Source organism: Nonomuraea deserti (assembly GCF_004348685.1).
GTDB lineage: Bacteria > Actinomycetota > Actinomycetes > Streptosporangiales > Streptosporangiaceae > Nonomuraea > Nonomuraea deserti.
Genome location: NZ_SMKO01000003.1, coordinates 57,672 through 113,759 on the forward strand (window position 1 = coordinate 57,672; position 56,088 = coordinate 113,759).

The window sequence follows — 56,088 nt, forward strand, 5'->3', positions numbered from 1 at the left end:
CAGCACCTCGGCCGACAGGGTCATCGGCTGGACGCGGACCAGCCGCGCGTAGGAGTCGCTGTGGGTGCGCTTGCTCACCAGGATCATCGAGAGGAGCGAGGCCAGTTGGATGATCCGCCGCTCGGCAAGCTCTCCGAGGTCGGGCAGGGTCGCCTGGAGCACGCCGAGGCGCTCGGTGCCGTCCAGGATCGGCACCCACACCCGTAGCTCCTCCTCGGGCCTGAGCGTGGTGGCCGGCCCTCGCCGGCTGCGTACGACCTCCACGTTCCGGAAGGCCCGTCCGGCGAGCGTGGTGTCGATGAGCATCGGATCGAGCGCTTCGCCGTTGTCGCCGCTCTGGCCGGGCAGGGGCACGAGGCGCTGCTCCTGCAGATCGGTCACGTAGATCAGGGTCCGGGTGAATCCGGCCAGCCGCGCATGCTCCGCCACCACACGGGGGACCTGCTCCAGCGCGACGAGGTGGACCGCTTCCAGCAGACCACCCAGCATCAGTTCGCCGTCACTCCGCATGCGCAGAACTCTCCTTGCGACCCCCCCGTTACATCTGCGTCTTACCCAGGGGTTGCTCACCTCACGAGCGGTTGCTCCCATAATCGAGCCGGGGCCCGCACCAGTGCTGGTGCGGGCCCCGGATCTGCGAGCTTGATGCCGTGTCAGGCGGGAACGATGTTCTCCGCCTGCGGGCCCTTCTGGCCCTGGACGACGTCGAAGGCCACCTTCTGGCCCTCGGTCAGCTCACGGTAGCCACCGTTGGAGACGATGTTGGAGTAGTGAGCGAAGACGTCGGCGCCGCCGCCGTCCTGCGCGATGAAGCCGAAGCCCTTTTCGGAGTTGAACCACTTCACGGTTCCGGTCGCCATGTCTATCTCCTTTAGATAGGAGGCGGAGACGAGATCCGCACTTTACGGACCCCGCGTCGCTGGAATGAGCCCATCCGGAGATGACCGGAAACAAAAAACGCACCTGAAGATCAATCTCGTCAGGTGCGCACAAGTCTTATGGGTAACACATCTGCAACTGTGTCCACGCTATCACACATCGCCTGCGCATGTGCATCATGAGTGCACGGCACGAACCTCCGTCACGACGAACTCGTCCACGATGTGCTGGTTCTGCACCAGGAATCCGACCACGCCCGCGACCGCCTCCGCGCCCAGCGCCGCTCTGGCCTGCCCGCTCAGCAGGTAGACCAGCGGCGTCGACGGCTGGTCGATGGCGAACTGGCGGTCATGGCGGTGCACGTCGTGCAGTGCCCTGATCGGGATGGGCCGCACCGAGGTGAACCACACTGCGACATCCCACAGCGGCAACGCCGGGTCGGCGTCGCCCGCGGCGTGGTAGCAGGTGACGCAGCCGTTCCCGGCATGTTGCCCGTGCGGGCACGTCCACTGGGCGATGTCGGCCCGGGTCTGGTCGTGGCCGCTCAGGATCGCCGCCTCGGTCACCCGGCGGCGCGGCGATCCCGCGTCGTACGGGCGGGAGTGGTCGCTGGTGATGATCGGTTCCCTCCGCTCCCAGGTTGGCTTTCGACCTTATCCGCAGGCGTCGGTCCGGCACACGGTGGAGCGGCCCCAGGCTTGTCAACGAATCCTTGTGCCGCGAACCACGCCGTGCTCCGCACCCTGTCCCGGCACGGACGCGCGGACGGGTGGCCGCGATCCGGTGTGACACCGGCCGCGGCCACCCGCTGGGCGGACAGAGGGTGAACCCGTCACCGGTAGGCCAGGCGGCGCAGCAGGATCTCCGCCGGGCCGCGGTGCCCGGCGCGGCGCATGAGGTCGGCGATGAGGATCGACAGCAGCCAGGTCGCCGTGGCCACTCCCGTGGCGCCTGCGAGGCCGAGGTCGTCCTGCAGGCCGAGCCCGTACGGGAAGAAGAGCGCGACGAACACGACGGACTGGAAGAGGTACAGGCTCATGGAACGCTGACCGAGCGACTGGAGGGCGGTGGCCAGGGCGTTCGGCCGCCGGATGACCGGGATCGCGGCCAGCCCCATGATCGCGGCCAGGCCGATGCCGCCGAAATGCCCGGTGAGCGGCTGGATGAGCGACGCGACCAGCGCCGCCGTGCTCGACGGCTCGGCCCACCAGCCGGCCTGCATGAGCCCCGCGGGAACGGAACCGAGCAACGACACCGCCGTGGTGATCACCGAGACGCGGATCAGCAGCGAACGGTGCCGGACGGGCTCCTCCAGCAGCCGCCGCCGCGCGGCCCAGATCCCGGCGAACACCCCGGGGATCACCATGATGAGGCCGATGACCAGCCCGAACGGCCAGGCCACGATCCGGCCCACCAGCATCTCGACAGGGCCGAGCGCGCCGGGGGCGATGCTGCCGGCCTCGTACGTCGACATCTCCCCCGACAGCGGATACCACATGACGAGCCCGACCATCAGCGCCGACGGCACCAGGGCGATGCCCGACACCCACAGGAGCGTCGCGTCCTTGGCCCGCAGCAGGCCGACGCAGAGCAGGGCGGCGATGCCGTACGGAGCCAGGATGTCGAGCGGGACGAGCACCAGGACGTGCACGAACCCGATCGCGAGCAACCACCAGCCCCGGCGGCGCAGCAGCTTGCGCACGCTCACCCAGTCGTTGCCGCGCTCCAACTGCCGGTTCAGCAACTGCACCAGCGCATAGCCGAACAGGAACGCGAACATCGGCCGCGCGTGGTTGTTGATCAGAAGCTGGTGCAGGAAGGCGAGGACGTCGTTGAGCAGCGACGGGCCGCGGTCGACGGTCTGCACGTAGAGCGGCGCGTGCGCGTACGCGATCGCCAGCAACATGATGCCGCGGGCGAGGTCCGGGGCGGGCGCCCGCGCGGCAGGGGCGACCGGACCCTTCGGTGAGGTCGAGGACTGGAGTGACATGTTCACGGCTGAAACCCCCTTGGATACTGGCTTCGACGCTAATCAGCCAGGTCAGGGGCCGGAATGAGGGTGAGGGCACGGCAGGGGTGTACTTAGGTGCACTGTTCGGCGCGGCGGCGGGTCAGGAGCCGGTGCTGCCGAGGCTGATGAACCATTCCGCGGGACGCGCACCAGGCCGGGCGACCGTGGCACGACGGCGAGGTAGATCCCGGCCGTCCTGTGGCCGGCCTTACGGGCGTAGCCGGGCGGAGCGGTCCTGGCCGAACGCGGCCTGCAGGCGGGCGTGGGCCTGGGCGATCCCCCGAGGCGAGGCGATGAGGGCAGCGCCGTCGTCCGGTGCGAGCGCGGTGGCCATGCCGTTCCCGTCGCGGGCGACGGCGGGCGGCCGCGACCTGGCCGAGGTGACGGACATGAGGGTCATGCACCAGCCGTCCTGCGTCTTCTTGGAGACCGCATGCGACCAGGAGGTGCCGCCCTCGCGGCGGAACCCGGCCATGAACCACGGCGCGTCATCGCCGGCGTCTGCCTGTTCTGAGGTGCCTCCAACTACGCCAGTGTCCTCGGCGCCTCCCTAGCGCAGCAGACCGTGGTCACCGACCTGACGCTCGAGGGGAACCCCGTCTGCTCGTAGCGGAACCTGGGCAACAGTCCACCTAGCTGCGGCATTGCCTCCGCATGGCGATGTTTTCCCTTCAGGCCAATGCCGCTGACGTCGAGTCCTGGACCAACCTGGCGCGACGGTGCGAGAGTGCCGGTTTCGATGCTTTGCTTGCCGCCGATCATCCGGGCGTCACCGCCTCACCGTTCGTCGCGCTTGCGGCGGCGGCACCGGTCACTTCGGTGATCGGTCTTGGATCGTATGTCTCGAACGCGGGCGTGCGGGAGCCGCTCTTGCTGGCCGCGGATGCCGCCACGCTGGATGTGTTGTCCGGCGGGCGGGCCCGGCTTGGACTGGGCGCGGGTCATACTCCCGGTGAGTGGGACGCGGTGGGTCGGAGCCGTCCCGATGTCGGAGGCAGGGTGCGGAGGTGCGTGGCCGTGGCCGAGGCTGTCCGCGCGTTGCTCGACGGTGAGGAGATCGATGTAGACACATCCGAGTTGGTAGCCCGCTCTGCTCGGTTGAGCAGTCCGATGCCTGTTCAGACGAGGATTCCCTTGACCCTCGGGGGCAGCAACTCGCGACTCCTGCGCTGGGCTGGTGCGCACGCCGACGTGGTCGGCCTCACCGGCTTCGGGCGCACCCTTGCCGATGGGCACAACCTGAGACCGACCTGCTGGCCTCGCCCTTCATCCTCGCAGGGACGGAGGAGGAGATCCTTTCCTCCGTCCAAGAACACGAAAGGCGGTGGGGCATCACCCGCTATGTGGACCGCGTGGATGCGCTGGACGGGTTGGCCTCGATCATGTCCAAGCTGAAGTAACCGCCAGCGTCACTGCACCCGGCCTTGGTCTGCCTGCCTCGACGCGCCTGAGACGTCTGGCTGGCGGTTCGGCGGAACACGGCGCGTCGGGCTTCATACTCTTCTCCTCCAGCCACGGCGCCTCCGACCTCACCACGCTGGCCCGCTGGGCCCAGGAGATCGCCCCGGCCATACGCGAAGCGATCGCGAAATAGCACGACCAGGGCCGCACACCAGCCGATGCGGCTGTAGAGCTGGAGGTAGCGGGCCAGGCGCTTTCCGATGCCGGGCATGCCGATGAGGATCAGACCGAGCTGGCTGCGGTCGTAGTGGTCGCGCGGTTGTTCCAGGCTGGGGTCTTGAGCCCGGTCGGCCTCGTCACTGATCAGCGTTCGGTGTACGAGCTGCTGCTGTGCGGCACGGCGCGGGCGCGCGGGTCCGTCGTGGTAGATGCGGATCTCGGCCATGTCCCGGGGGTCGTAGCGGATGACGACGTCTTTGCCGACGTAGGCGCGATGCCATAACGAACGGGTCGTCACCCCGAGCCCGAGCCCGCGCCTCGGAGGCGGCGATCCCGAGACGGCGATCCCGAGACGGCGATCCCGAGACGGCGATCCCGAGACGGCGATCCCGAGACGGCGGGCCGGTCTTCCTCATCCGCGGGCGGTACGCCAGCATGAACCCATGACCAAGCTCACTGGACAGCAGATCGCCGACGAGGCGCTGGACGGGTGGGTTCTCCTGCTCGGCGGCCTGCACACCCGCATCAGGACGGGGAACTTCGCGACCGGGCTCTCCGTCGTCGACGCCATCGGCGCGGCGGCCGAGGAGATGGACCACCATCCCGATCTCGACCTGCGCTACACCCACGTCGACGTCCGGCTCAGCAGCCATGACGAGCGCGGGGTCACCGACCGCGACATCCGGCTGGCTCGTACGATCTCCCGGATCGCCGCCGACACCGGCGTGGAGCTGGAGAGCGCGAGCGTCTCCCGCATGGAGCTCGCCCTCGACACCCCGTCCCACGAGCGGATCCTGCCGTTCTGGGGTGCCGTGCTGGCCATGAAGGACCAGTCGGAGGCCGGGGTCGACGACGAGGTGCGCGACCCGTACGACGCGCTGCCGGCGCTCTGGTTCCAGAAGTCCGGCAGCGAGGAGCCCCGCCAGCACTGGCACCTCGACGTGTGGGTGGATCCCGAGCAGGTGCGGCCGCGCATCGACGCCGCGCTCGCCGCCGGCGGCACGCTCGTGGACGACGAGGGGGCGCCGAGCTTCTGGGTGCTGGCCGACCCCGAGGGCAACCGGGTCTGCCTGTGCACCTGGCAGGATCGCGGCTGACCGCGTCTCGCCGGATAGAGGTGAGGGCGGTGGGGTAGCAGTGACCTCATGACAGAACGTGTGCCCGACCCCGCTCACCGCCGCCCAGCGGGGCTGGACGACGTCACCGTCGAGGCGCTGGGCGGCTTCAGCGAGGCTCTGGAGATGATCCACCGGGCCAGAGGCCATCTGTACGCCATGCACCAGCTCACGGGCAGCGCCGATTTCGCGCTGGACCGGGTGGTGGAGCTGCTGCGCCAGGGCGGGCACGACGCGTGGGCCGACCGGATCGAGCGCGAGCTGATCGGCCGTAACGTCCTCGCCGGCCGGTGGACGTTCCAGCTCGTGGAGGAGTACGACGACGGCTACTACCGCGAGTTCCAGGGCCTCGAACGCGAGATCCGCGAGGAACTGGCCGGGGGGCGCCGCCACCTGCACGAGGCGGAGCTGAAGCAGCGCCGCCGCACCCCCGGCCGCCCTGGCCACGAGACGGCACCCTGAGCCGTCGAGAACCGACGAGCGCCCCTGGCCGGCGCCGGCGCGCGTCGTCTTCCCCACCGGGTGGGCTTCCTGCTGATCCCCCGAGCGAGCTACCCCGGCTGCCCACTCCAGCGTGATGATCTCAGCTGGTCTCCCGCCGTAGCGTCCTTGGCGTGGCCGCGGCGGGGTGCCGCGGGGCCGTGAGGGCGGAGGTCAGTTCGATGGAGACGGACGTGCGGGTGCTTCCCGTGGCGGAGGCCAGGTGGTGGTCCCGGCCGATGGCCCGGCTGCTGATCATGATCGCGCTGCTCGTCGGAGTCGCCGCCGTCGTCGACGCGCTCGCCGCCGGAATGGCCACCGGGCCCGTCGGCGGCCTGGTGGGCGGCGGTCTTGGCGCGGCGTTCGCGATGTGGGTGTACGCGATGGCGGTGCGGGCCACCGAGCGGCGGCACGTGATGGAGTTGCTGCCGGGCCGCGAGGAGGCCGTGTCGGCGCTGTGGCGGTGGACGCTCGCCGGTCTGGCGCTGTTCACGGTCACGATCGGTGTCATCGCCGTGTTCGGCGGCTACCGCGTCGCCGGGTGGGGGTCGTTCGGGGGCGCGGTGACCGTGTTCGGGACGATGTGCGCGGTCGCGGTCGTCGAGGAACTGCTCTTCCGCGGCGTACTGTTCCGCATCGTCGAGGAGATGGCCGGCACGTGGGGCGCCCTGCTGGTCTCCGGCGTGTTGTTCGGAGCGTTTCACCTGGTCAACCCGGACGCCACGGGCTGGGGAGCGCTGGCCATCGCGATCGAGGCGGGACTGATGCTCGGCGCCGCGTACGCCGCCACGCGCAGTCTGTGGGTCCCCATAGGAGTGCATCTCGGCTGGAACGCCGCCGAAGCCGGCATCTTCGGGGTCACCGTCTCCGGTTCGGGAGCGGAGTCGCACGGGCTGCTCGAAGCGACGATGTCCGGGCCGGCGGCGCTGACCGGCGGCGCCTTCGGGCCCGAGGCGAGCGTCGTCGCGATCCTGGTGTGCAGTGTGCCGACGGTGCTGTTCCTGCGGATGGCCCGCCGCCGCGGCCACCTGCACCGCCGCCCGCGCCGCGCTTCGCAGGGCGGCACGACGGCCGACGTCCAGGTGGCCGGAGCCGCCGTCGGCTGCAGCTGACGTCTCGCGGGCCTGACGGACCGTCCAGCCCTCTGCCCTGCTGCTCGTACGCCCTTGACGCCCGGCTCGGGTCGTCCGGTGTGTGGACTGTGGTAGTAAAGACGCGGTTTGTGACACGAGGGGGAAATGTGACCATGCTCAGCCGGCGACGGCTCCTTCAGGCGGGTGCGGGTGCCGTGCCGGCGATCGCGCTCGGGACGTCTCCCGCGTGGGCCGAGTCGGCCGAGCCACCGACCACCGGTGTCGTGCCGACGTCGCTGGCCGGCTTCGACAAGGCGCTGAAGGCGTACATCAAGGAGCGGGACATCTCCTGCGCCCAACTCGCGGTCGCCAAGAACGGCAAGATCCTGCTCGCCCGCGGTTACGGGTCCTACACCCGGGCGGACGGCTCCACGGCGAAGGTGCAGCCGACGTCCCTCTTCAGGATTGCGAGCCTCAGCAAGAGCCTGACCGCGGCCGCGATCGTCCGGCTGGCGCAGGACGGCGAGCTGAGCCTGGGCGACAAGGTCGCCGACCTGCTGGACCTGCCGACCGAGGCCGACCCCCGGCTGGCGAACGTCACCCTCTGGCGGCTGCTCCAGCACACCGGCGGCTGGGACAGAGGCGTGACGACCGACCCGCTGTGGAACGACACCACGATCGCGGCGTCTCTGGACGTGCCGCTGCCGATCGACCACGCCGACATCATGAAGTACACCACCGCGAAGAAACTCGACTTCGCCCCCGGCTCGAAGTACGTCTACAGCAACTACGGCTACATGCTGGCCGGTCGGCTCGTCGAGCGGGTCTCGGGCCTGCCGTACGAGACGTACGTGCGGCGCAAGCTGCTCGCCCCCGTCGAGATCGAGCGGATGCGGCTCGGCCGCAGCCTGCGCTCCGAGGCGTTCTCGAGCGAGGTGCCCTACGAGTCGAAGTACACCAGGAAAAGCGTCGTGAACCCGTCGGGCGACACCGTGCCCTACCCCTACGGCGGTTTCAACATGCCCAACCAGGACGCCAACGGGGGCTGGCTCGCCTCCGCCGTCGACCTGGTCAAGTGGGGCTTCGTCTTCGACGGCGCCGGGCCCGTGCTCACCTCCAAGTCGATCTCGCGCATCTTCGCCAAGCCCGAGCTCGGCGAGAACTCCGGCGGTTCCTGGTACGGCCTCGGCTGGCACGTGCGCAAGAACAACGCCGGAGGGCTGAACACCTGGCACAACGGCAGCATGCCCGGCACGTTCAGCTTCTTCGCGCGCATCCAGCACGGCGTCAGCTACTGCGCGATCTTCAACCGCAGGGAGGAGGAGGGCAGCCCGGACTTCGACGGGATCGACCCCCTCCTCGGCAGGGCGAGTGGCGCCGTGAAGACCTGGCCGACCACGGACCTCACCCCGAAGTACTTCTGACGCGGCTTCCGCTCCGCTCAGGCGCACGGGCGGCGTCCGCGCGCCTGAACGGCGCCTGGTACGCCCACTGCCAGGCCGTTTCGATCGGCCCGCGCCGGAACCGGCGCAGCCACAGCGAGGAGAGCACCATGATCAGCAGGCAGATCGCCGCCCACGCGACCGGCACCCACCAGGGACGGTATGCGTCGAGCCGGCTCGCCAGCCCGAGTCCCCAGCCGTAGCAGAGCACGCCGGCCACCAGGTTCTGGAACACGTAGCCGGACAGCGCCGCCCGCCCGACGTTCGTGAGCCCCCGCCGTACCACGCCGGGGGCGCCGCGCAGGCCGAGCACGATGGTGGTGATCAGTCCGAGCAGGCCCAGGGCGACCAGGGGAGCCAGCAGGTAGCGGTCGACCACGAACCAGCCGGGGCCGGCGAAGGACGTGGCCAGGTTCAGCGGCACGCCCGCGCCGAGCCCGACGGCGACCAGCCTCCTGCGCAGCCGGGCGCCGCGTTCCTCGAACAGCCCGGCCCGGAGGAGGCGGGCGCCGAGGAGGAAGAGGACGACGCCCATGGGGACGATGAAGATCAGCTCGATGCGGAAGAGGGCGGCGTACTGCAGGCGGAGGCCGACCTGGTCGAGCCAGCTTCCCTCGGTGTAGAGGGAACTCGCGCCGCCGCCCGTGGCCGGCGCCTGCAGCCCTGCCGTGGCCAGGCCGACCAGGGCGGCGTGCAGCGTCCCCATGCCGACCATCCAGCCGGTGATCGCGCGTTCGCTCCTGCCCACCAGGTACGCGACGATCACGGCGGTGACGGCGTAGCCCATCAGCACGTCGAACTCGAAGATCAGGATGTAGTGCAGCGTGCCCTCGGCCAGCAGGAGCGCCGAGCGCCACAGATACCGCCCTGGCCAGGCCAGGCCCTTGCGCACGGCACTGCGGTACTGCAGTTCCAGGCCGATGCCGAAGAGCAGGGTCAGCAACCCGAGAAACTTGCCGTTGGACAGGAAGCGCACGAAGGTTTCCACCGCGCTGCCGCCGCCGCTCATCTGCAGCACGTCCAGAGGGCCGGCCGGGGCGGTGAAAATCCAGATGTTGGTGCCGAGCGTGCCCATGATCGCCACGCCGCGCAGCACGTCAAGTGCGTCTATGCGTCCTTTCACGGTTCCCAGCCTGCTGCCGCCACAGCCCGCTGCCATCGTCCCGCCTGACGAAAACGGCCGTACGCCGATAGGTGTACGGCGCCCCGACTTCGGTCGGCGGCGCACGGGTACTGAGCCGCAACCTGGTGGGTAGGGGGCGTTGAGGTTCCGTCAATCCTGTTGAAGGAGGCGACGATGGACACATCAGGGGTCGCGAAGACGGTCCAGGACGTCATGCACCAGGGAGCGGAGTGCGTCGGCGAGCACGACAGCCTGCGCACCGCCGCGCGCATGATGCGCGACCTGTCGGTCGGAGCGCTGCCGATCTGCGGCGACGACGACCGCCTCAAGGGGATCATCACCGATCGCGACATCGTGATCAAATGCTGCGCCGAGGGCAAGGATCTCGACTCCACCATGGCGGGCGAGCTGGCCCACGGGCTGGTGTGGGTGGAGGCCCACAACAGCGTCGAGGAGGCGCTGCAGAAGATGGAGCAGCACCAGATCAAGCGGCTGCCCGTCATCCGCGAACGCCGGATCATCGGCATGATCACCGAGGCTGACCTGGCCAAGGAACTGCCCGACAGCAAGCTGGCCGAGTTCGTGCACCGGATCTACGCGCATTCCTGACCGGGAAGCGCGATCGGACAGGGTGAAGCCCCGCGGAGCGTCCCGCGGGGCCTCGCCGTCCCGGTCAGGCGGCCAGCTTGACGTCCGAAACCGTCCGCTCGCGGGCCGGGACGAGCCGCGCGCCCAGCGCCCGCGCCGCGATCACCATGGCGGCGGTGACCAGCACGATGTCCTTGAGGATGTACTGGGCCTCCAGGGTGGGCGGGCCACCGGGGAACATGTCGGTGAAGAACAGCACCAGCGGTGACATGAACCCCACCAGCGCACCGGCCATCACGAGCAGACCGGCCTTCAGGAACTTCCCGGTGATCAGGGTCAGCCCGATGAAGCACTCGGTGGCGGCGACGACGGCGAGCGCGACGCCGCCCGACACCACGCCGAACGTCAGCTGTTCCAGCGTGCCCACCGCGAGTTCTTCCGCGGGGCTGACACCCGGGAAGAACTTCAGGAACCCGAACCCCAGGAAGACCAGGCCGACGCTGATCCGCAGGGCGTCGATGCTGTGGCGGGCGAGCCACTCGGTCGTCGTGGCGAGCATCTTCGTGTACGTGGCAGTCATCTGCTTGCTTCTCTCTTCCGTCGTTTCCTGCTGACACGACCAAGCGTCGCCGGATCCGCCCTCCGAGGAATCCGCCGGTGAGCGGCGACCCGGCTACGCCGTCCCGCGTACGCCGGCGCCGGCCCGCCTTCGCCTCACGGGGTAGCCGGGGGCGGCGTCGTACCGAGCGCGGACCCCCATGCGTTGTGGTGCCCATCACGTCGGATGTGTGGATTCGTGCACAGATGATCGTGGGCGGTCTTCCTAGAGTCGGTGCCGTGCCGGACGGGATCCCCAGGCGGCACCTGACGAAGGAGGAGATCTGCATGCGCAAGGCTCTGACGGTCTCGGCCCTGGCCGGTTCGATGGCGGTCACCGGTCTGGCCCTGGCTCCGGCGGCCGCCCAGGCGAGCACGCACTCCACGACGAGCTGGGGGAAGTTCTTCTCCAGTGATCACAAGGCGTACACGTTCGGTAAGGCCTGGAAGAGCCACGGGAAGGTGTTCACGAAGTGGTACGGGGTCGACAAGCGTGGTGGCAAGCAGGCGTGGGTGTGGTTCGAGGTGTATCAGAACGGTCACTGGAAGAGGTTCAACAAGGCGTGGGACGGCCAGGTCGCCGGCGCCTGGCGGGGGCACGGGATCGAGAAGGTGTACACGTTCACCTGCTGGGCGGGCAAGTTCGACAACTGCGGCAAGAAGTACCGCATCTACTGAGAGCAGGGATTTACCCCTTCATGAGCCACCGGGCGTTGACCATTCGCGGCGGACGCACCAACTATCGAGCTACGACCCATCTGTCGGACAGGGAGTGGCGATGCGCGCGGTACGCCTGCACGAGTACGACAAACGTCCGGTCGTCGAGGACGTCCCCGAGCCCGCGATCGGCGGCCCGCTGGATGTGCTGGTCGAGATCGGCGGCGCCGGGTTGTGCCGCACGGATCTGCACATCGTCGAAGGCCAGTGGGCCGGCAAATCGGGTGTGACCCTGCCGTACACGATCGGGCACGAGAACGCCGGCTGGGTGCGCGAGGTCGGCTCGGCCGTGACCGGCGTCCGGCCCGGTGACGCGGTCATCCTGCACCCTCTCGTCACGTGCGGACTGTGCCGGGCGTGCCGCGCCGGCGACGACGTGCACTGCTCGGCCTCGAAGTTCCCCGGCATCGACACTGACGGGGGCATGGCCGAACTGCTGCTCACCACCGCCCGCTCCGTGGTCAAGCTCGATCCCTCGCTGCAGCCGGCGGACGTCGCGGCGCTGGCCGACGCGGGCCTGACCGCCTACCACGCGGTACGCAAGGCCGTACCGCTCCTCTACCCGGGCACGCAGGTAGTGGTCATCGGCGCCGGCGGGCTGGGCCACATCGGCGTCCAGTGCCTGGCCGCCATGACGCCCGCCGAGATCATCGCCGTCGACCGGTCACCGGCCGCGCTCGAACTCGTCCAGGGGCTCGGCGCCACACACACCGTCCAGGCCGACGGCCGCCAGGTCGAGGCGGTCGCCGACCTCACCGGCGGGCAGGGCGCCCACGTGGTGCTGGACTTCGTCGGCGAAGGAGGCACCGAGGCCGAGGGCGTGGCCATGATGCGCCGCGCGGGGTCGTACTTCGTGATCGGTTACGGCGGGCGGGTCGAGATCCCCACGATCGACATCATCTCCACCGAGATCAACGTGATCGGCAACCTGGTCGGCTCCTACAACGACCTGGACGAGCTCATGGCCCTGGCCGCCCAGGGCAAGGTCAGCCTGCACACGAGGACGTACCCGCTGGAGGCCGTCAACGACGCCATGGACGACCTGGACGGCGGGCGCCTCCAGGGTCGCGGCATCCTCGTGCCCGCCAGGGGCTGACGGTCGGGGCTTGAGCACCGGGAGTACGCGGGCGGGTCGACCCGCAGACGCCCGCTGACGGGTTCGGACTCGACGGCATGCGTCAGCGGGTGCGCGGCGTGGGAGGCACACGCCGGCCATCCGCTCAGCGGCGGCCGCGTCCCCAGCCCTTGCCGGGGTTCGCGTACGTGGCCCGCTTGGCCTTGCCGCCCTGCTTGGCCAGCCCCGGCGGCAGGCGCTCCGGGCGCCCTCCGCCGGTGGAGCGCGGCCGGGCGGCCTGGGACGGGTCATCGGGCGGTTGCGCGGTCCGGGACGGGTCGTCGAGCGGCCGGGCGGTCCGGGACGGGTCGCTTTCGGGCGGCCGGGCGGTCCGGGACGGGTCGCTTTCGGGCGGCCTGTCGGCTGACACGCGGTAGGCGTGCATCGCGCCGCTGGGCTGCGGCGCCGGGTACGTGACGGATTCGGCGCGTGACCTCTCGTGGCGGGGGCCGGCGACCTCGCCATCGGGCCAGGAGGTCGTGGCGAGCACCGCGACGATCAGGGCGGTCAAGGCGGCCGCCTGCCGCCACCGTCCGGGCGCGCCCGCCCGCGGGCGGCCGCCCAGGGCCGGGATGGGAAAGAGGACGCCGTCGGCAGGGACGAGGGACGCGGGCTCGGCCCGGCTCGGAGCGGCTTTGTGGTGGGCCGGCTGCTCCGCCACCCGGAGCAGTTCCTGGTGGGCTTCGGCGGTCCCGATGCGGCGCCCGGGGTCCTTGTCCAGCAGGCCGGTGATGACCGGGGCGAGCGGCCCGGCCTGCCGCAACGGGGCGGGGCTGCTGGTGAGCACCGCGCTCAGGGTGGCCAGCGCGCCGCTGTCGCCGAAGGGGGAGCGGCCCTCGACGGCCTCGTACAGGGTGGCGCCCAGCGACCACAGATCGGCCTGCGGGGTGGAGGGCCCGCCGCGCGCCCGCTCGGGGGCGATGAAGGCGGGCGTGCCGAGCACGATGCCCTCCCGCGTGAGGTGCGCCTGGTCGTCCAGCGTGGTCGCCAGCCCGAAGTCGGTCAGCACGGCGTGGCCGTCGTCGGTCATCAGCACGTTCGCGGGCTTGACGTCGCGGTGCACGATGCCCTTCGCGTGCGCGGCGCGCAACGCGTCCAGCAGGTCCAGCCCGACGCGAGCCACGGTGGTGGCGGGCAGCGGTCCGCGTTCCCTGACCAGGTCGTCCAGGCTGCGGGAGGGCACGTACTGCAGGACGATCCACGGCCGCTCGTCGGCCTCCACCACGTCGTACACGACTGCGATGTTCGGATGGCTCAGCCGGGCGGACAGGCGGGCCTCGCGCATGGTGCGCCCGAGCAACGCCTCCCGCTCGGGTCCTGGCCGGTGGGGCAGGCTGATCTCCTTGACCGCGACCTGGCGGTCAAGGACCTCGTCGTGGCCGCGCCAGACCGTGCCCATGCCACCCCGGCCCAGTTCGGCCAGCAGCCGGTACCGCCCGGCCAGCAACCATCCTTGATAGGGCGTAACCGACATGACGGGAGGTTTACCCGAACAAGATCCGTGTGCCACGGATTCGTCACACACTGTTGCTCTACCGTTACGTCTCCCGTGGAGTGGTGTGGCGGTCACCGGCCAGGATCTGATGGAGCGTGGCGGCGAAGGCGTCCGGGTCGCCTTTCATGCCGAACGCGCCGTCGAGAAACCCGCCGTGGTGGCTGGGGAAGGTGACCGGCTCCGTGCCGAGGCGTCCGGCGACGGCCACGCCCGCGCGGTGGGCCATCTCGCCCTCGGACTCGGCTCCGACGCCGATGACCACGCGGGTCGAGGCGGCGCGCAGCGCCTCGAAGTCGTGCTCGTAGTGCGTACAGGTCATGAGGTTCTGCGCGAACATCACATCGTCGCGGGAACCGTCGTCCTCCGACGGCAGCCCGAGTTCGGCGGGGCTCTGCACGGGCCGGTCGGCGAAGTCGGCGGGGATCTCGCCGCGCAGGCTGGTGACCGCGACGAACTTCGCCATCGCCGGTCCGAACCCGTGCCGGTCGTAGGTGCGGCGGATGTCGACGACGGCGGCCAGCGCCTGCTCGCGGTCCGGCAGGACCTGGGCGGCGGGCGGTTCGTGCGCGACGAGCGTACGCACCTGCTCCGGGTGCCTGGCCACCAGCGCAAGCCCGTTGACGGCGCCCCCGCTGCTGGCGAAGACGTCCACCGGCCCGCCGCCGAGCGCGCCGATCAGCCGGTGCAGGTCGTCGGCGTGCTGCTCGGGCGTCGACTCGCCGCCGCCGGTGCGGGCGCTGCGGCCGATCCCGCGCGGGTCGTAGGTGACCACCGTACGGTCAGGGAAACGTGCGGCCAGGCCGGTGAAGCCGCTGGCATCCATCGGCGAGCCGATCATCAGCAACATCGGCGCGGTGCTCGTCTCACCCTCCCGTACGTCGTAGTGCAGAGTGCCGCCGGGCACCTCGAGGGTATGGGCCATGGGTTCGTCCTTTCTCGACACGCTGATGGAGACCCGCCGCGGCGGCGAAACTCATCGGTCCGCGCGCGATCGACCCGTAGATTCCCGCGTGCGGGAATCTACGGGCGCAGGTCGAACACCTCCCACGACTCGCCGGGAGCCAGCCCGGCCAGCTCGCGGCCGCACTCCTTGAGCACCTGCGGCCCCGAGGTGATGTGCGCGGTGCCGGCGTGGGCGTCCCTGAACAGCCGCTGCACCAGCCCGTCGCGCAGCGCCGAGGTGCCGCCGGACGCGTAGACGAACCGGGACACCTCGGCGATCGTCGAGGTGACGTGGTTGAGCGCCAGCCGCACCATCGTCTCCTGGCGCACGTCGAGCGTGCGGCCCGCGTCCAGGGTGCGTTCCGCGTCGTCCCACGTCTCGTGCACCAGGGCCTTGGCCGCGCGGAACGCCGCCTCCGCCCGGGCGAAGCCGGTGTGGAAGGCGTCACTGTCCGCGAGCTGGCCAGGCCGTCCCGCCCGCGCACCCGCGTGCCGGATCAGCTCGTCGAGGAGCCGGCGGCCGACGCCGAGCGCCCAGCCGGAATGGCAGATCAGCGCCTGGTCGACCAGGCCGAGCCGGTAGAGCGCGCCGCCGCGCAGCGGCTCGTTCTGGGTGAACACGTGCGACTGCGACTCCGGTACGAAGGCTCCGTCGATGGCGTAGTCGATGCTGCCCGTGGCGCGCAGGCCCAGGACGTCCCAGTTGCCGAGCATCTTGACGTCGTCCAGCGGGGTGATGAAGATCCGCACCTCGTCGGAGCCCTCGACGGCGCCCAGGCTGTGGGCGTACTGCGCGTGCAGCATGCCCGAGGCGAAACTCCACTGCCCGCTGAGGCGGAACCCTCCGTCCTCGCGTACGGCGGTGCCCGGCCTGGTGCCCTGGCCAGCGACGAGCGGCATCCGCGGGCCGGCGAAGATGCGTTCGACGGCGTCGTCACCCAGGTAGGCCCCGGCCGTGCCGTTCTCGAGGGTGGTGGCCATGACCACCCAGCCCGTCGAGGGGTCGGCGTACGACAGTTCCTCGAAGACGGCGATCAGCTCCCGGGGGGACGACTCGGCGCCGCCGAGGGGAACGGGCACCCATACGCCGAAAAGACCTGCCTCGTGCAGGGCGTCCACGACGGGGATGGTCAGCCTGCCCTGCGCCTCCGCCGCGCCCGCCTCGCGCTCGATCAGGGGGCGCAGGTCGCGGGCTCGCTCCAGCAGGGTGGTGCCGGCGGTGTGCAGTCGCCGCGTGTCGCTCATCTCCAGGTGCTCCTGTCCGTGATCGATGGCACTCCTTCTCTGTCAGATCACGTCAGCCGCTCCTTGTCCAGCCGCCGGGCGTGCGAGGTCCGGCGCGGGCATGCCTGGCCGCGCCGGGCGCCCGAGGCGGGGCTAACCTGGCAGAATGGACGTTTCCGCAGGTGGCTACAGGTTGGGGCCCGAGTCGGGGCGGCTGCTGGTGCACACGACCCGCACCGGGCTGGGCGCCAAGGCCGGTCACGACCTCACGATCGAGGTCACTCGCTGGCACGGCGAGGCCGTTGTCGGTCCCGCGCTCGATCCCGCCGATCCGGCCGGTTCCCGGGTGACCGTCGAGGTCGACGCGGACTCGCTCGCCGTCAGGGAAGGGACGGGCGGCGTCAAGCCGCTCACGGAGTCGGACCGCCGGGAGATCGGGAAGATCATGCGGGAGAAGATCCTGCACACCCGGAGCAACCCGACGATCACGTTCCGGTCGACCAGGGTCGAGGGGACCCCGGAGGAGTTCCGCGTCGAGGGCGAGCTCACCCTCGTCGGTGTCACGCGGCCGGCCGAGGTGCGCGGCTCGCTGGCCGAGGGCCGGGTGCGGGGCTCGGCGGTCATCGTGCAGTCCCGGTGGGGCATCCGGCCCTATTCGGCGTTGTTCGGCGCGCTCAAGCTCAGCGACGAGGTCGAGGTGCGGTTCGACATCGGCCTCGAGCCGGAGGAGGGCACGCCGCGCCCGTGATCAGGCGGCGGCGGGCCGGCGTGCGTTGAGGCGGCCCTGGGGCGCGGCGGGCCGGCGTGCGTCGAGGCGGCCAGGGCTCAGACACGATCGAGCGGGCGATGGGGCCCGGCCGGGAGCTCCACCTTGACGGGGTCGCCGGGGCGCACGACGCCGCCCGTCCTGACGACGCTCATGACGCCGGTCTTGCGTACGACATTGCCCGCCTCGTCGCGGCCGACGACCTGCTTGAGCAGGCCGTCCTGGAACTTGTCGATCTGCACGCAGGGGTTGCGCAGCCCGGTGACCTCCACGACGGCCTGCTCGCCGACGTGCAGCAGCGTGCCGGCCGGCAGGCCGAGCAGGTCGATGCCGCTGGTGGTGACGTTCTCCCCCAGCTCGCCCGGCTTGACCGTGTAGCCGGCCTCGCCCAGCTCCGCGAACAGCTCCTCGTGGATGAGGTGCACCTGGCGCAGGTTGGGCTGGGTGGGGTCCTTGGCCACCCGGGAGCGGTGCTTGACCGTCACGCCCGCGTGCACGTCGCCTTGCACTCCCAGGCCGGCGAGCAGGGTGATGCTCTCCCGGTTCGGCTTGGTGAAGGAGTACTCGCCGTTGCTGCTGACCGCCGTGACCGTCCCGTTCATACGGTTCTGTCCCCCTGTGTGGCGTGGACTGTTGGGACACCCAGTTTGGCAGATGCCGAGTTAGCTGCACTTTGCGCCAAGTTTCTCAGCTTTGCCACACGCGCCCCTGCGGCCAGGGATGATCAGGCCTGGCCGTGTGCCGCGCGAGCGCCCGGCTGATCGATTGACGATTGGAGCAACGTGCGAAGACGATCTTCCCTGCTCGCCGCCGCGTTAACGGTGCTGGCGGCGCTGCTACCCCTTTCGACGGCCGGGGCGGCGGCCGCCGCGGACGGGGCCACGGGGGCCGCCGTCAAGGGCGGCATCACCTGGGCGCCCTGCGAGGAGGAGCCGGAAGCCGAGTGCGGCAAGCTCGCCGTGCCGATCGACTGGTCCGAGCCGAACGGTCCCAAGGTCCAGATCTCCCTCGCCCGCCGCAAGGCCCTCGACCCGCAGGCCCGGGTCGGATCCCTCGTGATCAACCCCGGCGGCCCGGGCGGATCCGGCGTGGAGGCCGTCTACGCCGCGCCCGGGTCCTACACCGAAGAGCTGCGCAAACACTTCGACATCGTCGGCTTCGACCCCCGGGGCGTGGGCCGCAGCCATCCGGTGACCTGCTCGGCGTCGGTGTACAACAAGTTCCCGTACGCCGTCATGAAGAGCCAGGCCGACTTCGACAAGTGGAAGGCCTTCGCCAAGGAACTGCGCGAGGATTGCCGGGCCCGCACCGGCCCCCTCTACGACCACGTCGACTCGGTCAGCGTGGCCCGTGACGTGGAAGCCATCCGCGCCGCCCTCGGCGAGGGGAAGCTCAACTTCTACGGCATCTCGTACGGCACGCTGATCGGCCAGATGTACGCCGAGCTGTTCCCGGACAAGATCCGGACCATGGCGCTCGACAGCAACATGGACCACAGCCTCGGCGTCGCGGCGTTCCTGACCACCGAGGCCGCCGCCGTCGAGGACGCGTTCGACCAGTTCGTCGGCTGGTGCGAGCAGGAGACCGCGTGCGCCCTGCACGGCAAGGACGTCCGTGCGGTGTGGGAGCGGCTGCTGAAGAAGGCGCGTGACGGCAAGCTGTACTACCCGGGTGTCAAGGACCGCCCGATGACCGAGATCCAGGTCCTGTGGCAGGGCGTGCTCGGCACGGAGGGCCCCGCCTGGCAACTGCTGAGCCAGATGCTCAACGCCCTCGACGGCGGCCCGCTACCGGACGAGGTGCCGCCGCTGCCCGGGCGGCAGCCGGTGTCGGGGGAGACCGTCGAGCTGAACACCACGATCCTCTGCGAGGACTACAAGCTTCCGGTGCGCAACTACCGGGAGTACGCCGCGCTGATGCACATCTCCTCCCGCATCGCCCCCGACATGCGCCTCAACCCGATGCCGGTCGAGGACCTGCCCGTCTGCCTGGGCCATCCCACGAACAACCCGCAGCACCGGCTCCGTTACACGGGTGACGCCCCGATCCTGCTGGGCAACTCGATCCACGACCCCTCCACCCCGTGGATCTGGTCCGCCAACGTGGCCCGCCAGTTCGGCTCCAAGGCTGTGCTCCTCACCTACGAGGGCTGGGGCCACCGCATCTACGGCAAGGACAGGTGCAGCACCGTGCCCTTCGACGAGTACCTGATCTCGTTGAAGATGCCCAAGAAGGGCGCCCGCTGCGAGGTCGGCGGCACCGACCCGACGCTCAAGATGCTGAAGAAGGAGGTGTGGCCGACGGACGGGCTCAAGTGGGGCAGCCCGGTCGCGTCCGCGGCCGGCCTCTCCTGAGCACCGGCCCGCGCTGATCTGAACGGCGCGGGCCATCTCGAGGGCGGCATCCCCGGATGCCGCCCTCTCGGCGTTCTTCCGGCACGTGGCGGTCTCCGGTCGCGCCCGCTCGGGGCGCGGCCGCCGGACGGCAGGCGTATCGTCGCGGTGTGGCGTGTTTCCTCTGCTTCGCCTGCCGTAACCCGATCACCCTGTCCGTGCGGAAGATCCCACTGCCCCCGTGGAAGGAGGAGCCGGTCGGTGCGACCGCGTGGTACGAAAGGATCAAGCCGCCGCGGATGCCCCGCGGGGCGTATTCGGCCAACCACCACCCCCACGAGTTCTCGGGAGAGCCCCCCGGCCTGGTGATCCATCCGGACGACGCCGTCGGCATGCGGCTGCATCCGGACATCTCCCGGCTCACCGGCTGCTGCGGGATCAGCGCGATCAACGGTCCCAACCTCGTCTGCGCGGCCTGTGGCGCGGAACTCGCCATCCATCAGGCGGACTGCTACACGGAGAACCAGATCACGCTGCTGGCGGAGGCCGTCATCCTGTCGTACGCCCACGAATGACCCCGGGCGAGTAGGGTGAGCCGCCAAGGCCGTGGGTGAGGGGTGGCGCGTGGAGATCATCGAGACGCCGCGGATCGTCCTGCGGCCGCTGCGCGTCGAGCACGCCGACGAGATGGCCGCCGTGCTGTCCGACCCCGCCCTGCACGCCTTCACCGGCGGCGCCCCGCTCACCGCGCAGGAGTTGCGCGCCCGCTACGAGCGGCTGGTGGCCGGGCCGGCGGGCTGGCGCAACTGGGTGCTGTGGTCGCGGGAGGAAGAGTGCCTCGCCGGCTACGTGCAGGCCACGGTCGACGGCCGAACCGCCGAGATCGCCTGGGTGATCGGCACGCCGTGGCAGGGGCGCGGCCTGGCCACGGAGGCGGCGAAGGCGTTGGTGTGCTGGCTGGTGGGGCAGGGGATAGGCACGATCGTCGCGCACATCCATCCCGGCCACGCGGCCTCGGCCGCCGTCGCGACAGCCGCGGGTCTGCGTTCCACCGGGCGGTGGCACGACGGCGAGATGCGCTGGGAACGCTGAGCGCGGCGGGACGTCCTAACGAAGAAGTCACGGGCGCGGATCACCGTGATATCAGAGGACGCTTGATCATGAACGAAGGTTTACGGGCTTTGACCAATTGTAATAGTTTTTTTGGTCGTTCGAAGATCGTTCGGTAACGTCGTGTAAGCAGTCCGTACGCATCCGGGACGGACGCGTACACGACAGACGGACGCGTACACGAGAGAAGGCCAGAGGAACTCGTGGAACAGCAACCACAGGACACCGGAAAAATCATGGATACGTCAGGAGGTATCAAGGCCGCCCTGCCACCCCGGACGGACTGGGTGGTGTTCGGGGTGGCCGCCGCTCTGACCCTCGCCTTCGTCGTCTGGGGAGGGGTCGCCACCGACACGCTGGAGGGCGTGTCGACCTCCATGCTCGAGTGGACGATGCACAACGTGGGCTGGGCCTTCGTGCTCGCGGCCTCGGGCTTCGTGGTGTTCGTGCTCTGGCTGGCGTTCAGCAAGTACGGCAAGATCACCCTGGGGCAGGAGGGCGAGGAGCCCGAGTTCAGGACGGTGTCCTGGATCGCGATGATGTTCAGCGCGGGCATGGGCATCGGGCTGATGTTCTACGGGGTGAACGAGCCGCTCACGCACTTCGCCGAGCCTCCGCCCGGCACGCACGAGGCCACCGCGGCCGCGGCGCTGCGGATGGAGACCTCGCTGGCCACCACGCTGTTCCACTGGACGCTGCACCCCTGGTCGATCTACGCCGTGGTCGGCCTGGCCATCGCCTACGGCTGCTTCCGCCGCGGCCGGCGGCAGACGATCAGCGCGGTGTTCACCCCGCTGATCGGCGAGCGGCACGCCAACGGAGGCGTCGGCAAGGTCATCGACATCCTGGCCATCTTCGCCACCCTGTTCGGCTCGGCCGCCTCGCTCGGCCTCGGCGCGCTGCAGATCGGCAGCGGCGTCAAGGAGGTCGGCTGGATGTCGGAGGTCGGCGAGGGCCTGCTCATCGCGATCATCGCGGTGCTGACGCTGGCGTTCGTGTTGTCGGCGGTGTCCGGGGTGGAGAAGGGCATCCAGTGGCTGTCCAACACCAACATGGTGCTGGCCCTGGTGCTGGTCCTGTTCATCTTCCTGGTCGGCCCGACCGTGCTGATCCTCAACCTCCTTCCCACCTCCCTCGGCTCGTTCCTCGGTGACCTGGCCCAGATGGCGGCCCGCACCGAGGCCAGCGGCGGTGAAGGGGTCGCCGCCTGGCTGTCCGGATGGTCGGTGTTCTACTGGGCGTGGTGGATCTCCTGGACGCCCTTCGTCGGCATGTTCATCGCCCGCATCAGCCGTGGCCGCACCATCCGGCAGTTCGTCGGCGGCGTGATCCTGGTGCCCAGCGTGGTCAGCCTGGTCTGGTTCGCGGTCTTCGGCGGCACGGCCATGCAGCAGGAAGCCGGCGGCGCGGGGCTGACCCGCGAGGCCACCGCGGAGGGTCAGCTGTTCGCGCTGCTGAACGAATACCCCCTCGCGGGCGCGACGACCCTGCTCGTGATGATCCTGGTGGGCATCTTCTTCGTCTCCGGGGCGGACGCCGCCTCGATCGTGATGGGCACGCTCTCGCAGCGCGGCACCATGGAACCCAGCCGGGTCGTCGTGATCGTCTGGGGCGTGCTGACCGGCGCGGTCGCGGCGATCATGCTGCTGCTCGGCGGCGGCGGCGACGCGGCGCTCACCGGGCTGAAAAACCTGACGATCCTGGCCGCGGTGCCGTTCATGGTGGTGATGGTGGGCATGTGCGTGGCGCTCACGCGTGACCTGCGGCACGACCCGCTGATCCTGCGCGGGCAGCGCGGCGAGGAGGCCGTGGAGTCGGCCGTCATCACCGGCGGCGAGCTCTACGACGGCGAGTTCGAACTCGCGATCGTCGGCGCCAACGGCGAAAACGTCGAGGACGCCGAGGCCGTCGGCGACACGTCGCGCGAGAAATAGGTCCACCAGCGAGACGCCCCCCGGTGGCTACCGGGGGGCGTCTTCCGTGCTCGCACGGGTGATCGTCCGTACGGCGGCTCCGGCTCCGGCTCAGCGCAGGGTGGCCGTGAAGGTACGGCCGTGGGCGCGGCGGGTCGTCGCCCGGACCTGGGTGCCGCCCGGCACGCGGCGTACCGTCACACCCTCGTCGGCGGTGTCCAGGCGGAGAGGCCTGCCGCGCAGGACGACCGTGACGTGGTCGCGTTTCATCGTGGGGTCGGACAGGGCGACGACGGTGCGCTCGCCGCTCCGGACGATGACCGAGGCGGGACCGTCGACGAGCAGGCGCTCCGCGTGGCGCGGGCCGCCGGCGAAGACGTTGGCGGCGACGATCCCGAGTGCCCTGTGCCTGATCGCCTGCACGTGCCGGTCGTTGGCCAGCACGGTCAGCGGGCCGTCCGCGTAGCCGCGCAGCCGGGCCTCGGTCGCGTTCGGGACCAGGGCGTAGGCGACGGCCGGAACGCCGCCGGCGGCCGGATGGGCGATGGAGGCGGTGAAGACGTTCTTGGTCACACTCGTGTCGGGGTTGCTCGCCCGCACGACCCTGCGGCTGCGGGTCACCGTCTCCAGCCCGGCGGCGACGGGCTGCCGGGTGAGGAAGGCATATCCGATCGCGGTACGGCGGGTGTCGTTGGCGTACCGCAGCCAGCGCGGCGGCGACGTGTCGCCCGCCCGCCAGGACCCGCCGCGCCAGCCCTCGCCGGTCAGCACGATCGTGTCCCCGGGGGCCGCGATGCGGCTGTCCACGGTGGTCACCGCGGCGCGGCGGCCCTGGCCCGAGACGTCCGCGGCCAGCACCACGATCTCGTCGTCGAACATGAACCACGACTTGGTCGCGCGGGCGTTGCGGTAGACGACGAAGTCGTCGGGCAGGATGCCCTGCTGCTTGGCGGTGTAGGCGGCGTCGTCCGACTGCACCATGCCGGCCACGCCGTACGCGCCGAGCGTGGCGCCGCCGGAGAAGGCGTTCCCGGCCAGGGGGAAGTACACGTAGGTGTTCTGCGACTCCGAGGAGGAGGTGAAGTTGAGCGGATGGTCCGGGTTCTCGTACCAGAACCGGCCGTACGACTCGGGGACCGTGCGCCGCTCCTCCTCCGGCGCGGTGATCCCGGCCAGCCGGTACGGCGAGACGGCCGTGTAGTAGTCGACGCCGAAGACCTCGCGCTGGTCCTCGCCCGAGAGGTAGAGGTAGTAGGCGCCGTCGCCCTGGAACCAGGGCATGAGGTTCTCGCCGTTCATGTACTCGTACTTGCTGATCCGGTCGGAGCTGCGCGCCAGCGCGAAGGCGTAACCGGGGCGGCGGTGCACGGTCCTGTCCATCGAGTTGAACGCCACGGAACGCTCGGGCGGGTTCAGGTCGGCGGCCGGGATGGCGGAGTCGGCGCGGATGGCCGCGTAGCGGGCGATGCTGACCGGGGAGACGAACGTGCCCGTGTCGGCCTCCGGCAGGAACTTGACGTACTGCTTCAGGGCCTGCGAGCCGTCGCCCTCGACGTGGCCGGCCAGGTCGGCGATGGCCTCCGTGATCACCCGGACGTCGGAGTAGCCGGTGTTCGTACGCGAGACCGCCCGCCCCTTGACGATCTCCATCATCCACCCCTCGAAGATCAGCGGGGCGAAGCCGTCGGCGATCCAGCGGTACACCACGCCGGCCAGGTCGGAGCCGCCGCCGCCCGTCGCGCCTTCAAGCGTCTTGAGGGTCTGCACGACGCGGGTCAGCAGGGCACGCCCGTAGGAGCCGGTGTAGGCGACGGAGTGGTGCTGGATGAAGGAGCCGTCGTGGTAGTAGCCGTCGGTGACCCCGTGCTGCAGGTCGTAGGGGTCGATCGTGGCGAAGACGGTGGCCTGGTCGGAGATGGCCTTGGAAACCCGGGCGTCGTCGGCGGTGAGCGCGCCCTGCAGGATGCGGTTGCCGGTGATGTCGGCCAGGTTGGCCCCGGTGTGGAAGCGCGAGTCGAGGTCGACGTCGCCGTCCTTGCCGTTGCGCAGGTAGGCGTCCATCGAGGCGATGTACGTGGCCGTCAGGTCGGGGCGTAGTTCCCGTATCCGTTCGTCCAGCAGGACCAGCGTCCTGCTCACGTGGGTGGGGATGCCGATCTCCCAGCTGTGCCAGTTGCCGTAGTAGCCCTTCGACTGGTCGCCGAAGTGGTGCTCGTGCAGCCACTGGAGCCCGTCGACGACCCGGCGCTGGACGGCGGCGTCACCGTCGAGCTCGCCGCCGGGCGCGCGGGTCGCGAGCGCGATCTCGTACAGGTACTGGTAGGCCGAGCGCAGCTTGGCGTCGTCGGTGCCGAGGGTCAGGCCGGCGAACAGCTCGCCGTCGCCCGCCTGGTCCATCGCGGCCAGCCGCTGCCGGGCGGTGTCGAGCATCGCCGCCAGCTTGCCGGCGACCTCGGGGCGGGCGTTGACCTCCGCGGTTCCCGCGAAGGTCGCCACGGTGTTGGCGAGCAGCCTCGCGTGATCGGCCGGCGCCGCGGCGGCGGCACGCATCGGCGCGGCCATGGCGAGCAGGGCGGTGGCGGGGAGGAGAGAGAGGATCTGACGGCGGGACAAGTGCGGCACTGCGGACTCCATGCCGTTGGGGGGTATGCCGGGCTCACCCTACAGGATCTAGTTTTCCCAGCCCAGACCGCACGCGTGCCCGGAGGTCACCGTACATTGCCCGATGGTTGGCCGGCGCTCTCGCCCATGACCACCGGCGGGCCGTCGGTGACCTTCTCCGCGGGCAGGTCGCCGGTCTCCACGCAGCTCGTTCCCGCCGGCAGCGGCGGCGGCCGGTCGGGGAACAGGTCGGTGACCGGCTCGTGCGAGCTCGGCGCGCGCATCTCGATGGTCATCTCGACGTCGCCCGACAGCTGCCCGAGCCCCTGCGCGACGGCGAAGTAGGACACGCCGTCCACGACCTTGTAGGCGTGCGCAGCGAACGACCACGCGTCCCAGGCGCCTTCCGCCGGCGGGTCGGGGTCGCCGGACTCGCGCGGCGGCAGGCACACCGTGGCGTAGACCGTCCAGCCGCCGTCACGCAGCTTCCGCATGCCCTCCGCGGCCCACCGCCGCGCCTCGCCGGCCGGAGCCGCGGCCGGCCGTTCGGCCAGGACCACGGTCACCGTGCCGCGGGTGGCGGGCAGGTCGTCCGACTTCCGGAACGCGACCCTGCGGGCCGGCTCCTTGACGGCCTCGCTGACGAACGGCTGCGACATCATGACGTCGAGCTGCGCCTGATCGGCGCGCGTCGTGGCGTCGGAGGCGGCACACCCGCTCAGCAGCACGCAGATCGGCACCAGCAGGAGTCGCCGGGTCATCGGGGGGTCACCACACCCTGGACGTGGTCGTAGCCCAGAGCCGAGACGTTGCCGTTGCGGAAGTCGTCCTCGCTGATGCGGGCCATCTCCCCGCTCGGGTTGTAGAAGACCAGATTGTCGCCCTCGTGCCCGACGAGCAGCACGTAATGGGCCGGGTAGCGGTCGCCGATGAGGACCGGCACGGTGTGGCCGGCGTCGACCGCGCCGACGGCGTCGTCGAGCGCCCGGTTGACGGAGCCGGCGTCGGTGTCGTCGACGATCCGCCAGTCGTAGCGCGTGCCGAAGGAGTCGGCGTGCTCGTTCATCTCGTCGGTCAGACCCCAGGGGGAGGTGCCCAGGCTCTGCGGCCACACGGTGTTGGTGGAGTCGTGGATGCGGTTCTGCTCGTCGGTGAGCCTCTCCCGGAGCTCGGCGGCCGACAGCGGGTTGCCCTTGTCGTCCGTGGTCAGGCTCAGCGCGTACAGCGGGTCGTTCATGGCGCGGGCCACCATGATCGAGGTGGAGCCGCAGGTCGTCTGGTTCTGCTGCTCCAGCTCGACGCTGTTGACGAGCACCGTTCCGCTGCCCCCCGGGTAGACCAGGCTGAGGTGCTCGCGTAACCAGCTCTCGCTCTTGCCGCGGATGACCGAGGCGAAGGTGGAGATGTCATCGACCGAGTGGCCGGCCGCGAGCGCCTTCATCAGGTAGGCGCGTTCCGCCTCGGAGCCGGCGTCGTCGAGGAGGCGCTGCAGGCGGGCACGGTCCTCGTCCGACAGTGCCTCCATCTTCTCGGCGGCCCTGGCCAGCTGCGCCGTGGTCAGGATGCCGTTCTCTTCCTGCGCGGTGCCGTCGATGCCCGCGGCCGCCAGCAGCACCGCGTCGAAGGCGTCGATGTGCGGCGACCGGACGGCGCCCGCGCGCGCCTTGCCCTGCACGTCGCGCAGCCCCCGCTTCAGCGCCTCCCCAGCGGTCTGCAGGTCCTCGAAGACCTTGATGGCGCCGTTGATGGCCCCGATGGCCCGGCCGATGTCGTCGACGATGCCGCCGTCGCCGTCGAACGGCCACACGGCGTTCCACATGTTGCGCACGATGTCGTGGGCGCTGTTGAGCTCGCCCGCCGCGTCGAGCAGGTCCTGCCGGTGCTGGCCGAGCCTCCGTTTCAGGCTGCGGACCTCGTCGGCGTACTCCGTCAGCAACGTGTCCGCCTTGCGCATGGCGGGTGCGGCCTGCTGCAGCAGCTCGTCGGTCGCTTTGAGCGCGGCGAGCGCCTCGGTGGCGGCCTCGCCCTTCCACACCGACGGGACCGAGACCTTCGTATGGTCGAGATCGGTGGCGGCGGTGTCGATGGCGATCGCCATCCTGCGGAAGGCCTTGCCGAGGTCGTCGATGCCGTCGGGATCGCCGGGCACGTCCCTGAAGATCGAGGTCAGCGTGTTGATGGTGCTGATGACCTCGCCGATCATGGTGACCGGGTTGGAGACCGTCGCGAGGAAGCCGACGGCCTGCTTGAGCCGGCTGATCGCGGTCGAGACCTGCAGATAGTCGTCCGAGGTCATGGACGGTCACCGGAGCTGGGCGTACTCCTGGACTCGAGGTAGTCCTCGACCGACTCGAACCCCGCGGCCGACGCGCGTGTGGCCAGGCACCACTTCTCGAGCACCTCGCGATAGACGGTCAACTCCTTCTCCCAGGCCTCGCGCACGTCCGTGACGGCCGCGGCCGGGCCGTCGAGCTCGAAATCGGTCTCGGGGGAGTCGACCTTCCGCTTCCAGTCACGGCGGGCGATCCGGAGGTCTTCCGCGGTGTCGCAGACGACTCCGGCTCTCTGCCTGATCCCGCTGTACGCGTACAGGGCCCCTGAAGAGCTCATGGTTCCTCCGGAGGTCATCACCTGAGCGGTGGCGGTGGGAGAGAAGCACACGGATGAGGCTGACGTGACAAAGGCGGAGGTAGTTTACCGTTCAATCCTTGCCTGCACCACGGATGGCGTCTCGCGAAGTGAGACGCGACGGCGGCTGCACGGCCCCGCTCGTACGGCGAAAAACCCGATGAGATCGCAAGGTCGCGAACAGTACGATGAAAGCTCTCTGATACCAACCCGGGGTAAGGCGTTGCGTGATGGCTGTGAGCATGCACGACGTGGCTCGCGCCGCCGGCGTGTCCCAGCGCACGGTCTCCAACGTCGTCAACAACTACGAATACGTCCGCCCCGAGACCCGCCAGCGCGTGCTCGACGCCATGGCGATGCTCGGCTACGTCCCCAACGCGGCCGCGCGCAGCCTCCGCTCCGCCCGCACGGGGCTCATCGCGCTCGTCGTCCCCGATTTCAGGGCGCGCATCTTCGCCGACCTCGCCGGCCCGGTCGTGTGCAAGGCAGCGGCGCTCGGCTACACGGTCCTGATCGAGCTGACGGGATCCGACAGGGAGCGCGAGCTGCAGGTCCTGACGGGCGGCCGCAACCAGCTGACCGACGGGGCAATCATGATGGCCCTGTCGCTGCGGCCCGGCGACGGGCAGCGCCGCCGCGCCGACTACCCGATCGTGCTGATGGGCGACGAGGTGCTGGAGGGCCAGATCTGCCACGTCGGCATCCCCAACCGCGAGGCGTCCGTGGCGGTGGCCCGCCACCTGGCCGACACGGGCAGGCGACGGCCGATGCTGCTCGGCTACGACCCCGACGGAGGCCTGACGGCACGCATGCGGGTGCGAGGCTTCCTCGACGGCCTGACGGAGGCGGGGCTCCCCGCCGGCGAGACCCAGCTGGTCAGGGCCGACTGGACCCGCGAGGGCGGCCGGCAGGCGATCGAGCAGCACCTCGACTCCGGCCGCCCGATGCCGGACGCCATCTTCGCGATGAACGACTCCATCGCCCTCGGCGCGCTCCGGGCGCTGCAGGCCAGGGGCATCCAGGTGCCGAAGGAGGTCGCGCTGGTGGGCTTCGACGACGTCGAGGAGGCACGCTACTCCACGCCGTCGCTGACCTCCGTCTCTCCCGACGTCGAGTCGATGGCCGCCCACGCCGTCGCGATGCTCCACGAGCAGATCACCGGCAAGCCCAGCGGGCAGGCGCCGCACATCATGGTCGACTTCCACCTGAAGGTGCGCGAGTCGAGTCAGTAGGGGGCGACCGCGACCCGGCGTCCCGTCTCGAACGCCTCGATGATCCGGTACGCGACCCGCAGCGCCCTCCGCCCGGCCTCCGCGGGCACGGGCGGCGCCGCACCGGCTCGCAGCGCGGGCATGAGCGCGTCGAGGTGCGCGTCGAACGTCTCGTGGAACGAGCGCCCCCGGTCGTTGAAGTAGCCGGCCTCCCAGACCGTGCGCGTCTCGGAGCCCGCTGGGGAGAACTCGTAGCGCCGGGTGGTGTCGTCGATCAGCAGCCGTCCCGCGTCACCGTTGACCTCGACGTGGTGGGCGCGCGGGTAGGCGTAGGAGGAGTCGTACGAGCCGACGAGGCTGCCGACCGCGCCGCAGGCGAAGCGGGCGGCCACGACCAGCGTCGAACCTCCCCTGGCCATCTCGGCGCTGACGGCTTCGATCGGTCCCAGCAGGTGTTCGAGCAGGTCGATGCCGTGGCACTGGGTCTCGATGAGGCCCGCGTGCGGATGGCGGCCCCGACTGTCAGCGGGGCCGCCCTCGCCGCCGAACCGCCAGGTCGCGAACGACAGGTCGCCCAGCCGGCCGTCGTCGAGGTCGCGCCTGGCGCGCACGACGGGCTCGGCGTAGCGGTGGTTGAGGTTGATCGCGAAGAACAGGTCCCGCTCGCGGGCCGCGTCGAGCAGCCTGTCGGCCTCGTCCAGGTGGAAGACCAGCGGCTTCTCCACCAGGAGCGGGATGCCGTGGCCGATGAGCTCCAGCGTGGGCGCGTAGTGCTCGGTGTTGGGCAGGCAGACGCTGATCAGGTCGGGCCCGGTCTCGTCGATCATGCGCGCGAGGTCGTCGTACGCCCGGGTGGACCAGCGCGCCGCGCGCCGCCGCGCGCGGGCGAGGTCGCGGGAGAAGACGCCCACGAGGCGGGAGTCGTCCCGGCTGGAGAAGGCGCGCGCGTGCTGCTCGCCCCACTGCCCCGCGCCGACGACGGCCACGCGGGTGGGCTCGCTCATTCGCCGTCCTGGGTGACGACCACCTTGCCGGACTCACCCGACAGGAACGTCTCGAACGCGAGCCCGGTCTCGCTGACGTCGAAGGTGTGCGTGACGATGCGGCCGAGGTAGCCGGTGTTCCGCCGCAGGAGCTCCAGCGCGGCCGGGAGGTCCGCGTACGGGAAGTACTCGCTGCCCAGGACCGCGCGGCCGGTGGAGATGAGGTCGGGCGAGACGTCCAGGTGCAGCTGCTCACCGTGCCCGACGCAGACCAGGACGCCCCGTCTGGAGAGCCTGTCCAGGGCGGAGCGCCGGGCGCCGGCGCGGCCCGAGGCGTCCACCGCGGCGTCCACCTCGGGCACGCCCGCGACCCTGCTGGAGACGCTGCGGGCGTGGACCGGGATGCCGCCGAGCGACTCGGCGAAGGCCAGCCGCCACTCGGAGACGTCGCTGATGTGGATCGGCACGTCCGCGCCCAGGCGCAGCCGGGCGACGGCCAGCACGCCGAGGCCGACCGGGCCCGCGCCGGTGATCAGGAGCGACTCGATGCCGGGACGCACGCTCAGCGCCCTGTTCAGCGCGGCGCCGCTCGTGCCCATGACGTCCAGGAGCATCGTGGCCAGGGGGAACGGCAGGTCGTCCCCGATGGGGAAGAACATGCGCTCTTCGACGACCTCCAGCGGCCCGAGGCCGCCGTCGCGGTTGAAGCCCATGTCGCCGGCTTTGTCCAGGCACAGGTTGGTCGCGCCGGCGCGGCAGCTGCGGCACCGCCCGCAGTAGGCCATGAGGTAGATCACCCCGCGCGTCCCCACCGGCGTGGTGGTGTCCCGGCCGGCGGCGACGACCGTGCCGGCGGCCTCGTGGCCCGCCACGACCGGGCTCCCGCCCCGCCAGAGGCCGGCATCGCTGCCGCACAGGGCGTTGGCGCGCGGCCGGACGAGCAGCTGTCCCGGCCCCGGACCGGGGTAGGAGCGGGGACGGTGCTCCACCCGGCCCGCGCCGGCCAGGAACGGAGCCGTGGTGAGGGCGGTCACTGACCGCCGAGCCCGGTGGTGGCGATGCCCTTGATGATCTGCCGCTGGAAGAACAGGAACACCACGATCAGGGGCAGCGCGGCCAGCACGGACTTGGCCATGTTCTCGGCGAAGACGACGCCGAAGCCGGTGGAGACGGTTTCCAGGCCGACGGGCAGGGTCATGAGATCGGGGTCGTTGGTCACGATGTACGGCCACAGGAAGTTGTTCCACGCGCCGACGAACGTGAAAATCGCCACCGCCGCGATGATCGGCCGCGACAGCGGCAGCACGATCTGCAGGAAAATGCGGAACGATCCCGCTCCGTCCACCCGCGCGGCGTCCTCCAGCTCACGGGGGATGTTGTCGAAGAACCGCTTGAGGATGAACACCATCACCGGCGCGACCACCTGCGGCAGGATCATCCCCCAGTACGTGTCCACCATGTTGAAGGCGAGCATCTCGTCGAAGAGCGGCACGATGAAGATCGTTCCGGGGACCATGATCGAGGCGACGGTGAGGCCCAGCAGCAGCTTGCGCCCGGTGAAGTCCAGCCGCGAGAACGCGTAGCCCGCCAGCGCGGAGATCACCAGCGTGATGATCGTGACGCCGGTCGCCACGATCAGGCTGTTGATCATCCAGGTGGGGATGCTGCCCATCTGGAAGAGGTCCACGTAGGTGTCCCAGGTGTAGCCGCCCTCGGGGAGGATCGTCACGGGGCTGGCGCCGGCGTCCGTCTCGGTCTTGAACGAGGTGTTGATCGCCCACAGGAACGGCGCCAGCATCAGGAGGCTCAACAGGGCCAGCACCGCGAAGGCCACGACGCGTCCGGGATTGATGCTTCTCATGACTGGTCGGACCTCCGGGCGAACCGCAGCTGCAGCAGCGACAGGATCAGGATGATGGCGAAGAAGATGTACGAGATCGCCGAGGCGTAGCCGAGCCGGTAGTTCGTGAAACCGGTGTCGTAGACGTACATCAGGATCGAGCGGGTGGAGTCGTCGGGGCCGCCGGCCGTCATCTGGAAGATCTGGTCGAACACCTTGAGCGAGGCCAGCACCTGCAGCACGAGGATGAGCATGGTGATGTTCCGCAGCAGCGGCAGCGTGATCGAGAACAACTGCCGCCACCTGCCCGCCCCGTCGATCGAGGCGGCCTCGTAGACCGTGCTGGGGATGTTCTGCAGCGCGGCCAGATAGAGCAGGAAGTTGAACCCGAGCGTCCACCACGTGGTGGCGACCGCGATGGCCGCCATGGCGAAGTCCGGGTCCTGCAACCAGCTCCTGCCCTCGATCCCGAACACGCCGAGAACGGAGTTGATCAACCCGAGCTCGGGGTTGTAGAGCCACTCCCAGAAGAGGCTGACCACGGTCGAGGCGAGCAGGTACGGCACGAAGAACGCCATGCGCCAGACCCACTGCCCCGGCAGCCCCATGTTGACCAGCAGCGCTGCCGCGAGGGCCAGCACGACCAGCGGGATCGTGGTCATCACGGTGAACAGCACCGTGTTGCCGAACGTCGTCCACACCATCGGGTCCGTGAGGGCCTCGGCGTAGTTGGCGAACCCGACCAGCTCGGGCTCGGCCCCGGCCGCGAGGTCGCGGTCGGTGAAGCTCATCCAGATCCCGTAGATCAGGGGCCAGAGGAGGAAGAGCACGAAGGTGACGAAGAACGGCAGCACGTAGAGGAGCCCGCTCTGGCTCCTGAGGGCCTTCGGCCGTGTCGTGACCGCCTTGGTGGTGGCGCCCTTGTTCGTGAGAGTGGCCGACGTCATCGCTGCACCGCCTTGGACATGAGGACGTTGACGCGTTCGGCGAAGGTGGCGACGGCGTCCTTGACCGAGGTCTGGCCGGTGAGCGCGTTCTGGATGCTGTTGCGGAACTGGTCCATGAAGCTGGATGCCGAGCCGGTGAAGGAGGACGGCGGGTCGTAGTGGAGGTACGTCGCCGTGACCGCGTAGTCGTTGTTCGGCCGCAGCGCCTTGAACTCCGGCGTGTTGACGACGGGCTGGTAGGCGGGGGTGTGCCCGGCCTGGCCCCAGGGCAACGAGTTCTTGAGGATCTTCGAGACGGCCTCGTAGGCGAGTTCCCGCCGCTGTTCGTCGGGGTTGTCCTGATGGGGGAGGACGAAGGTGTGCGAATCTCCCCAGGTCGAGTCGACGTCCGTGCCGAACAGGTTCGGGATCGGCATGGCGCCGAGGGGCATCTTCGCGTCCTGGTACTGCGGGAGCTCCCAGACGCCGGAGAAGGCGAGGCCGGTGTCGCCGCCGAGGAACCACGAGCTCGCCGTGGCGTAGTCGGAGCTGTTGGAGGCGACCTCGCCGTCGACCAGGCTGCGCATCGTCTCGACCGACTCGCCGAACGCGTCGGCGTCGTAGACGAATCTGTCGCCCGTCAGGTCGAAGGTGGTGCCGTGCTGGGTGTAGAAGGTCCAGAACAGGCGCCACAGCTGGGCGCCGTCGCCGAGGAAGCCGTACGAGATGCCGTACTTGTGGCCGGTGAGCTTCTTGAACTCCCGGCCGAGTCTCTTCAGGTCGTCCAGGCTCCTGATCTCGGGGAGTTTCCCGCCGGTGTCGAGCAGCCCGCCCTTTTCGGCCAGTTCGGTGTTGAAGAACGCCACGAACGTGTGCGAGTCGAGGGCCAGGGCGTAGACCTTGCCGTTGACGATCGAGCTCTTCCACGTCGGGGCCGTGAACGTCGACTCGCTGATGCCGTAGCGGGCGAGCCGGTCGAGGTCCCAGGGGTCGAGCAGGCCGCCGGGGGCGTACCCGGCCAGCCGCGACATGTGCACGATGCCGAGGTCGGGTGCGCGGCCGCCGGCCGCCGACATCGCGAGCTTGGTGTAGTAGGGGGCGCCCCACGCCAGCACGACCTGCTTGATCTCGGTGTCGGGCATGTCGGCGTCGGCCTTGGTCACGATCGCGTTCATCCGCTCGCCGTCACCGCCGGTCATGAGATGCCAGAAGACGATCTCTCGCGTGCTTCGCGCGGCGGGTCCCGTACCGCAGCCGGCGAGCAGGGCGGAGAGTCCCGCGGCCTGCAGCACCCTTCGCCGGGAGAGGCGGGTATCGGGCCACTTGCTCATAAGGTGCTTCCTCGCAGAGGGTCCGGCCAGCCCTCACACCGGGGGTAGCCGGATGTTGACTCCGGTTGGAGGGAGTGTGGCACACTCTGCTACGTAGCAAAAGGTCTTGACTTGCCCGTATTTGCCAATTCCGGAAGGTTGACAGATGCCGAGTTCCGCCGTGCCCCGACCGGAATATCCCCGCCCGCAGATGGTCCGGCAGGACTGGCTCAACCTCAACGGAGCGTGGCAGTTCGAGATCGACGCCGGAGACTCCGGCCTGGAGCGCGGCCTGCGCGAACGTGAGCTGACCGGGACCATCACCGTGCCTTTCGCGCCGGAGTCGGAGCTGTCCGGTCTCGGGCACACCGACTTCATGGAGGCGGTGTGGTACCGCCGCACCGTGACGATCCCGGCCGCGTGGGCGGGCCGCCGGACGCTGCTCCACTTCGGCGCCGTCGACCACGACGCCACCGTGTGGGTCAACGGCGTCGAGGTGGCCCGCCACCGGGGCGGTTTCTCCCCGTTCACGGCCGACCTGTCGGGCGTGGCGCGCCCCGGCGAGGACGCCACGATCGTGGTACGCGCCCGCGACCCCCGCCACGGACCCCAGGCGCGGGGCAAGCAGTCGACCCGGTACGCGAACTACGAGTGCCTCTACACCCGCACGACGGGGATCTGGCAGACCGTGTGGCTGGAGCCCGTCCCCGACGTGCACCTGCGCCGCCCGCGCATCACCCCTGACGTCGCGACCTCCTCCTTCACCGTCGTCACCCCGCTGTCCGGCAACCGCCCCGGCAGCTCGGTCCGCGTGACCGTCGCCGACGCGGGCGGCGCCGTCGCCACCGCGACCGCCCGCGCCGACGCGGACCTCGCCCCCTCCGTCCGCCTGGAGATCCCGGAGGAGCGGGTGCGCCTGTGGGAGCCGGGCGACGGCCACCTCTACGACGTGAAAGTGGAGCTGCTCGACGCCGGCGGCGCCGTCACGGACTCCGTGGACTGCTACGCCGGGCTGCGCTCCATCGCGATCGACGGCAAGCGTGTGCTCATCAACGGCCGTCCCGTGTTCCAGCGGCTCGTCCTCGACCAGGGCTACTACCCCGACGGCCTCATGACCGCGCCCAGCGACGCCGCGCTGCTGCGGGACATCGAGCTGGCGCTGGCCGCCGGCTTCAACGGGGCGCGCCTGCACCAGAAGGTGTTCGAGGAGCGTTTCCTGTACCACGCCGACCGGCTGGGCTACCTGGTGTGGGGGGAGTTCGGCGACTGGGGCGCCCACGACGGGCGCGAGCAGCGGCCGACCGCCTCCTTCGTCACGCAGTGGCTGGAGGTCCTGGAACGGGACGTCTCACACCCGTCGATCGTCGGCTGGTGCCCGCTCAACGAGACCCGGCAGCCGATCCACGACCACGTCTCCCAGCTCGACGACGTCACCCACGGCATGTACCTGGCCGCGAAGCTCGCCGACCCCACCCGCCCGGTCATCGACGCGTCCGGCTACAGCCACCGGGTGCCGGAGACCGACATCTACGACTCGCACAACTACGAGCAGGAGCCCGCCGCCTTCGCCGAGGCGATGTCCGGCCTGAAGAGGGACGAGCCGTTCGTCAACGACGCCGACGGCAGGCCCATCTCCGTGGCGTACCGGGGGCAGCCGTACTTCGTCAGCGAGTACGGCGGGATCTGGTGGAACCCCGAGCTGGCCGGGACCGATCAGAGGGAGGACCGGCAGACGTCCTGGGGATACGGCCAGCGGGTGCGGACCGAGGACGAGTTCCACGCGCGGTTCGCCGGGCTGACCGGGGTGCTGCTGGAAAATCCGGACATGTTCGGATACTGCTACACGCAGCTGACCGACGTGTTCCAGGAGGAGAACGGCATCTACCGGTTCGACCGGACGAGCAAGCTGGATGTGGAGCGGGTGCGCGAGATCCAGACCCGGACCGCCGCCTCCGAACGCTGACCCCGACACCGGCCTCCGCCGGCACCACTACTGGGGAAATACCACCTGCTGGGCGGGGCGGGCCCGCGCGGGCCCGCCCCGCACGCGGTCGCTAGAGGTACCGGGCGATCTCCCGCGCGGTGCCCAGCACGACGGGGACGATCTCGGCCGGGTCCCGCTGCCCGATGGTCACCATGCCCACGCTCGCGTGGGCCGGGCGTCCAGCGACGGTGAGCGGGGCGGCGACACCCCAGGCCCCCGGCTGCAGCTCGCCCTCGGTGACCGAGTAGCCGGCGGCGCGGGCCTGCGCTATCTCGGGGCGCTCGCCGGGGCGGGGCGGGCGGCCCGCCAGGATCGCGATCCCCGAGGCGCCGCGGTTCGAGGGGTGCCGGGTGCCCGCGCGATAGGTGACGTGGATCTGCGAGGCGCGCGGCTCGGCCACGGTGAGCACGACCGCCTGGCTCTCGTCGATGTCGAGCACCGTGATGAACGCGGTGGCGTTGCAGGTGTCCGCCAGCACCTGTAACGCCGCGGAGGCCGCGCTGCGCAGCCGGTGCTGCACGGCGGCGTTGAGCTCGACGATGCCGAGGCCCAGGGTGAAGCGGTTGCCGACCCGGGCGGCCAGCCGGTGGTTGCCGAGCGCGACGAGGTGGCGGGAGACCGCGTTGCGGTGGATCCCGGCCAGCTGCGCGAGCTCGGTGATCGTTAACCCGTCCGGATGGTCCTTCAGGATCTCCAGCAGCCGCAGGCCGGTGTCGATCGTCTTCGATCCCGCAGTGCCGGGCTGGTCGGCGGTCATTCGGCGCCCAGACGAGGCGCGGGGGTGTAGCTCAGCGGCAGGTGCTTGATGCCGCCGATGAAGTTCGACACCAGCCGCTCGGGAGGCCCGGCGAGCCGCACGTCCGGCAGCCGCCAGAGCAGCTCGCGGTAGAACGTGCGCAGCTGCAGCCGGGCGAACCGGGCGCCGAGGCACACGTGCGGCCCGTCCCCGAACGAGACGTGGTCGTTGGGCCGGCGTGCGATGTCGAAACGCATCGGGTCGGGGAAACGCCGCTCGTCGAAGTTGGCCGCGCCGTGGAAGACGACGACCTTGTCCCCTGCGGCGATGGGCCGCTCGGCCAGCACCAGGTCGCGTACGGCGGTGCGGCGGAAGCTGAGCACCGGCGTATGCCAGCGCAGCATCTCCTCGACGGCCGTGTCCAGCAGTTCCGGATCGTCGAGCAGCCGGCGATGCTGGTCGGGATGGTCGAGCAGCGCGACCAGCCCGCCGGGCAGGGCCGAACGCACGGTGTCGTTGCCCGCGATGACCAGGAGGAAGAAGAACATCGACAGCTCGGGGTCGGTGAGACGCTGCCCGTCCACCTCCGCCGTGGCCAGCGCGGTCATGAGGTCGTCGGCCGGATCCCGGCGCTTGCGGGCGGCGAGCGCGTGGGCGTACGCGAACATGTCGGTGAGCATCGCCGGGGAACGCGGGTTGACCGGTCTGCCGTCCGGGCCGCGGGCGACGGTCGCGTGGTCGGGATCCTGATAGCCGATCACGCGGTTGGTCCACTCCAGGATCTGGCCGCGATCGGCGAGCGGGATGCCGAGGAGATCCGCGAGGTTGTGGATCGGATAGTCGTCGGTCACGTCCACCGGCAGGTCACACTCGCCCCGCTCCGCGATCTCGTCGATGAGCAGCCGGGCCCGCGTCGCGATGCCGGCGGTGAACCGCTCGATGCGCCTGGGGGTGAACACGCCGGAGACGATCCGCCGGAGCCGGCCGTGATCCGGCGGATCGAGGTTGAGCATCATCCGCCGGATGAACAACAGGTCGGCGGGGTCGGGGTCGCGGATCTGGGTGGCGCCGAGCCAGGAACTGAACTCGGTGGGCGTCCGCAGGACGCGCACGACGTCCGCGTGGCGGGTCACCGCCCAGAACCCGGGCCCGGCCGGCCAGTCGCCGACCTCGTGCTCCTCCTGCCAGTGCACGGGGTCGTGGTCACGTAGCAGGCGGTACGTCTCGTGCGGGATGCCCTGTGCGTAGATACGCGGGTCGAACACGTTGACCGTCGTACTCACGGGCAACCCTCCAAGGGATCGGTCAGGCGGCCAGGAAACGTTCGATGGCCGACACGAGGGCCAGCGGCGTCTCGTCCATCGCGTAGTGGCCGGCGTCGGCGAAGGTCAGCAGTTCGGCGTCGGTGTACCACTGCAGCCAGGTGCCCCGCATGACGTCGGCGGAGAGCGCGGGGTCGTGCTCGCCGGCGATGACGAGCACCGGTGTGGCGGAACCGGTCACCTCGGTGTGGAAGTCGGTCCTGGCCCAGGCGTCGAGGTACGTGCGGTAGGCCGTCACCGTGGAGTTGCCCAGCGAGCCGGCCACCATCTCGTCGAGCCACGCGCCGGGAAGCCGGTTGCCGGTGGTGAGATCGATGATGGCGCGGCGGTTGGCGGGCTCCTCGGCGGACCCGGAGAACAGCGCCCAGCTCTGGTCGTCGAACGGCACGCCGGAGGCCGGCACCGGGGAGATGCCGACGAGCCTGCGCACCCGCCCGGGCGCGTCCAGCATCACGCGCTGCATCGCCGTCCCGCCCATCGAGTGACCGACCAGGGAGAACGTCTCCCAGCCCAGCTTGTCGGCGAGCGCGATCACGTCGCCGGAGATCTCGGCGAGGGAGTACTCGCCGGTGAGGTCGCGCGCCTCGCCGTACCCCCGGTAGTCGGGGAAGGCGTAGCTGAAGGCGTCGCCGTCGAGGTAGGGCTGCACCTTCCTGAAGGAGGTGCGGTCGCCGAACCAGCCGTGCAGCACGATCACGTGGTGCGGCCCTGAGCCGGTGACGTCGTGGGGGAGGACGACAGGGGCCATGGTGTCTCCTTAGCGTTCGTGGCAACCGGATGGGGTGGCGGGCGGCATCGCGCTCGCGGGCTGGGCGCCGCCGTGGCACTGCAGGCTGAACCAGACGTACTTGCCGTTCTCGTGCTGGACCGCGCCCCACTGGTCGGCCTGCGCCTCCACCAGGAACAGCCCGCGCCCGCTCTCGGCGAGGAAGTCGGGAGCCCGGCGTGTGGGGAGGGTCCGGTCGTGGTCGCAGACCGCCAGCCAGATCGTGGTGGCTCCGGCCCGTACGTTGATCCTGATCCCGGAGGATCCGGGCGGCGGCGGGGCGGCGTGCTGGACGGCGTTCGTGACCAGCTCGCTGGTCAGCTCGGCGATCGTCGCCTCGTTCGCGGAGGAGAGCGGCAGCTTCCAGGAGGTGAGCATCCCCGACACCCAGCGGCGGGCGATGGATGAGGCGATCGGCGAGCAGGGCAGATCGCACCAGCGGGAGAGCAGCCGGCTCGTGGAATCGGTGAGGACATTCACGGCGCGCTCGCTCTCGCCGGCAGTAAATGGCAGGTCAGTGTGCCACCGATGCGGACTCCCGACCTCACGCCGCCCTCTATGGGGCGCGTGGGGGCGCGTCCGGCCTCGGGTTTCAGGCGATCAATCGCGAACACGGCGGGGGCTTCTCCCGGATGCCCAAATAATGGGCGCGGTGGTCAAAAAACGGGCGTGCAGCGAGGAAAGCATCGGCCGGAACAAGGCCGTTGTCAATGCGATTGACAGAAAAAGTGGATCACTCGTCAGGGTGGCCGAGAAGGCGCTGCCGTGATGCCCCGTTTTCGCCGGAATAGACCGTCTTTCGCCCGGGCCGGCACACGTCGGGCGTGGGACCGGCTGCCGGTCCCACGCCCGCTTCCGTGCCGTGGCAGTTTCACTGCCGATGGGCGCTCCCCTGTCCGGGTTCCTGCCCGGACTCATGCGTGGGCTCCTGCCCGGGCTCCCCGGCCGGGCGGTAGCCGAGCCGGCCTCGGGTCGCGACGATCACCAGGAACGCCGCCGTGGTGCCCGCGAGGAGGGTGACCCGGCCCGCGTGCTCGGAGGTGGCGATCGACGGGAACATGTCCGAGTAGACGATCGACATGAAGTTGTTGACGCTGACGTGCAGCAGCATGACCAGCGGCAGGCTCTGGCCGGTCCGGTTGAACACCCAGGTGACGACCACGCTGAAGACGCAGGCGAAGGCGATGAACTCGCCGACCCTCAGCCAGGTGACGTCCGGCCACCCACCCCACTCGCTCAGGAACAGCGGCAGGTGCCAGATGCCCCACAGCGGACCGAGGACGACGGTGGCGCCGAGCGGGCCGAGCCTGCGCTGCATGCGGGGCAGGGCGAAATCCCGCCAGCCGGGCTCTTCCGCCAGTCCGGTGGTGGCCATCTGGATCAGCAGGCCGGGCACGTAGGCCACCAGCGCGGCGACCGACGGCATGTGGATGTCCTCGTTGGAGAGCGCGAACCCGGTGACGATGATGGCGGCGGGAACGCCGAGGGCCGTTCCGAGGTACCAGACCCAGCTGACCCGCCACTTGGTCATCCGCCTGACCCACCGGCGGACGCCTTCCTTGCCGTCCGCGACCCTGGTCACGAGGTAGGCGGCGAAGATGGGGCCGAGATAGGCGCCGGGGAGGACGCCGGTGAACTGCGTGGTGCCGAGCAGCGTGGGGAAGGAGAAGTCCAGGATGCCAAGGCCGTTGTTCGACAGGACGTAGGGGGCCCAGGCGACCCAGCTCATCAGGTTGGCCAGGACGAAGAAACTGATCACCGGACGGCTGCGGATGAACCCCCGGATCCCGCTCCGGGGCGCACTCTGCCCGGCATCCACCGGGTTGTCGACGATCATCCCACTTCCTCCTCAGGCAGGACCGCTTGACTGACAGGGATGAGCACACCAGCCGCGCACCCCGCCCGTCGCTCCCACGTACACCCCATTCGAGGTACAGCCAGGGGCACTCACGGAGAGAACGCCCAGGTGAGCGAGCCGGGCACGCGTCGCCCCCCGACGGCCCCAGAGGGCTTCGTGATGATCGGAGCGCCTTCGTGTGCGGATGAAAGTTTCACGGACCGGAATATTCACCAAGGAAGTGTCCGGCCATTTGGCGCCTATATCGGGTGTTCGGCGTCCGGTCCTCCGGTTGACCCGGCATTGACAATTGTCGACTTTTCCGGAGAACCTGTTTGGGAGCGCTCCCACAATTTGTCCCGGAACCCGGCACCACGTCCGTGCCTTCCCCTTGAAAGGACACCGCGGTGGATTCACTGATCAAGAATCAGGGGCTTTTCCTGGCTCTGTACCGGATCGTGATAGGGCTTCTGTTCGCCTGCCACGGCGCGGCGACACTCTTCGGCGTGCTGGGCGGTCCGCACGGCGCGGCGCCCGGCATCGGAGAGTGGCCAGCCTGGTGGGCGGCGGTCATCCAGCTGATCGGCGGCGTCCTCGTCCTGCTCGGCCTGGGCGCGCGTGCCGCCGCCGTCATCTGCTCGGGCAGCATGGCCTACGCCTATTTCTTCGTCCACCAGCCCCAAGCGCTCTTCCCGATCCAGAACGGCGGGGAGAAGGCCGCGCTCTTCTGCTGGGGTTTCCTGCTCGTCGCCGTCCTCGGCCCCGGACGCTGGGCGCTGTCGACGCTGCTCGCGCCCGCACGCCCTCTCGCGCACGAAAGGAGATGACGACGGCGGCGCCGGCCTTCCAACCCGCGACAGATCCGTACGGACATATGCCCGCCCGCCATTCCCGGCACGCCCGATATTCCTGATCGCCGGGGAATTCCTGGCGTACGCGAAGAACCCGTACGCGCCCGCACGATATTTCCGCTGCAGAGATTCGCCACGCCATGGCGCGCGGTCAGTTTTCCGTCCAGGGCCGGAGTTTTTCTGGATTGAGCACGGCCCAGATGCGCTTGATCCGGTCGCCTGCGACGTCGAACGCCATCACCACGATGGTGGCGCCGTCCTGCTGGGCCACCAGCCCGGGCCGGCCGTTGACCGTGCGCTCCAGGATGGTCACGTCGGGCGCCAGGCGGGCGATCTCGACGAAGCGCCGCGCGAGGCGCTCGCGGCCCTCGATCGGGCGGAGCACGGCGTTGACGACTCCGCCGCCGTCGGCGGTGCCCGTGACGTCGGGGTCGAGGAGGTTGACGAGGGCGTCGATGTCCTTGGCCTCCCACGCCTGCTTGAAGTCCCTGACGATGCCGGCCTGCCGGGCCGCGGGGGCCGAGGGCGGTTGTGAGGCGCGGATGCGGCGGCGGGCCGAGGTGGCCAGCTGGCGGCAGGCCGCCGGAGTGCGCCCGACGATCTCGGCGACCTCGGCGAAGGAGTAGCGGAAGACGTCGTGCAGGATGAACGTCACCCGCTGGGCGGGAGTCATGGATTCGAGCACGACGAGGAAGGCCATGTTGACCGACTCGTCGAGGGTGACCCGGTCGGCCGGGTCGGTCACGGTGGCGCCCGGCCGGTCGGCGCTCCACTCCGTGTGTTCGGGCAGCGGCTCCGGGATCCATTCGCCCACATAGCGCTCGTGCCGGGCCCGTGCCGAGCCGAGCAGGTCGAGGCAGACGCGGCTGGCGACCTTCGCCAGCCAGGCGCCGGGAGAGTCGATGGCGTCCTGCTGCTGCCGGGACATCGCGTACCAGCGGGCGTAGGTCTCCTGCACGACGTCCTCCGCGTCGGCCAGGGAACCGAGGAGCCGGTAGGCGAGATTGATCAGGTGGCGCCGCTCGCTCATGATCGCGCTCAGGCCCGGATCGGGCCGGGCGTGTGTCGGCTCGGATGGGGTGGTCATGGTGCCGCGGGCTCCCTCGGTCGCATCTTTACTTACCCGTTCGACGAGACACGCCACCGATGTGTGAGGAGCCGCCCCGGATCGAGCTGCGAGTCACGCGCTCGCTCCGGCGAACGAGCCTGCCCGGCGGGAAGGATGCCGGGCGATTCACATGTTCTTGAGGACGACTTCCGGCGTCCGCGGATGCGGGGTGTTCTCGATGCCGGCCCGCTCTGCCGCGCTGATCAGTCCTAACCTGTGCAGCAGCCTGGCGGACTCGTGCCAGCATTCTCTCGCACGCTCATCCTGCCGCAGTTCCTGCAGTGAGCTGCCGAGACCCCACCAGTGGATGGCCTCGGTGTAGCTGCCGCGGTTCCCGGCGGTGCCGTCCGCCCGCAGGGCCTGCTGGAAGAGTTCGACGGCGTGTTCTCTCCTGCCGGTGATCCGGTGGAGCTCGGCCAGCAGTCCCAGGGCGATGGCGGTGCCGGAGTCGTCGCCGATGTCACGGGTGAGTGCGAGCGCGCGCTCGTAGGCCGCCTGCGCTTCGCCGAGGAGGCCCGCCCGCCGGTACGTGAGACCGATGTTGGACAGGGTGATGGCCTCCCCGAAACGATTGCCCGCTCCCCTCTCCACGTCGACGGACTCCTTGAAATGCTCGATCGCGCTGTCGAAACGGCCGAGCCGGCTGTGGGCGACCGCGAGCCGGTCGAGCTGCGCCGCCTCGCCCCGGCGGTTGCCGAGCCGCCGTGTCCCCGCCGGGCCGTCCGGCGGGGACACATGGGCGGTCGGGCGGCAGAGCGTCAGGTCCTCAGGAGAAGTTGACGTCGCTGCAGATGTAGTACGCCTGGTCCATGTGCGAGGCCTGCCAGATGGTGAAGACGACGTGGCGTCCGCTGCGGCCGGGCGCGCTGGCGTCGAAGGTGATGTTCTGGCTCGGGGCGTAGCTGCCGGTCTCGCGCACCAGTTCCAGGCTGCTCCAGGTGAGCGGCTGGGTGGCGGGGTTGAAGCCCTGGCGGGTGACGTAGACGCGGAAGTAGTCGGCCCCGTGGCTGGCCTGGTCGTAGAGGTGGAGCTGGAAGTTGGTGCCGATGTCGGTGGTCTTCCACTCGCCCACGGCGTCGAGGGAGCGGTAGCGGCCGCCCTCGGTCCGGCCGCCGCTGCAGAGCTGGCCGTCGGGGACGGCCGCCTGGTGGTTGCCGCCGACGTTGTTGCGGTAGAGGCCGTTCCAGTTCCACATGGCGTTCGGGTTGTCCTGCCATGCCTGCCAGCACATGGGGTCTTCCTGCTGCATGGCCGGGTTCAGGTGGTCGTCGCCCCAGCGCAGCCAGCAGCCGTAGTTGCGGGAGGCGGGGTCGATGATCGATCCGTGGGCCGAGGCTGACTCGGCCCACGGCAGCAGGCAGAGCAGGGCCGCGGCCATGATGGTGAGGACGCGAAGCGCCCGGCGGGCGGGTACGGCGGGCTTGTGAGGTTGCATCGTGCGTTCTCCGTCTGTCCGGCGAAGTGCGTCCGGGATGATGGGAGCGCTCCCAATCGCCGCCGTCCTGTCACGTCGACGTGGAGGCGACGGTTGACTGCTACCTTCACGGGCGGGCTCGCCGGCTGTCAACGACAGCGGGCTCGGGCGGGCTGCTCACGTACTTCTTCGCGGGCGTTGTGAGCAGCTCGAACGCCCCGGCCAGGCCATCGCCTGGCTCATGAAATTTCATGAAACTTGCCGACGAGGTCGCTACTCGTCCTCGGTGAACACCATTTCGCGGCGCTTGCGGATCGCCGGGAGGACGGCGACGACGAGCGCCGCCAGAGCCAGCGCCAGCAGCACCGCGGAGATCGGCCGGGTCAGGAAGACCGACGCGTCGCCGCGCTGGATGATCATCGCCCGCCGCAGGTTCTCCTCGAGCAGGGGGCCGAGGACGAAGCCGAGCAGCAGCGGCGCCGGCTCGCAGCCGCACTTGATCAGGATGTACCCCAGGAGCCCGAAGAGCACGATCGCGTAGACGTCGAACGCGTTGAACCCCAGGGAGTACGTGCCGATCGAGGCGAACAGGATGATCATCGGGAACAGCACCTGGTACGGGATGCGCAACATGCGCACCCACATGCCGATCAGCGGCAGATTCAGCAGCACGAGCAGCACGTTGCCGATCCACATCGACGCGATCAGGCCCCAGAACAGCTCGGGCTCGTCGGTGATGACATTCGGGCCCGGCGTGATGCCGTGCACGATGAACGCGCCGACCATCAGCGCCATGACCGGGTGAGCGGGCAGCCCCAGGGTCAGCAGCGGGATGAACGACGTCTGCGCGGCCGCGTTGTTCGCCGACTCGGGGCCGGCGACGCCCTCGATCGCGCCGCGCCCGAACTCCTGCTGCCGCTTCGAGATGCGCTTCTCGACGGCGTACGAGGTGAACGAGGCCAGCACGTGGCCACCGCCGGGCAGGACGCCGAGCGCGGCCCCGAGACCCGTGCCCCGCAGGATCGGGCCGACGATGCGGCGCCGGTCCTCGCGGGTGGGCCAGAGGTTCTTCACCTTGCTGACGACCGCCGTGCGGGTCTGCTCGTTCTCCAGGTTGCGCAGGATCTCGGCCACGCCGAACATGCCGACGGCGACCGACACGAAGTCGATGCCTCCGTACAGCTCGCGCTGGCCGAAGACGAATCGGGGCGTGCCGGTGTAGATGTCCTGGCCGACCGTCCCGAGCAGGACGCCGAGGAAGATCATCGCCAGTGCCTTGATCGCGCTGCCGCGCGCCAGCGCGATCGACACGATCAGGCCGAGCAGCACCAGCGAGAAGTACTCGGGCGGGCCGAACTGCAGCGCGACGCGGGCCAGCGGCGGGGCCGCGATGGCGAGCGCGACGGTGGCGATCGTGCCCGCGATGAACGATCCGATCGCGGCGGTGGCCAGCGCGGGGCCGGCCCTGCCCTGCCGGGCCATCTCGTGCCCGTCCAGGGCGGTGACCGCCGCCGACGACTCGCCGGGCAGGTTGATCAGGATGGCGGTCGTCGAGCCGCCGTACTGGGCGCCGTAATAGATACCGGCCAGCATGATCAGCGCCGTCACCGGCTCGAAGTTGAACGTGATCGGCAGCAGCATCGCCACCGTCGCCGTCGGCCCGATGCCGGGCAGCACGCCGACCGCCGTTCCGAGCAGCACACCCACGAAGCAGTAGAGGACGTTCTGGATCAGGAGGGCCGTCGAGAAGCCCAGGGCGAGGTTGTCGAGAAGTTCCATGCCTCAATCCGGATGTCGCGTCAGAACCCCAGCCACGGGCCCCAGAGCGGGAGCCGCAGCTGAAGCCCGACGACGAAGATGAGCGTGCCGGCCACGGTCAGCCCGGCGGCCACGGCCACGGCCGTCAGCAGCCGTACGCGCGAACTGGCCAGCGTGGTGAGCAGGGCGGTCACCGCCGACGCCGGCACGAACCCGAGCCCCCGTACGGTGAATCCGAAGAACACGAGCGCGAGCGTGATGACGGCGACCGCACGCCAGGGGATCCGCCCGAACGCGATCATCTCGCCGGCGACGAGCCCCTTGATGACGATGCCCAGGCCCAGCGCGGCCACGAGCAAGCCGACCAGCAGCGGGAAGGCGCCGGGGCCCATCCGCAGAGGGGTGCCCAGCTCGTAGCCGAGCGACCCCACCACGAATGCGCCACCGAGCAGGATGAAGATTCCCCCGGCGAGGACGTCGGGGAAGGACCGGCGGCGCTCCACCTCAGGAGGCCTTGACGCCGGCGTCGGCGATGACCTTGCCCCAGGTGCCGAGCTGCTCTTCGAGCTTGGTCCGGTGCGCCTGCGGGGTCGCGCTCTCGGCCGGGACCGGCGCCGTGCCGAGCTTGGCCATCTGGTCGATCACCTTCTGGTCGGCCAGCGCGGCCTTCAGCGCCTCGGACAGCTTCTGCACGACGTCCTGCGGCGTGCCCTTCGGGACGTAGAGCCCGTGCCACACGCTGACCTCCAGGCCGGGCAGCCCGGCCTCGGCCGTGGTGGGCAGGTCGGGCAGGCTCTTCACCCGCTCCGGCGTGGTGACGGCGTACGCCTTCACCTCGCCCGCGCTGATCTGGCCGCTGGTGTTGGTCGTCTGGTCGCACATGAAGTCGACCTGGCCGCCGACGAGGTCCGTCAGCGCAGGGCCGGTGCCCTCGTACGGGACCTCCTGGAGCTTGACCCCGGCGGCGGTCTGGAACAGCAGGCCGCACAGGTGGGACGCGGCGCCGATGCCGGCGTTGGCCAGCGTGACCTTGCCGGCGTTCGCCTTCACGTGGGCCACGAGGTCCTTGAGCGTGGCGGGCGCGAAGTCCTTGCGGGCGACGACCGTCATCGGCACCTCGGTGACGAGCCCGACCGTCTCGAAGCTCTCCAGCGGCTGGTAACCCAGGTCCTTGTAGAGGGCGGGCGCCGTCGACATGCCGATGTGGTGCATGAGCACGGTGTAGCCGTCGGGTTCCGCCCGCGCGACCTCGCCGGCGCCCACCGTGCCGCCCGCGCCCTCGACGTTCTGAACGACGATCTTGCCGCCGAGCTTGGCGGCCATCGGTTCGGCGATCATGCGGGTGACGGTGTCCGTCGGGCCGCCCGCGCTGAACGGCACGACGATCGTGATGTTGTCGTCCGGGTAGCCTCCGCCGCCGGCGTCGGCGTTGCCGCCACCTCCGTTGCCGGAACACGCGGCGATGAGCGAGACGACGCCGATCGTGGCGATCATCCGCGCGGTGGCCCGGTATCTGCTGGACGTTCTCATGTCGAGGCCTCCTCGTCAGCGCATTCGCATCCGTCGGTGAGTGCGCGGCCTCAGTCTGGGCTGGCAGGGACGCGGATGGTGTCAGAGGAATCCCAAGGAATGGGCAGGATGTCAGAAAAATCCCAAGAACCGGCTAACGCGGGCGTAGATCCGGGCCGTACAATCCAATATGCGGATCACCATCATCGAGGATGACGACCGCGTGGCGCGGGGTCTGGTGACCGTCCTGGCTCAGGCCGGGTTCGAGGTCCACCGCATCGCGACCGCCGCCGAGGCCGCGCGCGCCGCCCCGACCGATGTGGTCCTCGTCGACCTGGGACTGCCCGACGGCGACGGGCTCGACGTGATCCGCAAGCTGCGCGACCGCCCGGAAACCGCCGTCATCGCCGTGACGGCCCGCTCGGAGGAGCACGAGCGCGTACGCGGCTTGCGCGCCGGCGCCGACGACTACATCGTCAAGCCGTTCGGCATCCCCGAACTGCTGGCCAGGATCGACGCCGTCCTGCGGCGCACCAGGGTGGCCCGCGCCCTGAGCCATCCCGACGAGCCCCTCGTCCGCGGCCCCCTGCGGATCGGCGTCGGCACCCGCGAGGTCACCGTCGACGGCACACCCGTGACGCTGACCCGCAAGGAGTTCGAGCTGCTCCTCCTGCTTGCCAGGCGGGCCCCCAACGTGGTGAGCCGCGACGTCATCCTCGACCAGATCTGGGGCGCGACCTGGGAGTCCTCCAGCCGCACCCTCGACACCCACATCGCGGCGTTACGGCACAAGCTCGGATCGGCCGTGATCATCCGTACGATCCACGGGGTCGGCTATCGGCTCCTGGCCGACCGGCCGGAGCTGACCGGCTGACGCCATGCACCGTCGCCTGCTCGTCGTCCTGGTGCCCCTCGCGGTGCTGCTCGTCGCGGCGCTCGGGGTGCCGCTCAGCGTCACCGTGGCCGAGCGGGAGATCCAGGAGACGTACGTCGACCGGCTCAACGACGTCGGGCGGTTCTCGTCGCTGGCCGAGACCGCGCTTTCGACCGGGCGTACCGAGGCGCTCCAGCAGGAACTGGCGCGCTACCACGAGCTGTACGGCATCCCCGTCGCGGTGATCGACACCTCCGGCACGGTGCTGCTCGGACCCGCAGGCGCCTACCAGGAGGCGGCGCGGGACGAGCCGGCGCTGCCCCGCATCGTGACCGCGGCGCTGGCCGGGGCGAGACCCGAACCGTCCGGGGAATGGGCGCCGTGGGACGACTCCGCACTCGTGGTCGCCGAACCCGTGGGCCGGGACAGCGAGGTCGTCGGCGCCGTCGTGACGATCTCCGACCTGTCGAAGACGCGCTCGCGCATCCTCACGCGCTGGGCCCGGCTCGCCGGGCTCGGGCTGCTGCCGTTGATCGCGCTGGTGGCCGTCGCCTGGCCGGTGTCGGCGTGGGTGCTGCGGCCGGTGCGCGAGCTGGACGCGGCCAGCTCGCGCATCTCCCAGGGCGACCTCACGATCCGCGCGGACGCCGAGGCGGGCCCGGTCGAGCTGCGGCGGCTGGCGGAGTCGTTCAACACCATGATGGACGCCGTCGAGAACGCCGTGCAGCGCCAGCGGGCGTTCGTGTCCGATGCGTCGCACCAGCTGCGCAACCCGCTGACCAGCCTCCGGCTCGCCGTGGAAAGCCTGGAACCGCACCTGGGCACGGCCGGCAACGGGCGTCAGGTGTACGACGTCGCCGTCGACGAGCTGAAAGCCATGCAGCGGATGCTGAACTCCCTGCAGGCCAGCGCGCGGATGGAGAGCATACGGACGGCGTCGCCGGTGGACCTCGACGCGGTGCTGGCGACCCGGGTGGACCGGTGGCGGGCGCTGACGGAGACGGCGGGGCAGACGTTGACCGTCGACGTGCCGCCGGGGCTGCGGTTGCTGGAGCCGTCGGGCGGGCTGGGCAGCATCCTGGACGAGCTGATCAGCAACGCGTTGCGGCTGTCGGACGCGCGGGCGGTGGAGGTGACCGCCCAGGCCGGTCCCGGTGCGGCGGGCGGCGGGCCCGGCGCGGGCGCGGGCGCGGCGTACGGCGGCGGCAGGGGCGCGGGCGCGGCGCGCGGCGGCAGCCCGGGCACGGGCGCGGGCGCGGCGCAGGGCGACGGGGCGGGTGACGGCTCCGGCGCCGGAGGGGTGGTCACGATCGTCGTCCGTGACGACGGGCAGGGGATCGACGCGTCCGAGCGGGTCCAGGCGCTACGGCGGTTCTGGCGCTCGCCGCGGCACCAGAACGTGCCGGGGACCGGCCTCGGGCTGGCGATCTGCGCCGACCTGGTGGGTGCGGCCGGGGGTGAGCTGCGGCTGGAGGACGGGCTGCCGCGTCCGGACGGGTCGGGGCACGGATTCGCCGCGGTGGTCGCGTTGCCCGCCGTACCCCGGTTGGCGTCGTCGCCGGACGCACCGGCTCCGGCCCCCGCCTGAGACCTGCGCCTGGGACCTGCGCCTGGGACCTGCGCCTGGGACCTGCGCCCGGGACCTGCGCCCGGGACCTGCGCCTGGGACCGCCGGGTGGGACCGCCGGCGGCGCTGGGGATCAGCGTTTGCGTTCGCGGAACCAGGTGGCCGCGCCCGGATGGAGCGGGATCGACGCGGTGGAGATCCCGGTCCGCACGTTGATCTGCCACGCCTCGGGAACGGCTTCGGGAACGGCCCCGGCGGCGTCGGGCCCGCCGGAGGTGATCGTGCCGGTGTGCGTGAAGATCGTGTCGGTGATGGCGTGGACTAAGGCGTCGGGCAGGTCGTTGCGGGCGAGAAGCACGTTCGGGACGGCGATGGTGCGGGTGGCGGGGACACCGGCGTAGGCGGTCGCGGGGATCATGGCCGGAGTGTAGGGACCCGGAAACGCCGTGAAGAGCGCGGGCGCCTGCCCGTCCAAGTGGATCAGCCGGATCGCGTGTTGCCGGGCCAGCTCCGTGATGGCGGGTGTCGGGACGCCGGTCAGGGAGAACATCGCGTCGATCTCGCCGTCGCGCAGCGCCGCCGCCGATGCGGCCTGGCTGAGGTAGCGGCCGTCGGCGTCCAGCGGCCCGAGCTCCAGGACCCGCAGCGACGTGAACTCGGTGCCCGAGTCGCGGGCGCCGAGGGAGACGCGCTTGCCCTCGAGGTCGCGGAACTCGTCGATCGGCGAACCGGCCATGACCACGAGGTGCAGGTGGCTCTCGTAGAGCCGGCATATCGCCGAGAGCCCCTCGGGCGCGCTGCCGTCGGCCATGATCAGCGCGTCCAGGCTCGTCAGCCCGAGCTGCACCTCACCCGCCCGCAACATCCGGATGTTGTCGGTGGACGCCCCGCTCGGCACGGTGCGCACCGTGGCGCCCGGCACCTGCTCGGAGATGTGGCCGGCCAGCGCGCCGCCGATGCGCCGGTAGACCGCCCCCGCCGGCCCGGTGGCCAGGCGCAGCTCGACCTCGTCGACCTCGGGCTGCCGCGCGCATCCGGCGAGCAGCCCTCCGGCGGCCAGGAGCACCGCCCGCCGGCTGGGCCGCGGCTCCGGGTTCAGCAGCACCATGCCCGCGATGATACGGACGGCGCCGCACCGCCAAGAAGTCCCGATCGGCCGTTACGACGCTTTCTGCCACACCGAGACGTGGTTGCGGCTGTCGCTGGTGAACGGCTCGCGCTTCCAGCCCGCCCACCGTTCGCGCAAGGTCATGCCCGCGAGCCGTGCCATCAGGTCGAGTTCGGCCGGCCACACGTAGCGATGCGGCGTCGAACGGGTCTCCAGCCGGCCGTCCACCACCCAGTAATGATGAGAGACGGCGATCTGCGATGCCACGTCGTACTCCTCGAAGCCGAGATGTTCCGGGGTCACGGTGAACGGGTGGACGCTCTGGCCGGGCGGGAGACGCCGGAGCTCGGGGACGTAGACCTCGATGACGAAACAGCCGCCGGGTTCCAGCTGCGCCGCCACCGTGCGGAAGCATTCGACCTGTTCGTCTTGTGTGGTGAGGTTCGTGATGGTGTTGCGCACCAGGTAGGCGAGGGTGAAGGTGGCGCCCACCCGGGTGGTGGCGAAGTCGCCGATGGTCACGGGGACGTCCTCCGCGCCCGGTTCGGCCCGTAGCCGCGCCACCATCGCCCGCGACAGCTCGATGCCGTGCACCCGGACGCCTCGCCGGCTGAGCGGCAACGCGATGCGCCCCGTACCGATGCCCAGCTCGAGAGCGGCGCCGCCCGGCCCGGCCAGGTCGGTGAGAAACCGTACCGCGGGGTCGACGACCGCGGGGTCGAACAGTTCCGGCCACTTGGCTTCGTACGTCTGTGCTGTTCGTTCGTCGAAGTTGTCCTCAGGCACAGCCCAACTGTGCCCGGAACGCCGGGTGATGACCAGTCATACGAGGTCTCCCACGCGGAGGACGGCGCCGAGGCCGCGGCGGCCGCTGATGAGCGTGTGCGCGTACGCGCCGAGCACGGCCACGGCGGCCAGTCCCGCCGCCAGCGCGCCCGGCACGAACAGGTCGAGCGCGTAGTCGCCGACGGGTAGGTCACCGGCGTACGGCGACAGGTCCACGGCGGGCCCGAGCACGGCGGGCAGGCCGAGGCCCAGGCCGAGCCCGGCCAGCGCGGTGACGAGGATCACGGGCAGGATCTCCAGCACGGTCAGCCGTCGCGCCTGCCGTTCCGACAGGCCGAGGGTACGCAGGAACGACACCGCCCTGGCCCGCTCCGCCGCCCCGACCATCAGGCCCAGCACGACGGCGGCCAGCGCGTACGCGGCCAGCGCGACCGTCACCACCACGAGCGCCCAGCGCACCGCGCTCGTCAGCGGATCGTCCCTGATGGCCGCCAGGGTCGTCTCCTGGGAGGTGACGGTGGCCGACGGGACGAGCCGCGCCAGCGCGGAGAGCGAGGCGTCCCCTCTGATCAGCAGCGTGTTCACGGCGGGCCGGACCTGCACGTCGATGGGCACGACGAGGAACTTGCCCTCGGTGAAGAAGCCGGGCACCGACTCGATCACGCCGCGGGTGGCAAGCTTCAGCCGCGACTGCCAGCCGATCTCGAACGTGCCCCGCCCGCGCAGCTCGGGCGAGACGAGCGCGCCGTCGGACAGGGCGGGCAGGTCGAGCGGGGTGCCGCCGAGGATCTGCCGCCACCGCGCGACGTCCACGGCGATGGCCTCGGCCCGCTCGCCGCCGTACCCGATCTGCACCTCGCCCGTCTGCGCTGGCACCACCTGCTCCACCCCGGCCAGGCCGCGCACGCGCTCGATCGCGTCGGCCGGGATCTCGATGTCGGAGGTCATCCTGATCGGCGCGCCGACCTGCTGCCAGGACGCCTGCAGCTGCGTGCCGGCGATCCCGTCGGAGATCACCGCGGCGAACACCGACACGCCCAGCGCGGGCAGCAGGATCAGCACGGGCAGCACGCCGGCGGGGCGGGCCCTGGCCGCCCGGGTCAGCCCGAGGAACGGCACCGCCGCCCGGCCGCGCGCCGTCAGCCGTACGAGCAGCCGCAGCGGGTACGGGTAGCAGCGCAGGGTGATCAGCGCCGCCGCCCCGGTCAGGGCGACCGGCACCAGTAGCAGGAACGGGTCCTGCCCCGCCGAGTCGTCCAGCCCGCGCGCCCGCAGCAGGTAGGCCCCGGCCGACGCCAGCACGACGACCAGCACCTCCAGCGTGATCCGCCTGGCCGAGGGCCGGGCGGCGGCCACGTCGTCGCGTCGCTCGTGCAGCGGTGCGCGGTGCACGAGGGCCAGGCGCACGGCGGCGAACCCGACGGCCACGAGCACCACGAGCACCGGCCCGGCGTGCACGATCGGCAGCACAGGACCGGGCACGAGGTACGACAGCGCGTACCCGGCCAGGGCGGCGGGCGCCACGGCCAGCCCGGTCAGCGCCGCGCCCGTGCCCGCCACCTGCCGGAGCGAGCCGCCGCGCGCCCGCGCCAGCGTGAGCGCGTGGTCGATCCTGCCGGCCAGGAGTCGCACGGCCAGCACGATCACGCCGAGGGCCACGGCGAGGAGCCCGCCGAGCACCAGGAACATCACGGTCCGCGCGGTGGACAGCTCGGCCAGGAAGTCACCGAGCAGCTTGGGCAGCGCGGTCCGCAGGCGGAAGGGGGCGGCCGTGCCCATGGGCTGCAGCGCCACGAGCCGGTCGAACTCCGCGACCGCCGCCCGGAGGCCGCCGGCGGCCCGCGCACTCGCCGCCCGCGCGTCCACGGGCAGGGTCCAGCGGTAGGTCAGGTAGCGTTCCTCGCCGCTGAGCACGCCCAGCCCGGCCTCGGAGACGAGCGCCGTGATGTGCTTCTGGAGCGGCTGCAGCCGCAGGACGTGCAGGACGTCGAGGTGGTGCGACCAGTAGCGGTCGGCGGGATCCTTCGCGCGGAAGACGCCGACGATCTGCACGCCGGCGTGATCGTTCTCACCGACGATCTTCGTCTGGCCCAGCCGCAGCTCCATCTTGCTCAGGGCCTCCTCGACGACCCCGACCTCGAACACGGGGATCGTCCGGCCTTCGTACCGCATGGTCGCGATCGCGCCGGGGGCCCGCCCCCGCACCCAGTCCACGCGCCGGTCGGCGTCGGAGAGCCAGCCCAGGTTGATGTACGACTGGCCGCTGGTGCCGGTGATCGGCGTGCGGATGGTCTTGGCGCTCATGTGGCCGCCGGCGGCAGCCAGCGGGCGCAGCCGCGCGGGCATGATCTCGCGCCAGAGGCGGTCGAAGGAGTCGAACGGGGCGCGTTCGCGAAGGTCCTCCTCCCGCGAGCTCGACTCCATGGTCACGGTCAGGTCGGCCAGCACGGCGGGGGCGGAGCTCAGCGCGCGGCGCAGCGCCTCGTCGTACGACGCCTGCGTCGCCCTGGGCAGCCCCGCGACCAGCAGGCAGGCGCATGACGTCAGCACGAGGAGCACGCCCATCGGGCCCAGCTGTTCCCGCGCGAGCCGCCAGAACCGCACCGTTCCTCCCGAAGGCCGAGCCCTTGCCCTGCGCGGGTCGCGTACCGGCGCGGCGACGATCGCGGCCGGAATCCCGGGCCCCGCGCAGGTTACCGCCCACGGGTGCGGCGCACCACGTCCGGCCGCGCGCCCGGCTCAGAGCTCGATCCCCTTGATGATCCTTGCCAGTTCCGGTACGAGGGGCCTGCTGGCCATCACGGTGACGGCGACGCCCTCGCGCTCGGACGTGCCGTCACACCTTCGCCAGGGGGATGATCCTGCGGAACTTGCCGCCGGGCGACTGCTGCGGTGGTTCCTCGGCGCGTTCGAGGGTGACGTCCCCGGCCTGGTGCTCGGCGAGCAGGTGGGTCACCCGGTCGCGCGTGGTCTCCCACACGCGGTCGGCGTCCGCGCCGTCGGCGGGTCGCAGGCGTACGCGCAAGGTGGCGGGCGCCGTCTGGACGAGCTGGAACTGCTCGATGCCCGGCACGTGCAGCGCGGCGCCGAAGACCATGGGGGAGATGCTGACGTGGTCGCCACCGCCGGTGGGGAAGGTGAGCAGCTCGGCGGCGCGGCCCTGCACCCGGATGGCAGGGAGCGGGCTGCCGCAGGGGCAGGCGTCGGGCCGGACGATGACGTTGTCGCCGAGGTCGTAACGGAGGATCGGCTGGACCCGGTTGGCGAGGTTGCTGATCAGCACGGTGTGCGAGAGCCGGCCCGGCGGGACGGGCCGGTGGTCGGCGTCGACCGGTTCCAGGACGGCCCAGTCGCTGTTGACGTGATACCAGCCGTCCGTGCAGCCGGCGCTCAGGAAGCCGCACTCGGCCGAGGCGTAGGCGGCGCGGACCTTGGCCCCGAACGCGGTGGCGATCCGCTCCCGGGCGTGCGGAGTCAACGTCTCACCGCCCGGGACGACCAGCGCGGGGCGGATCCGCAGCCTGCCAGCTTCCTGCTCGCCGGCCAGCAGGGTGAGCATGCCCGCGAAGCCGGCGACACTGGCGGGGTCGAACCGGTTGAGCTGGTCGACCAGGTCCGCGATCGGCTGATCGATGGGGAAGACCCGCATCATCCGGCCGAGCCATGGACTGTCCAGCGCCATCCGGGCCGGTCCCGCGACCGTGGCGAAATGTCCGCCGGGCGCGGTGACGATGGCGGTACGGCCCGCGCGGGCGAGGGTCCGGACGACGTCCCCGGCCGCCAGCCCGCCACCGGAGCGCAGGCCGAGGCCGGTGTGCACGGTCATGTTCCGGTCGTCCAGCACGAAGAGGCCGCGCAGACCGCTGGTGCCGGTGGTGGTGACCACCAGGTACCGGCCGCAGAACGGGTGCCCCACGAGGCGCGGGTCGGCCGCGAACGCCTCGACCTTCTCGCGAGTCACCTGCCGGTCGGTGACCCAGTCGTCGAAGCGTGCCATCAGCGCCTTCTTGTCGGTGACCGGAAGCAGCGCCGGGTCGTCGACCTGATCGGGCAGGCCTTCGTACAGTTCGCGGTAGTAGGGCGAGTGGGCGCGGGCGTAGGCCACCGCCTCGGCCAGGCGGGCCCGCCGGCGCCGCATGGGCCCCGCGGCACCCTCCCGCGTGGCGCGTCGTGCGTCGCGGGCCACCTGCCGGACGTTCTCCCTCATGGTGGGCCGGTCCTTTCTGCGGGTATGCCGCCGGCCTTGCGGGCCGGTCTGGGTTACGTGAGCCTTGCGGGCGGCCCGGGTCACGCGTCTTCGTCGTGCGGTCGCACGGAACGCAGGCCTTGCATGGCGATGTCGACGGCATGCCGCGCGGCCTCCCACAGCTCGTCCTGTGACCGGCCGAGCTGAACGCTCGCCCAGCTCGCCTGCTGGATCGCGCCCA

Annotated in this window: 55 protein-coding genes (2 of these 55 running past the window's edge); 18 read left to right on the forward strand and 37 right to left on the reverse strand. The window is 70.7% G+C overall.

The window, feature by feature from the left end:
* From E1292_RS02030 to E1292_RS02050, 5 genes are all read right to left on the reverse strand, one after another.
* Positions 1-510, reverse strand: partial view of a PP2C family protein-serine/threonine phosphatase gene (locus E1292_RS02030; protein ID WP_132591386.1) — the beginning only. Its footprint begins 714 nt before the window's first position; the window shows 510 of its 1,224 coding nt (coding positions 1-510); its start codon is at positions 508-510; its stop codon lies beyond the left edge, outside the window.
* A 143-nt stretch (positions 511-653) separates the two neighbouring features.
* Positions 654-860, reverse strand: a complete 207-nt coding sequence (locus E1292_RS02035) for a cold-shock protein (RefSeq protein WP_055509312.1) — start codon at positions 858-860, stop codon at positions 654-656.
* A 195-nt stretch (positions 861-1,055) separates the two neighbouring features.
* Positions 1,056-1,445 carry a hypothetical protein gene (locus E1292_RS02040; protein WP_132591388.1) on the reverse strand — a complete coding sequence of 130 codons (390 nt, stop codon included), beginning with the start codon at positions 1,443-1,445 and terminating at the stop codon, positions 1,056-1,058.
* A 266-nt stretch (positions 1,446-1,711) separates the two neighbouring features.
* Positions 1,712-2,869: a DUF418 domain-containing protein gene (locus E1292_RS02045; RefSeq protein WP_132591570.1), complete on the reverse strand. Its 1,158-nt coding sequence runs from the start codon at positions 2,867-2,869 to the stop codon at positions 1,712-1,714.
* A gap of 229 nt (positions 2,870-3,098) precedes the next feature.
* Positions 3,099-3,365 carry a DUF8094 domain-containing protein gene (locus E1292_RS02050; RefSeq protein WP_132591390.1) on the reverse strand — a complete coding sequence of 89 codons (267 nt, stop codon included), beginning with the start codon at positions 3,363-3,365 and terminating at the stop codon, positions 3,099-3,101.
* A gap of 185 nt (positions 3,366-3,550) precedes the next feature.
* Between E1292_RS02050 and E1292_RS55605 the strand changes: the two genes are divergently transcribed.
* Positions 3,551-4,285 (forward strand): LLM class flavin-dependent oxidoreductase, encoded by a 735-nt coding sequence (locus E1292_RS55605; RefSeq protein ID WP_369334329.1) that lies wholly within the window; start codon positions 3,551-3,553, stop codon positions 4,283-4,285.
* On the opposite strand, the gene E1292_RS50775 is transcribed toward E1292_RS55605, so the two are convergent.
* A complete protein-coding gene (locus E1292_RS50775; RefSeq protein WP_165974319.1) occupies positions 4,230-4,808 on the reverse strand; it encodes a Mu transposase C-terminal domain-containing protein in 579 nt (192 codons plus the stop codon). The genes E1292_RS55605 and E1292_RS50775 overlap by 56 nt on opposite strands.
* Before the next feature lie 145 nt (positions 4,809-4,953).
* Here E1292_RS50775 and E1292_RS02075 point away from each other — a divergent pair, with 145 nt between their 5' ends.
* From E1292_RS02075 to E1292_RS02090, 4 genes are all read left to right on the forward strand, one after another.
* Complete coding sequence (locus E1292_RS02075; protein WP_132591392.1) at positions 4,954-5,607, forward strand: 4a-hydroxytetrahydrobiopterin dehydratase; 654 nt, start codon at positions 4,954-4,956, stop codon at positions 5,605-5,607.
* A 48-nt stretch (positions 5,608-5,655) separates the two neighbouring features.
* Positions 5,656-6,087, forward strand: coding sequence for a hypothetical protein (locus E1292_RS02080; RefSeq protein WP_132591394.1), 432 nt, complete (start codon positions 5,656-5,658; stop codon positions 6,085-6,087).
* A gap of 212 nt (positions 6,088-6,299) precedes the next feature.
* Positions 6,300-7,217: a CPBP family intramembrane glutamic endopeptidase gene (locus E1292_RS02085; protein ID WP_246089868.1), complete on the forward strand. Its 918-nt coding sequence runs from the start codon at positions 6,300-6,302 to the stop codon at positions 7,215-7,217.
* 134 nt (positions 7,218-7,351) lie between these two features.
* On the forward strand, positions 7,352-8,602 hold the full coding sequence (locus tag E1292_RS02090; protein ID WP_132591574.1) for a serine hydrolase domain-containing protein: 1,251 nt from the start codon (positions 7,352-7,354) through the stop codon (positions 8,600-8,602).
* On the opposite strand, the gene E1292_RS02095 is transcribed toward E1292_RS02090, so the two are convergent.
* Complete coding sequence (locus tag E1292_RS02095; RefSeq protein WP_342775593.1) at positions 8,583-9,743, reverse strand: DUF418 domain-containing protein; 1,161 nt, start codon at positions 9,741-9,743, stop codon at positions 8,583-8,585. The genes E1292_RS02090 and E1292_RS02095 overlap by 20 nt on opposite strands.
* A 174-nt stretch (positions 9,744-9,917) precedes the next feature.
* On the opposite strand from E1292_RS02095, the gene E1292_RS02100 reads away from it, so the two are divergent.
* Positions 9,918-10,352 carry a CBS domain-containing protein gene (locus E1292_RS02100; RefSeq protein ID WP_132591396.1) on the forward strand — a complete coding sequence of 145 codons (435 nt, stop codon included), beginning with the start codon at positions 9,918-9,920 and terminating at the stop codon, positions 10,350-10,352.
* Positions 10,353-10,416: 64 nt separating this feature from the next.
* Here the strand turns inward: E1292_RS02100 and E1292_RS02105 are convergent, their stop codons facing one another.
* Complete coding sequence (locus E1292_RS02105) at positions 10,417-10,911, reverse strand: DoxX family protein (RefSeq protein ID WP_132591398.1); 495 nt, start codon at positions 10,909-10,911, stop codon at positions 10,417-10,419.
* A 257-nt stretch (positions 10,912-11,168) separates the two neighbouring features.
* On the opposite strand from E1292_RS02105, the gene E1292_RS02110 reads away from it, so the two are divergent.
* Together E1292_RS02110 and E1292_RS02115 are read left to right on the forward strand one after the other, a co-directional pair.
* Entirely contained in the window at positions 11,169-11,606 is a 438-nt protein-coding gene (locus E1292_RS02110) for a hypothetical protein (protein WP_246089870.1), read from the forward strand.
* A 100-nt stretch (positions 11,607-11,706) separates the two neighbouring features.
* Entirely contained in the window at positions 11,707-12,741 is a 1,035-nt protein-coding gene (locus E1292_RS02115; RefSeq protein WP_132591400.1) for an NAD(P)-dependent alcohol dehydrogenase, read from the forward strand.
* A gap of 124 nt (positions 12,742-12,865) precedes the next feature.
* Here E1292_RS02115 and E1292_RS54760 read toward each other — a convergent pair whose 3' ends face one another.
* The 3 genes from E1292_RS54760 to E1292_RS02130 all read right to left on the reverse strand — a co-directional run bounded on the left by E1292_RS54760 (position 12,866) and on the right by E1292_RS02130 (position 16,441).
* A complete protein-coding gene (locus E1292_RS54760) occupies positions 12,866-14,233 on the reverse strand; it encodes a serine/threonine-protein kinase (protein ID WP_132591402.1) in 1,368 nt (455 codons plus the stop codon).
* Between the two features lie 64 nt (positions 14,234-14,297).
* Positions 14,298-15,176 carry an alpha/beta fold hydrolase gene (locus E1292_RS02125; protein ID WP_132591404.1) on the reverse strand — a complete coding sequence of 293 codons (879 nt, stop codon included), beginning with the start codon at positions 15,174-15,176 and terminating at the stop codon, positions 14,298-14,300.
* 98 nt (positions 15,177-15,274) lie between these two features.
* On the reverse strand, positions 15,275-16,441 hold the full coding sequence (locus E1292_RS02130; protein WP_132591406.1) for an acyl-CoA dehydrogenase family protein: 1,167 nt from the start codon (positions 16,439-16,441) through the stop codon (positions 15,275-15,277).
* Positions 16,442-16,586: 145 nt separating this feature from the next.
* Between E1292_RS02130 and E1292_RS02135 the strand changes: the two genes are divergently transcribed.
* Entirely contained in the window at positions 16,587-17,168 is a 582-nt protein-coding gene (locus E1292_RS02135; RefSeq protein WP_132591408.1) for a YceI family protein, read from the forward strand.
* 77 nt (positions 17,169-17,245) lie between these two features.
* Here E1292_RS02135 and E1292_RS02140 read toward each other — a convergent pair whose 3' ends face one another.
* The gene (locus E1292_RS02140; RefSeq protein ID WP_132591410.1) at positions 17,246-17,788 is read right to left on the reverse strand and encodes an MOSC domain-containing protein; all 543 of its coding nucleotides are present in this window, start codon (positions 17,786-17,788) and stop codon (positions 17,246-17,248) included.
* 180 nt (positions 17,789-17,968) lie between these two features.
* On the opposite strand from E1292_RS02140, the gene E1292_RS02145 reads away from it, so the two are divergent.
* The 4 genes from E1292_RS02145 (at position 17,969) to E1292_RS02160 (ending at position 22,563) form a co-directional block, all read left to right on the forward strand.
* The gene (locus tag E1292_RS02145) at positions 17,969-19,540 is read left to right on the forward strand and encodes an alpha/beta fold hydrolase (RefSeq protein ID WP_132591412.1); all 1,572 of its coding nucleotides are present in this window, start codon (positions 17,969-17,971) and stop codon (positions 19,538-19,540) included.
* Between the two features lie 149 nt (positions 19,541-19,689).
* Positions 19,690-20,094, forward strand: a complete 405-nt coding sequence (locus E1292_RS02150) for a hypothetical protein (protein ID WP_132591414.1) — start codon at positions 19,690-19,692, stop codon at positions 20,092-20,094.
* 49 nt (positions 20,095-20,143) lie between these two features.
* A complete protein-coding gene (locus E1292_RS02155) occupies positions 20,144-20,611 on the forward strand; it encodes a GNAT family N-acetyltransferase (protein ID WP_246089871.1) in 468 nt (155 codons plus the stop codon).
* A 254-nt stretch (positions 20,612-20,865) separates the two neighbouring features.
* On the forward strand, positions 20,866-22,563 hold the full coding sequence (locus tag E1292_RS02160; protein ID WP_132591416.1) for a BCCT family transporter: 1,698 nt from the start codon (positions 20,866-20,868) through the stop codon (positions 22,561-22,563).
* Between the two features lie 90 nt (positions 22,564-22,653).
* On the opposite strand, the gene E1292_RS02165 is transcribed toward E1292_RS02160, so the two are convergent.
* The 4 genes from E1292_RS02165 to E1292_RS02180 all read right to left on the reverse strand — a co-directional run bounded on the left by E1292_RS02165 (position 22,654) and on the right by E1292_RS02180 (position 27,753).
* Complete coding sequence (locus E1292_RS02165; protein WP_246089872.1) at positions 22,654-25,164, reverse strand: polysaccharide lyase family 8 super-sandwich domain-containing protein; 2,511 nt, start codon at positions 25,162-25,164, stop codon at positions 22,654-22,656.
* Between the two features lie 86 nt (positions 25,165-25,250).
* Complete coding sequence (locus E1292_RS02170) at positions 25,251-25,904, reverse strand: hypothetical protein (RefSeq protein WP_132591420.1); 654 nt, start codon at positions 25,902-25,904, stop codon at positions 25,251-25,253.
* Entirely contained in the window at positions 25,901-27,439 is a 1,539-nt protein-coding gene (locus E1292_RS02175) for a WXG100-like domain-containing protein (RefSeq protein ID WP_132591422.1), read from the reverse strand. The genes E1292_RS02170 and E1292_RS02175 overlap by 4 nt, the downstream gene beginning before the upstream one ends.
* A complete protein-coding gene (locus E1292_RS02180; RefSeq protein ID WP_132591424.1) occupies positions 27,436-27,753 on the reverse strand; it encodes a hypothetical protein in 318 nt (105 codons plus the stop codon). Before E1292_RS02180 ends, E1292_RS02175 begins: the two co-directional genes overlap by 4 nt.
* A gap of 248 nt (positions 27,754-28,001) precedes the next feature.
* Here E1292_RS02180 and E1292_RS02185 point away from each other — a divergent pair, with 248 nt between their 5' ends.
* Positions 28,002-29,003 carry a LacI family DNA-binding transcriptional regulator gene (locus E1292_RS02185; protein ID WP_132591426.1) on the forward strand — a complete coding sequence of 334 codons (1,002 nt, stop codon included), beginning with the start codon at positions 28,002-28,004 and terminating at the stop codon, positions 29,001-29,003.
* On the opposite strand, the gene E1292_RS02190 is transcribed toward E1292_RS02185, so the two are convergent.
* The 5 genes from E1292_RS02190 to E1292_RS02210 are packed head-to-tail and all read right to left on the reverse strand — an operon-like array spanning position 28,997 to position 34,062.
* On the reverse strand, positions 28,997-29,986 hold the full coding sequence (locus tag E1292_RS02190; protein WP_132591428.1) for a Gfo/Idh/MocA family protein: 990 nt from the start codon (positions 29,984-29,986) through the stop codon (positions 28,997-28,999). The genes E1292_RS02185 and E1292_RS02190 overlap by 7 nt on opposite strands.
* Entirely contained in the window at positions 29,983-30,999 is a 1,017-nt protein-coding gene (locus E1292_RS02195; protein ID WP_132591430.1) for an alcohol dehydrogenase catalytic domain-containing protein, read from the reverse strand. Before E1292_RS02195 ends, E1292_RS02190 begins: the two co-directional genes overlap by 4 nt.
* Positions 30,996-31,826, reverse strand: coding sequence for a carbohydrate ABC transporter permease (locus E1292_RS02200; RefSeq protein WP_132591432.1), 831 nt, complete (start codon positions 31,824-31,826; stop codon positions 30,996-30,998). The genes E1292_RS02195 and E1292_RS02200 overlap by 4 nt, the downstream gene beginning before the upstream one ends.
* Positions 31,823-32,752 (reverse strand): carbohydrate ABC transporter permease, encoded by a 930-nt coding sequence (locus E1292_RS02205; protein WP_132591434.1) that lies wholly within the window; start codon positions 32,750-32,752, stop codon positions 31,823-31,825. Before E1292_RS02205 ends, E1292_RS02200 begins: the two co-directional genes overlap by 4 nt.
* A complete protein-coding gene (locus E1292_RS02210; protein ID WP_132591436.1) occupies positions 32,749-34,062 on the reverse strand; it encodes an extracellular solute-binding protein in 1,314 nt (437 codons plus the stop codon). The genes E1292_RS02205 and E1292_RS02210 overlap by 4 nt, the downstream gene beginning before the upstream one ends.
* 145 nt (positions 34,063-34,207) lie before the next feature.
* Here E1292_RS02210 and E1292_RS02215 point away from each other — a divergent pair, with 145 nt between their 5' ends.
* Positions 34,208-36,004: a glycoside hydrolase family 2 protein gene (locus E1292_RS02215; protein WP_132591438.1), complete on the forward strand. Its 1,797-nt coding sequence runs from the start codon at positions 34,208-34,210 to the stop codon at positions 36,002-36,004.
* A gap of 91 nt (positions 36,005-36,095) precedes the next feature.
* Here E1292_RS02215 and E1292_RS02220 read toward each other — a convergent pair whose 3' ends face one another.
* The 5 genes from E1292_RS02220 to E1292_RS02240 all read right to left on the reverse strand — a co-directional run bounded on the left by E1292_RS02220 (position 36,096) and on the right by E1292_RS02240 (position 40,686).
* A complete protein-coding gene (locus tag E1292_RS02220) occupies positions 36,096-36,782 on the reverse strand; it encodes an IclR family transcriptional regulator (protein WP_132591440.1) in 687 nt (228 codons plus the stop codon).
* Complete coding sequence (locus tag E1292_RS02225; RefSeq protein WP_246089873.1) at positions 36,779-38,044, reverse strand: cytochrome P450; 1,266 nt, start codon at positions 38,042-38,044, stop codon at positions 36,779-36,781. Before E1292_RS02225 ends, E1292_RS02220 begins: the two co-directional genes overlap by 4 nt.
* 22 nt (positions 38,045-38,066) lie before the next feature.
* Entirely contained in the window at positions 38,067-38,831 is a 765-nt protein-coding gene (locus tag E1292_RS02230; RefSeq protein ID WP_132591442.1) for an alpha/beta fold hydrolase, read from the reverse strand.
* 9 nt (positions 38,832-38,840) lie between these two features.
* Positions 38,841-39,329, reverse strand: a complete 489-nt coding sequence (locus E1292_RS02235) for an ATP-binding protein (RefSeq protein ID WP_132591444.1) — start codon at positions 39,327-39,329, stop codon at positions 38,841-38,843.
* Positions 39,330-39,720: 391 nt separating this feature from the next.
* Entirely contained in the window at positions 39,721-40,686 is a 966-nt protein-coding gene (locus E1292_RS02240) for a CPBP family intramembrane glutamic endopeptidase (RefSeq protein WP_132591446.1), read from the reverse strand.
* A gap of 407 nt (positions 40,687-41,093) precedes the next feature.
* Between E1292_RS02240 and E1292_RS02245 the strand changes: the two genes are divergently transcribed.
* On the forward strand, positions 41,094-41,513 hold the full coding sequence (locus tag E1292_RS02245) for a DoxX family protein (RefSeq protein ID WP_132591448.1): 420 nt from the start codon (positions 41,094-41,096) through the stop codon (positions 41,511-41,513).
* Positions 41,514-41,688: 175 nt separating this feature from the next.
* Here the strand turns inward: E1292_RS02245 and sigJ are convergent, their stop codons facing one another.
* The 6 genes from sigJ to E1292_RS02275 all read right to left on the reverse strand — a co-directional run bounded on the left by sigJ (position 41,689) and on the right by E1292_RS02275 (position 47,347).
* Positions 41,689-42,624: an RNA polymerase sigma factor SigJ gene (sigJ, locus tag E1292_RS02250; protein WP_132591450.1), complete on the reverse strand. Its 936-nt coding sequence runs from the start codon at positions 42,622-42,624 to the stop codon at positions 41,689-41,691.
* A 147-nt stretch (positions 42,625-42,771) separates the two neighbouring features.
* The gene (locus E1292_RS02255; RefSeq protein WP_165974320.1) at positions 42,772-43,380 is read right to left on the reverse strand and encodes a tetratricopeptide repeat protein; all 609 of its coding nucleotides are present in this window, start codon (positions 43,378-43,380) and stop codon (positions 42,772-42,774) included.
* Positions 43,381-43,411: 31 nt separating this feature from the next.
* Positions 43,412-44,080, reverse strand: coding sequence for a lytic polysaccharide monooxygenase auxiliary activity family 9 protein (locus E1292_RS02260; RefSeq protein ID WP_132591454.1), 669 nt, complete (start codon positions 44,078-44,080; stop codon positions 43,412-43,414).
* Positions 44,081-44,332: 252 nt separating this feature from the next.
* Entirely contained in the window at positions 44,333-45,838 is a 1,506-nt protein-coding gene (locus tag E1292_RS02265; protein ID WP_132591456.1) for a tripartite tricarboxylate transporter permease, read from the reverse strand.
* Positions 45,839-45,858: 20 nt separating this feature from the next.
* Positions 45,859-46,320 (reverse strand): tripartite tricarboxylate transporter TctB family protein, encoded by a 462-nt coding sequence (locus E1292_RS02270; RefSeq protein WP_132591458.1) that lies wholly within the window; start codon positions 46,318-46,320, stop codon positions 45,859-45,861.
* Position 46,321: 1 nt separating this feature from the next.
* Entirely contained in the window at positions 46,322-47,347 is a 1,026-nt protein-coding gene (locus E1292_RS02275; RefSeq protein WP_220446610.1) for a tripartite tricarboxylate transporter substrate-binding protein, read from the reverse strand.
* Between the two features lie 169 nt (positions 47,348-47,516).
* On the opposite strand from E1292_RS02275, the gene E1292_RS02280 reads away from it, so the two are divergent.
* Complete coding sequence (locus E1292_RS02280; RefSeq protein ID WP_132591460.1) at positions 47,517-48,200, forward strand: response regulator transcription factor; 684 nt, start codon at positions 47,517-47,519, stop codon at positions 48,198-48,200.
* Positions 48,201-48,204: 4 nt separating this feature from the next.
* Positions 48,205-49,788 (forward strand): sensor histidine kinase, encoded by a 1,584-nt coding sequence (locus tag E1292_RS02285; RefSeq protein ID WP_132591462.1) that lies wholly within the window; start codon positions 48,205-48,207, stop codon positions 49,786-49,788.
* A gap of 112 nt (positions 49,789-49,900) precedes the next feature.
* Here E1292_RS02285 and E1292_RS02290 read toward each other — a convergent pair whose 3' ends face one another.
* The 5 genes from E1292_RS02290 to E1292_RS02310 all read right to left on the reverse strand — a co-directional run.
* Positions 49,901-50,875: a TAXI family TRAP transporter solute-binding subunit gene (locus tag E1292_RS02290; RefSeq protein WP_132591464.1), complete on the reverse strand. Its 975-nt coding sequence runs from the start codon at positions 50,873-50,875 to the stop codon at positions 49,901-49,903.
* A 51-nt stretch (positions 50,876-50,926) separates the two neighbouring features.
* Entirely contained in the window at positions 50,927-51,661 is a 735-nt protein-coding gene (locus E1292_RS02295; RefSeq protein ID WP_132591466.1) for a class I SAM-dependent DNA methyltransferase, read from the reverse strand.
* A 36-nt stretch (positions 51,662-51,697) separates the two neighbouring features.
* Entirely contained in the window at positions 51,698-54,265 is a 2,568-nt protein-coding gene (locus tag E1292_RS02300; RefSeq protein WP_132591468.1) for an FtsX-like permease family protein, read from the reverse strand.
* A 232-nt stretch (positions 54,266-54,497) separates the two neighbouring features.
* Positions 54,498-55,868 carry a phenylacetate--CoA ligase family protein gene (locus E1292_RS02305; protein ID WP_132591470.1) on the reverse strand — a complete coding sequence of 457 codons (1,371 nt, stop codon included), beginning with the start codon at positions 55,866-55,868 and terminating at the stop codon, positions 54,498-54,500.
* Positions 55,869-55,948: 80 nt separating this feature from the next.
* A protein-coding gene (locus E1292_RS02310) for a TetR/AcrR family transcriptional regulator (protein ID WP_132591472.1) crosses the window boundary here: on the reverse strand, positions 55,949-56,088 show its end. Its footprint extends 490 nt past the window's final position; only the last 140 of its 630 coding nucleotides appear in the window; its start codon lies beyond the right edge, outside the window; its stop codon occupies positions 55,949-55,951.

Excerpts from the sequence above, each read along its gene's own strand:
- E1292_RS02035 (WP_055509312.1), bottom strand. The coding sequence starts at position 860 with ATGGCGACCGGAACCGTGAAGTGGTTCAACTCCGAAAAGGGCTTCGGC.
- E1292_RS02045 (WP_132591570.1), bottom strand. The coding sequence starts at position 2,869 with ATGTCACTCCAGTCCTCGACCTCACCGAAGGGTCCGGTCGCCCCTGCC.
- E1292_RS02050 (WP_132591390.1), bottom strand. The coding sequence starts at position 3,365 with ATGGCCGGGTTCCGCCGCGAGGGCGGCACCTCCTGGTCGCATGCGGTC.
- E1292_RS55605 (WP_369334329.1), top strand. The coding sequence starts at position 3,551 with ATGTTTTCCCTTCAGGCCAATGCCGCTGACGTCGAGTCCTGGACCAAC.
- E1292_RS02075 (WP_132591392.1), top strand. The coding sequence starts at position 4,954 with ATGACCAAGCTCACTGGACAGCAGATCGCCGACGAGGCGCTGGACGGG.
- E1292_RS02080 (WP_132591394.1), top strand. The coding sequence starts at position 5,656 with ATGACAGAACGTGTGCCCGACCCCGCTCACCGCCGCCCAGCGGGGCTG.
- E1292_RS02090 (WP_132591574.1), top strand. The coding sequence starts at position 7,352 with ATGCTCAGCCGGCGACGGCTCCTTCAGGCGGGTGCGGGTGCCGTGCCG.
- E1292_RS02100 (WP_132591396.1), top strand. The coding sequence starts at position 9,918 with ATGGACACATCAGGGGTCGCGAAGACGGTCCAGGACGTCATGCACCAG.
- E1292_RS02105 (WP_132591398.1), bottom strand. The coding sequence starts at position 10,911 with ATGACTGCCACGTACACGAAGATGCTCGCCACGACGACCGAGTGGCTC.
- E1292_RS02115 (WP_132591400.1), top strand. The coding sequence starts at position 11,707 with ATGCGCGCGGTACGCCTGCACGAGTACGACAAACGTCCGGTCGTCGAG.
- E1292_RS54760 (WP_132591402.1), bottom strand. The coding sequence starts at position 14,233 with ATGTCGGTTACGCCCTATCAAGGATGGTTGCTGGCCGGGCGGTACCGG.
- E1292_RS02125 (WP_132591404.1), bottom strand. The coding sequence starts at position 15,176 with ATGGCCCATACCCTCGAGGTGCCCGGCGGCACTCTGCACTACGACGTA.
- E1292_RS02130 (WP_132591406.1), bottom strand. The coding sequence starts at position 16,441 with ATGAGCGACACGCGGCGACTGCACACCGCCGGCACCACCCTGCTGGAG.
- E1292_RS02135 (WP_132591408.1), top strand. The coding sequence starts at position 16,587 with ATGGACGTTTCCGCAGGTGGCTACAGGTTGGGGCCCGAGTCGGGGCGG.
- E1292_RS02140 (WP_132591410.1), bottom strand. The coding sequence starts at position 17,788 with ATGAACGGGACGGTCACGGCGGTCAGCAGCAACGGCGAGTACTCCTTC.
- E1292_RS02160 (WP_132591416.1), top strand. The coding sequence starts at position 20,866 with ATGGATACGTCAGGAGGTATCAAGGCCGCCCTGCCACCCCGGACGGAC.
- E1292_RS02170 (WP_132591420.1), bottom strand. The coding sequence starts at position 25,904 with ATGACCCGGCGACTCCTGCTGGTGCCGATCTGCGTGCTGCTGAGCGGG.
- E1292_RS02175 (WP_132591422.1), bottom strand. The coding sequence starts at position 27,439 with ATGACCTCGGACGACTATCTGCAGGTCTCGACCGCGATCAGCCGGCTC.
- E1292_RS02180 (WP_132591424.1), bottom strand. The coding sequence starts at position 27,753 with ATGAGCTCTTCAGGGGCCCTGTACGCGTACAGCGGGATCAGGCAGAGA.
- E1292_RS02185 (WP_132591426.1), top strand. The coding sequence starts at position 28,002 with ATGGCTGTGAGCATGCACGACGTGGCTCGCGCCGCCGGCGTGTCCCAG.
- E1292_RS02190 (WP_132591428.1), bottom strand. The coding sequence starts at position 29,986 with ATGAGCGAGCCCACCCGCGTGGCCGTCGTCGGCGCGGGGCAGTGGGGC.
- E1292_RS02200 (WP_132591432.1), bottom strand. The coding sequence starts at position 31,826 with ATGAGAAGCATCAATCCCGGACGCGTCGTGGCCTTCGCGGTGCTGGCC.
- E1292_RS02205 (WP_132591434.1), bottom strand. The coding sequence starts at position 32,752 with ATGACGTCGGCCACTCTCACGAACAAGGGCGCCACCACCAAGGCGGTC.
- E1292_RS02210 (WP_132591436.1), bottom strand. The coding sequence starts at position 34,062 with ATGAGCAAGTGGCCCGATACCCGCCTCTCCCGGCGAAGGGTGCTGCAG.
- E1292_RS02215 (WP_132591438.1), top strand. The coding sequence starts at position 34,208 with ATGCCGAGTTCCGCCGTGCCCCGACCGGAATATCCCCGCCCGCAGATG.
- E1292_RS02220 (WP_132591440.1), bottom strand. The coding sequence starts at position 36,782 with ATGACCGCCGACCAGCCCGGCACTGCGGGATCGAAGACGATCGACACC.
- E1292_RS02230 (WP_132591442.1), bottom strand. The coding sequence starts at position 38,831 with ATGGCCCCTGTCGTCCTCCCCCACGACGTCACCGGCTCAGGGCCGCAC.
- E1292_RS02240 (WP_132591446.1), bottom strand. The coding sequence starts at position 40,686 with ATGATCGTCGACAACCCGGTGGATGCCGGGCAGAGTGCGCCCCGGAGC.
- sigJ (WP_132591450.1), bottom strand. The coding sequence starts at position 42,624 with ATGACCACCCCATCCGAGCCGACACACGCCCGGCCCGATCCGGGCCTG.
- E1292_RS02260 (WP_132591454.1), bottom strand. The coding sequence starts at position 44,080 with ATGCAACCTCACAAGCCCGCCGTACCCGCCCGCCGGGCGCTTCGCGTC.
- E1292_RS02265 (WP_132591456.1), bottom strand. The coding sequence starts at position 45,838 with ATGGAACTTCTCGACAACCTCGCCCTGGGCTTCTCGACGGCCCTCCTG.
- E1292_RS02275 (WP_220446610.1), bottom strand. The coding sequence starts at position 47,347 with ATGAGAACGTCCAGCAGATACCGGGCCACCGCGCGGATGATCGCCACG.
- E1292_RS02280 (WP_132591460.1), top strand. The coding sequence starts at position 47,517 with ATGCGGATCACCATCATCGAGGATGACGACCGCGTGGCGCGGGGTCTG.
- E1292_RS02285 (WP_132591462.1), top strand. The coding sequence starts at position 48,205 with ATGCACCGTCGCCTGCTCGTCGTCCTGGTGCCCCTCGCGGTGCTGCTC.
- E1292_RS02290 (WP_132591464.1), bottom strand. The coding sequence starts at position 50,875 with ATGGTGCTGCTGAACCCGGAGCCGCGGCCCAGCCGGCGGGCGGTGCTC.
- E1292_RS02305 (WP_132591470.1), bottom strand. The coding sequence starts at position 55,868 with ATGAGGGAGAACGTCCGGCAGGTGGCCCGCGACGCACGACGCGCCACG.